At 73.9% G+C, this 56,226-nt stretch carries 53 protein-coding genes, 2 tRNA genes and 1 pseudogene (2 of these 56 cut by a window edge); 36 read left to right on the top strand and 20 right to left on the bottom strand.

Annotation, left to right across the window (positions count from 1 at the left end; genetic code table 11):
* The 8 genes from topA to ACZLKG_RS13995 all read left to right on the top strand — a co-directional run.
* Positions 1-1,509: the 3' portion of a type I DNA topoisomerase gene (topA, locus tag ACZLKG_RS14030; RefSeq protein WP_463649101.1), read on the top strand. 1,215 nt of this gene lie to the left of the window's left edge; the window shows 1,509 of its 2,724 coding nt (coding positions 1,216-2,724); the start codon falls outside the window, past its left edge; the stop codon is at positions 1,507-1,509.
* Positions 1,510-1,571: 62 nt separating this feature from the next.
* The gene (gene tmk / locus ACZLKG_RS14025) at positions 1,572-2,285 is read left to right on the top strand and encodes a dTMP kinase (protein ID WP_463649100.1); all 714 of its coding nucleotides are present in this window, start codon (positions 1,572-1,574) and stop codon (positions 2,283-2,285) included.
* The gene (locus ACZLKG_RS14020) at positions 2,282-3,466 is read left to right on the top strand and encodes a DNA polymerase III subunit delta' (RefSeq protein WP_463649099.1); all 1,185 of its coding nucleotides are present in this window, start codon (positions 2,282-2,284) and stop codon (positions 3,464-3,466) included. Before tmk ends, ACZLKG_RS14020 begins: the two co-directional genes overlap by 4 nt.
* Positions 3,467-3,553: 87 nt before the next feature.
* Positions 3,554-5,122, top strand: a complete 1,569-nt coding sequence (locus ACZLKG_RS14015; RefSeq protein ID WP_463649098.1) for an alpha/beta hydrolase — start codon at positions 3,554-3,556, stop codon at positions 5,120-5,122.
* 147 nt (positions 5,123-5,269) lie between these two features.
* Positions 5,270-5,342, top strand: a tRNA-Thr gene (locus tag ACZLKG_RS14010).
* 470 nt (positions 5,343-5,812) lie between these two features.
* Positions 5,813-6,052 carry a hypothetical protein gene (locus ACZLKG_RS14005; protein ID WP_463649097.1) on the top strand — a complete coding sequence of 80 codons (240 nt, stop codon included), beginning with the start codon at positions 5,813-5,815 and terminating at the stop codon, positions 6,050-6,052.
* A 348-nt stretch (positions 6,053-6,400) separates the two neighbouring features.
* Positions 6,401-6,745 carry a histone-like nucleoid-structuring protein Lsr2 gene (locus ACZLKG_RS14000; RefSeq protein ID WP_463649096.1) on the top strand — a complete coding sequence of 115 codons (345 nt, stop codon included), beginning with the start codon at positions 6,401-6,403 and terminating at the stop codon, positions 6,743-6,745.
* A 107-nt stretch (positions 6,746-6,852) separates the two neighbouring features.
* Complete coding sequence (locus ACZLKG_RS13995; protein WP_463649095.1) at positions 6,853-7,590, top strand: phosphoglyceromutase; 738 nt, start codon at positions 6,853-6,855, stop codon at positions 7,588-7,590.
* Positions 7,591-7,661: 71 nt separating this feature from the next.
* Here ACZLKG_RS13995 and phoU read toward each other — a convergent pair whose 3' ends face one another.
* Positions 7,662-8,381, bottom strand: coding sequence for a phosphate signaling complex protein PhoU (phoU, locus tag ACZLKG_RS13990; RefSeq protein ID WP_463649094.1), 720 nt, complete (start codon positions 8,379-8,381; stop codon positions 7,662-7,664).
* Positions 8,382-8,544: 163 nt separating this feature from the next.
* On the opposite strand from phoU, the gene ACZLKG_RS13985 reads away from it, so the two are divergent.
* Together ACZLKG_RS13985 and ACZLKG_RS13980 are read left to right on the top strand one after the other, a co-directional pair.
* Positions 8,545-9,759 carry a sensor histidine kinase gene (locus ACZLKG_RS13985; protein WP_463649093.1) on the top strand — a complete coding sequence of 405 codons (1,215 nt, stop codon included), beginning with the start codon at positions 8,545-8,547 and terminating at the stop codon, positions 9,757-9,759.
* Positions 9,759-10,448 (top strand): response regulator, encoded by a 690-nt coding sequence (locus ACZLKG_RS13980; RefSeq protein WP_425708050.1) that lies wholly within the window; start codon positions 9,759-9,761, stop codon positions 10,446-10,448. The genes ACZLKG_RS13985 and ACZLKG_RS13980 overlap by 1 nt, the downstream gene beginning before the upstream one ends.
* 94 nt (positions 10,449-10,542) lie before the next feature.
* Here ACZLKG_RS13980 and ACZLKG_RS13975 read toward each other — a convergent pair whose 3' ends face one another.
* Complete coding sequence (locus ACZLKG_RS13975) at positions 10,543-11,043, bottom strand: hypothetical protein (protein WP_425708051.1); 501 nt, start codon at positions 11,041-11,043, stop codon at positions 10,543-10,545.
* Between the two features lie 164 nt (positions 11,044-11,207).
* On the opposite strand from ACZLKG_RS13975, the gene ACZLKG_RS13970 reads away from it, so the two are divergent.
* The 3 genes from ACZLKG_RS13970 to ispF are packed head-to-tail and all read left to right on the top strand — an operon-like array spanning position 11,208 to position 13,142.
* Complete coding sequence (locus ACZLKG_RS13970; RefSeq protein WP_425708052.1) at positions 11,208-11,744, top strand: CarD family transcriptional regulator; 537 nt, start codon at positions 11,208-11,210, stop codon at positions 11,742-11,744.
* Positions 11,745-11,767: 23 nt separating this feature from the next.
* Positions 11,768-12,592, top strand: coding sequence for an IspD/TarI family cytidylyltransferase (locus ACZLKG_RS13965; protein WP_463649092.1), 825 nt, complete (start codon positions 11,768-11,770; stop codon positions 12,590-12,592).
* A gap of 16 nt (positions 12,593-12,608) precedes the next feature.
* Entirely contained in the window at positions 12,609-13,142 is a 534-nt protein-coding gene (ispF, locus tag ACZLKG_RS13960) for a 2-C-methyl-D-erythritol 2,4-cyclodiphosphate synthase (protein WP_463649105.1), read from the top strand.
* On the opposite strand, the gene ACZLKG_RS13955 is transcribed toward ispF, so the two are convergent.
* A complete protein-coding gene (locus ACZLKG_RS13955; protein WP_463649091.1) occupies positions 13,084-14,586 on the bottom strand; it encodes an MFS transporter in 1,503 nt (500 codons plus the stop codon). The two genes, ispF and ACZLKG_RS13955, sit on opposite strands and share 59 nt — an antisense overlap.
* A gap of 126 nt (positions 14,587-14,712) precedes the next feature.
* Between ACZLKG_RS13955 and cysS the strand changes: the two genes are divergently transcribed.
* Genes cysS through ACZLKG_RS13940 form a run of 3 tightly spaced genes read left to right on the top strand, consistent with a single transcriptional unit; the run spans position 14,713 to position 17,539 of the window.
* Positions 14,713-16,158, top strand: coding sequence for a cysteine--tRNA ligase (gene cysS / locus ACZLKG_RS13950; RefSeq protein ID WP_463649090.1), 1,446 nt, complete (start codon positions 14,713-14,715; stop codon positions 16,156-16,158).
* A complete protein-coding gene (gene rlmB, locus ACZLKG_RS13945; protein WP_425708056.1) occupies positions 16,158-17,186 on the top strand; it encodes a 23S rRNA (guanosine(2251)-2'-O)-methyltransferase RlmB in 1,029 nt (342 codons plus the stop codon). Before cysS ends, rlmB begins: the two co-directional genes overlap by 1 nt.
* Entirely contained in the window at positions 17,186-17,539 is a 354-nt protein-coding gene (locus ACZLKG_RS13940) for a hypothetical protein (RefSeq protein ID WP_425708057.1), read from the top strand. The genes rlmB and ACZLKG_RS13940 overlap by 1 nt, the downstream gene beginning before the upstream one ends.
* Positions 17,540-17,654: 115 nt before the next feature.
* Here the strand turns inward: ACZLKG_RS13940 and ACZLKG_RS13935 are convergent, their stop codons facing one another.
* From ACZLKG_RS13935 to ACZLKG_RS13920, 4 genes are all read right to left on the bottom strand, one after another.
* A complete protein-coding gene (locus ACZLKG_RS13935) occupies positions 17,655-18,887 on the bottom strand; it encodes a DUF4032 domain-containing protein (RefSeq protein WP_463649089.1) in 1,233 nt (410 codons plus the stop codon).
* Between the two features lie 76 nt (positions 18,888-18,963).
* On the bottom strand, positions 18,964-20,088 hold the full coding sequence (locus ACZLKG_RS13930) for an ABC transporter ATP-binding protein (RefSeq protein WP_463649088.1): 1,125 nt from the start codon (positions 20,086-20,088) through the stop codon (positions 18,964-18,966).
* 153 nt (positions 20,089-20,241) lie between these two features.
* On the bottom strand, positions 20,242-21,102 hold the full coding sequence (gene otsB, locus ACZLKG_RS13925) for a trehalose-phosphatase (protein ID WP_425708060.1): 861 nt from the start codon (positions 21,100-21,102) through the stop codon (positions 20,242-20,244).
* The gene (locus ACZLKG_RS13920; protein WP_463649087.1) at positions 21,099-22,736 is read right to left on the bottom strand and encodes an alpha,alpha-trehalose-phosphate synthase (UDP-forming); all 1,638 of its coding nucleotides are present in this window, start codon (positions 22,734-22,736) and stop codon (positions 21,099-21,101) included. Before ACZLKG_RS13920 ends, otsB begins: the two co-directional genes overlap by 4 nt.
* A 121-nt stretch (positions 22,737-22,857) precedes the next feature.
* On the opposite strand from ACZLKG_RS13920, the gene ACZLKG_RS13915 reads away from it, so the two are divergent.
* From ACZLKG_RS13915 to ACZLKG_RS13905, 3 genes are all read left to right on the top strand, one after another.
* Positions 22,858-24,996 (top strand): protein kinase domain-containing protein, encoded by a 2,139-nt coding sequence (locus tag ACZLKG_RS13915; RefSeq protein WP_463649086.1) that lies wholly within the window; start codon positions 22,858-22,860, stop codon positions 24,994-24,996.
* 247 nt (positions 24,997-25,243) lie between these two features.
* On the top strand, positions 25,244-26,122 hold the full coding sequence (locus ACZLKG_RS13910; protein WP_425708063.1) for a DsbA family protein: 879 nt from the start codon (positions 25,244-25,246) through the stop codon (positions 26,120-26,122).
* A gap of 45 nt (positions 26,123-26,167) precedes the next feature.
* Positions 26,168-26,240 (top strand) — tRNA-Thr (locus ACZLKG_RS13905).
* 10 nt (positions 26,241-26,250) lie between these two features.
* Here the strand turns inward: ACZLKG_RS13905 and ACZLKG_RS13900 are convergent.
* The 4 genes and pseudogenes from ACZLKG_RS13900 to ACZLKG_RS13885 all read right to left on the bottom strand — a co-directional run.
* Positions 26,251-27,888 (bottom strand): annotated as a pseudogene (locus tag ACZLKG_RS13900) (ABC-F family ATP-binding cassette domain-containing protein); the annotation flags it as partial.
* A gap of 219 nt (positions 27,889-28,107) precedes the next feature.
* Entirely contained in the window at positions 28,108-28,785 is a 678-nt protein-coding gene (locus ACZLKG_RS13895; RefSeq protein WP_463649085.1) for a uracil-DNA glycosylase, read from the bottom strand.
* A 10-nt stretch (positions 28,786-28,795) separates the two neighbouring features.
* The gene (locus tag ACZLKG_RS13890) at positions 28,796-29,353 is read right to left on the bottom strand and encodes an AbrB family transcriptional regulator (protein ID WP_463649084.1); all 558 of its coding nucleotides are present in this window, start codon (positions 29,351-29,353) and stop codon (positions 28,796-28,798) included.
* Positions 29,350-29,886 (bottom strand): AbrB family transcriptional regulator, encoded by a 537-nt coding sequence (locus tag ACZLKG_RS13885; RefSeq protein WP_463649083.1) that lies wholly within the window; start codon positions 29,884-29,886, stop codon positions 29,350-29,352. The genes ACZLKG_RS13890 and ACZLKG_RS13885 overlap by 4 nt, the downstream gene beginning before the upstream one ends.
* Before the next feature lie 201 nt (positions 29,887-30,087).
* Between ACZLKG_RS13885 and ACZLKG_RS13880 the strand changes: the two genes are divergently transcribed.
* The 3 genes from ACZLKG_RS13880 (at position 30,088) to ACZLKG_RS13870 (ending at position 31,396) form a co-directional block, all read left to right on the top strand.
* Entirely contained in the window at positions 30,088-30,393 is a 306-nt protein-coding gene (locus tag ACZLKG_RS13880) for a DUF3263 domain-containing protein (protein WP_463649082.1), read from the top strand.
* 66 nt (positions 30,394-30,459) lie between these two features.
* A complete protein-coding gene (locus tag ACZLKG_RS13875) occupies positions 30,460-31,080 on the top strand; it encodes a LytR C-terminal domain-containing protein (RefSeq protein WP_463649081.1) in 621 nt (206 codons plus the stop codon).
* A 136-nt stretch (positions 31,081-31,216) separates the two neighbouring features.
* Positions 31,217-31,396: a DUF5302 domain-containing protein gene (locus tag ACZLKG_RS13870; protein ID WP_425708086.1), complete on the top strand. Its 180-nt coding sequence runs from the start codon at positions 31,217-31,219 to the stop codon at positions 31,394-31,396.
* An 81-nt stretch (positions 31,397-31,477) separates the two neighbouring features.
* Here the strand turns inward: ACZLKG_RS13870 and ACZLKG_RS13865 are convergent, their stop codons facing one another.
* On the bottom strand, positions 31,478-33,028 hold the full coding sequence (locus ACZLKG_RS13865; RefSeq protein ID WP_463649080.1) for a glycoside hydrolase family 15: 1,551 nt from the start codon (positions 33,026-33,028) through the stop codon (positions 31,478-31,480).
* Between the two features lie 231 nt (positions 33,029-33,259).
* Between ACZLKG_RS13865 and groL the strand changes: the two genes are divergently transcribed.
* Positions 33,260-34,888 (top strand): chaperonin GroEL, encoded by a 1,629-nt coding sequence (groL, locus tag ACZLKG_RS13860; protein ID WP_425708088.1) that lies wholly within the window; start codon positions 33,260-33,262, stop codon positions 34,886-34,888.
* A 138-nt stretch (positions 34,889-35,026) separates the two neighbouring features.
* Here the strand turns inward: groL and ACZLKG_RS13855 are convergent, their stop codons facing one another.
* On the bottom strand, positions 35,027-35,788 hold the full coding sequence (locus ACZLKG_RS13855; protein ID WP_463649079.1) for a hypothetical protein: 762 nt from the start codon (positions 35,786-35,788) through the stop codon (positions 35,027-35,029).
* Between the two features lie 107 nt (positions 35,789-35,895).
* Positions 35,896-36,669 (bottom strand): IclR family transcriptional regulator, encoded by a 774-nt coding sequence (locus ACZLKG_RS13850; RefSeq protein WP_463649078.1) that lies wholly within the window; start codon positions 36,667-36,669, stop codon positions 35,896-35,898.
* Between the two features lie 127 nt (positions 36,670-36,796).
* Here ACZLKG_RS13850 and ACZLKG_RS13845 point away from each other — a divergent pair, with 127 nt between their 5' ends.
* The 9 genes from ACZLKG_RS13845 (at position 36,797) to ACZLKG_RS13805 (ending at position 45,481) form a co-directional block, all read left to right on the top strand.
* Positions 36,797-38,077 (top strand): FAD-dependent monooxygenase, encoded by a 1,281-nt coding sequence (locus ACZLKG_RS13845; RefSeq protein WP_425708091.1) that lies wholly within the window; start codon positions 36,797-36,799, stop codon positions 38,075-38,077.
* Positions 38,078-38,104: 27 nt separating this feature from the next.
* Complete coding sequence (locus ACZLKG_RS13840) at positions 38,105-39,214, top strand: cupin domain-containing protein (RefSeq protein ID WP_463649077.1); 1,110 nt, start codon at positions 38,105-38,107, stop codon at positions 39,212-39,214.
* Complete coding sequence (locus ACZLKG_RS13835) at positions 39,211-40,029, top strand: fumarylacetoacetate hydrolase family protein (RefSeq protein WP_463649076.1); 819 nt, start codon at positions 39,211-39,213, stop codon at positions 40,027-40,029. Before ACZLKG_RS13840 ends, ACZLKG_RS13835 begins: the two co-directional genes overlap by 4 nt.
* Entirely contained in the window at positions 40,026-40,799 is a 774-nt protein-coding gene (locus tag ACZLKG_RS13830) for a maleylpyruvate isomerase family mycothiol-dependent enzyme (RefSeq protein WP_463649075.1), read from the top strand. Before ACZLKG_RS13835 ends, ACZLKG_RS13830 begins: the two co-directional genes overlap by 4 nt.
* Before the next feature lie 78 nt (positions 40,800-40,877).
* The gene (locus tag ACZLKG_RS13825; RefSeq protein ID WP_425708095.1) at positions 40,878-41,285 is read left to right on the top strand and encodes a universal stress protein; all 408 of its coding nucleotides are present in this window, start codon (positions 40,878-40,880) and stop codon (positions 41,283-41,285) included.
* Positions 41,286-41,499: 214 nt separating this feature from the next.
* A complete protein-coding gene (locus tag ACZLKG_RS13820) occupies positions 41,500-42,330 on the top strand; it encodes an ABC transporter permease (protein WP_463649074.1) in 831 nt (276 codons plus the stop codon).
* The gene (locus ACZLKG_RS13815) at positions 42,330-43,208 is read left to right on the top strand and encodes an ABC transporter permease (protein WP_463649073.1); all 879 of its coding nucleotides are present in this window, start codon (positions 42,330-42,332) and stop codon (positions 43,206-43,208) included. Before ACZLKG_RS13820 ends, ACZLKG_RS13815 begins: the two co-directional genes overlap by 1 nt.
* Positions 43,208-44,164 (top strand): ABC transporter ATP-binding protein, encoded by a 957-nt coding sequence (locus tag ACZLKG_RS13810; RefSeq protein WP_425708098.1) that lies wholly within the window; start codon positions 43,208-43,210, stop codon positions 44,162-44,164. The genes ACZLKG_RS13815 and ACZLKG_RS13810 overlap by 1 nt, the downstream gene beginning before the upstream one ends.
* A 33-nt stretch (positions 44,165-44,197) precedes the next feature.
* Positions 44,198-45,481 (top strand): MFS transporter, encoded by a 1,284-nt coding sequence (locus ACZLKG_RS13805; protein WP_463649072.1) that lies wholly within the window; start codon positions 44,198-44,200, stop codon positions 45,479-45,481.
* A gap of 10 nt (positions 45,482-45,491) precedes the next feature.
* Here ACZLKG_RS13805 and ACZLKG_RS13800 read toward each other — a convergent pair whose 3' ends face one another.
* From ACZLKG_RS13800 to ACZLKG_RS13780, 5 genes are all read right to left on the bottom strand, one after another.
* Positions 45,492-46,487, bottom strand: a complete 996-nt coding sequence (locus tag ACZLKG_RS13800) for a DUF4031 domain-containing protein (protein ID WP_463649071.1) — start codon at positions 46,485-46,487, stop codon at positions 45,492-45,494.
* Between the two features lie 122 nt (positions 46,488-46,609).
* Positions 46,610-46,900: a WXG100 family type VII secretion target gene (locus tag ACZLKG_RS13795; RefSeq protein WP_425708101.1), complete on the bottom strand. Its 291-nt coding sequence runs from the start codon at positions 46,898-46,900 to the stop codon at positions 46,610-46,612.
* A gap of 135 nt (positions 46,901-47,035) precedes the next feature.
* A complete protein-coding gene (locus tag ACZLKG_RS13790; RefSeq protein WP_463649070.1) occupies positions 47,036-48,163 on the bottom strand; it encodes an HD domain-containing protein in 1,128 nt (375 codons plus the stop codon).
* 89 nt (positions 48,164-48,252) lie between these two features.
* Positions 48,253-48,816 (bottom strand): hypothetical protein, encoded by a 564-nt coding sequence (locus ACZLKG_RS13785; protein WP_463649069.1) that lies wholly within the window; start codon positions 48,814-48,816, stop codon positions 48,253-48,255.
* A 113-nt stretch (positions 48,817-48,929) separates the two neighbouring features.
* On the bottom strand, positions 48,930-49,475 hold the full coding sequence (locus tag ACZLKG_RS13780) for a TetR/AcrR family transcriptional regulator (protein ID WP_463649068.1): 546 nt from the start codon (positions 49,473-49,475) through the stop codon (positions 48,930-48,932).
* A gap of 406 nt (positions 49,476-49,881) precedes the next feature.
* Here ACZLKG_RS13780 and ACZLKG_RS13775 point away from each other — a divergent pair, with 406 nt between their 5' ends.
* From ACZLKG_RS13775 to ACZLKG_RS13760, 4 genes are read left to right on the top strand one after another with little or no spacing between them, the layout of a single operon-like run.
* Entirely contained in the window at positions 49,882-52,152 is a 2,271-nt protein-coding gene (locus ACZLKG_RS13775) for an HAD-IB family phosphatase (protein ID WP_463649067.1), read from the top strand.
* A complete protein-coding gene (locus ACZLKG_RS13770; RefSeq protein WP_463649066.1) occupies positions 52,149-52,928 on the top strand; it encodes an SDR family NAD(P)-dependent oxidoreductase in 780 nt (259 codons plus the stop codon). Before ACZLKG_RS13775 ends, ACZLKG_RS13770 begins: the two co-directional genes overlap by 4 nt.
* On the top strand, positions 52,925-53,779 hold the full coding sequence (locus tag ACZLKG_RS13765) for a lysophospholipid acyltransferase family protein (protein WP_463649065.1): 855 nt from the start codon (positions 52,925-52,927) through the stop codon (positions 53,777-53,779). Before ACZLKG_RS13770 ends, ACZLKG_RS13765 begins: the two co-directional genes overlap by 4 nt.
* Positions 53,776-55,467, top strand: a complete 1,692-nt coding sequence (locus ACZLKG_RS13760; RefSeq protein WP_463649064.1) for an FAD-binding oxidoreductase — start codon at positions 53,776-53,778, stop codon at positions 55,465-55,467. Before ACZLKG_RS13765 ends, ACZLKG_RS13760 begins: the two co-directional genes overlap by 4 nt.
* A gap of 42 nt (positions 55,468-55,509) precedes the next feature.
* Here the strand turns inward: ACZLKG_RS13760 and ACZLKG_RS13755 are convergent, their stop codons facing one another.
* On the bottom strand, positions 55,510-56,226 hold the 3' portion of the coding sequence (locus ACZLKG_RS13755; protein ID WP_463649063.1) for a sensor histidine kinase. It continues 1,407 nt past the right edge of the window; the window shows 717 of its 2,124 coding nt (coding positions 1,408-2,124); its start codon lies off the right edge, out of view — the gene reads right to left on this strand; the stop codon is at positions 55,510-55,512.

Here is a 56,226-nt window from a genome sequence, read left to right as displayed (position 1 = left end):
GCCTCCCAGATGATCGACGCCACCGGTTCGACCGCCACCCTGCGGGTCGCCGCCGACCTCACGGGCAGCGAGGCCGACGCCGAGCGCGCGATCCTCACCGCCTCGGGCACCGTCATCACCGAGCGCGGGTTCCTCGCGGCCTACGAGGAGGGGCGCGACGACGAGCGGCACCGCGACAAGGACGGCGAGACCCGCCTGCCGGACGTGTCCTCGGGCGACGTGCTCGACGTCCTGGGTGCCGAGGCCTCGGGCCACGAGACCACGCCGCCGCCGCGGTACACGGAGGCCTCCCTGGTCAAGGCGCTCGAGGAGCGCGGCATCGGCCGCCCCTCGACGTATGCCGCGACCATCGGCGTGATCACGGACCGCGGCTACGTCACCCGCCGCGGGCAGGCGCTCGTCGCGAGCTGGCTCGCGTTCTCCGTGGTGCGCCTCCTGGAGGAGAACCTGCCGCGCCTCGTCGACTACGACTTCACCGCCGAGATGGAGTCCGACCTGGACCGGATCGCCACCGGCGAGCTCGACCGGACCGACTGGCTCGCCCACTTCTACCGGGGCGGCGAGGGCCGCGAGGGCCTGCGGGCCCTCGTCGAGGGGCTCGGCGACATCGACGCCCGCGCCGTCAACTCGATCGACATCGGCGAGGGGATCACGGTCCGCGTCGGCCGGTACGGCCCCTACGTCGAGGAGGCCCCGGCCGCGGACGCGAAGCCGGGCGAGGACGGTGCCGCGCCCGTGGGGCGCCGCGCGTCGATCCCCGACGACGTCGCCCCCGACGAGCTGAGCGTCGCCAGGGCGAAGGAGCTGCTCGAGGCCCAGGCCGACGACGGCCGCGAGCTGGGCGAGGACCCGGAGACCGGGCACACGATCATCGCGAAGAACGGCCGCTTCGGCCCCTACGTCACCGAGGTGCTGCCCGAGCCCGAGCGGACGGCGTCCGGACGGAAGAAGCCGGGCCAGCCCAAGCCGCGCACCGCCTCCCTGTTCAAGGACATGGACCTGGCGACCGTCGACATCGACGACGCCCTCAGGCTGCTGTCGCTGCCCCGCGTGATCGGTCAGGACCCCGCGAGCGGGGAGGACATCACGGCGCAGAACGGCCGCTACGGCCCCTACCTCAAGAAGGGCACCGACTCGAGGTCCCTCGAGACCGAGGACCAGATCTTCGGCCTCACGCTCGAGCAGGCCCTCGAGATCTACGCCCAGCCCAAGCGTCGCCGCGGCGCGACCGCCCGGCCCCCGCTCAAGGAGCTCGGCACCGACCCCGTCTCGGAGAAGCCGGTGATCGTGAAGGACGGCCGCTTCGGCCCCTACGTCACGGACGGCACGACCAACGCCACGCTGCGCAAGGACGATCCGATCGAGACGCTGACGAACGAGCGCGCCTACGAGCTGCTCGCGGAGAAACGAGCCAAGGGCCCCGCCAAGAAGCCCGCCCGGAAGGCTCCCGCCAAGAAGCCGGCCGCCAAGAAGCCCGCGGCGAGGAAGCCCGCGACGGGGAAGAAGTAGCCGCGTCCACAGGCCCCGGCGGGCGCGGCACAGGTGACGGCCGGCGTCGTTACGCTGGGCCGGTGAGCGCACCTGCCGGAGTCCTGATCTCCCTCGAGGGCGGCGACGGCGCCGGCAAGTCCACCCAGCAGCGGCTGCTCGTCGACTGGCTCGCCGCGCAGGGGCGCGAGGCCGTCGCCACCCGGGAGCCCGGCGGCACCGAGCTGGGGGCGCAGATCCGGCGGCTCATCCTGCACGGCGACCACGTCGACCCTCGCGCGGAGGCGCTCCTGTACGCCGCCGACCGCGCGCACCACGTGGCCACGCTCGTGCGTCCGGCGCTGGAGCGCGGCGCCGTCGTCGTCACCGACCGCTTCGTCGACTCCTCGGTCGCCTACCAGGGCGCCGCCCGCGACCTCGGGCCCGGCGACGTGCGCGAGCTCTCCCGGTGGGCGACCGACGGCCTGGTCCCGGACGTGACGATCCTGCTCGACGTCGATCCCGCCGCCGCGGCCGCGAGGCGGCCGGGGGAGCCGGACCGCCTCGAGCGCGCCGGGGAGTCGTTCCACGCCCGGGTGCGCGAGGAGTTCCTCCGCATCGCCCAGGCCGATCCGGACCGCGTGGTCGTCGTCGACGCCGACGGGACGGTCGAGCAGGTGCACGCGCGCGTCCGCGCGGCCCTCGCCCCGGTGCTGGCCGTGAGTCGCGGGGATGCCGGGAGCAGCACGGATGCCGGGAGCAGCACAAATGCCGGGAACCGTACGGATGCCGCGGGCCGCGCGGAGGGGGCGTCGTGAGCGTGTGGGACGGCCTGGTGGGCCAGGACGCGGTCGTGGACACGCTGCGCGGCGCGGCCCGGGCGGCGCGGGGCGCCGACGGTGCGAGCGCCGCCGGGATGACCCACGCGTGGCTCGTCACCGGCCCGCCGGGCTCGGGGCGGTCCGTGGCGGCCCGCGCCTTCGCCGCGGCGCTCATGTGCACCGCCGAGGGGGAGCCCGGGTGCGGCGAGTGCGCGGCCTGCACGACGGCGCTCGCCGGCACGCACGCCGACGTCACCGTGCTCGCCACGGAGAAGGTGACGATCTCGATCGACGAGGTGCGCGAGCTCGTCACGCTCGCCCAGCGCGCGCCCGGGTCCTCCCCGTGGCGGGTCGTCGTGGTCGAGGACGCGGACCGCATGGTCGAGCGGACCTCCAACCTGCTGCTGAAGTCCATCGAGGAGCCGCCGCCGAGGACGGTGTGGCTGCTGTGCGCCCCGAGCCCGCGGGACGTCGTGACGACGATCCGTTCCCGCTGCCGGTCGATCCACCTGCGCATCCCCGACCCCGGCGCGGTCGCCGACCTCCTGGTACGGCGCGACGGCGCGGACCCCGATGTCGCCCTCGAGGCCGCGCGGGCCGCGCAGTCCCACATCGGCCTCGCCCGGCGCCTGGCCCTGCACGAGGACGCCCGCGAGCGGCGCAGCGCGCTGCTCCGGGTCCCGTTGGAGCTGCGCTCGGTGGGCGACGCGGTGCTCGCGGCCGCCCGGCTCGTGGAGATCGCGGCCGCCGACGCCGCGGCGAGCACGGAGGACCGCAACGCCGCCGAGCGCGCCGAGCTGCTCCGCACCCTCGGGGTCGAGGACGGCGCCCGGCTCCCGCCCGCGCTGCGCGCGCAGGTCCGCCAGCTCGAGGAGGACCAGAAGCGCCGCACCACCCGCGCGCAGCGCGACGTCCTCGACGGCTCGCTGCTCGCTCTGATGTCGCTCTACCGGGACGTGCTCCTGCGTCAGCTCGGCTCCGCGGTCGAGCCGGTCAACGCGTCGGCCGCCGACGCCGTCGCGGAGCTCGCCCGCGGGTCGACCGCCGAGACCACGCTGCGGCGCCTCGACGCCGTGGCGACCGCCCGCACCCGGCTCACCCTCAACGTGCCGCCGCTGCTGGCGACCGAGGCGCTCATGGTCGAGCTGTGGTCGGGCACCGACCTCGAGCGGGTCTGAGCGACGACGGACGCCCAGGTGGCCGGGGGAGCGCTCCCCGACGGGCCGCGCACCGCCGGCCGCCCGGCGTGCCTTAGGTTGGGCCGCATGCCGAGGTTGATCAGAATCGTTCCCGCGCTCGCCGCCGCAGCGCTCGTCCTCACCGCCTGCAGCGATGCGGAGGACGCGGAGTCGTCCGGTGCCGAGGCACCGGGCGAGACCGGCTCGGAGTCCGGGGCGGAGGGCAGCGACGCGGGTGAGGAGATGCCGCCCGCGCCCGAGGGCCTCGAGGAGTTCTACGAGCAGGAGGTCTCCTGGACCGACTGCGACGACTACGAGTGCGCGGACATCGAGGTGCCCCTCGACTACGACGCCCCCGACGGCGAGACGATCTCGCTGGCGATCAAGCGCCTGCCCGCCTCCGACGGCGAGCCGATCGGCTCCATGCTCATCAACCCGGGCGGTCCCGGAGGCTCGGGCGTGGAGTTCGTCGAGTACGCGACCTCCTCGATCTCTCCCGAGGTCACCTCCGTGTACGACGTCGTGGGCTTCGACCCGCGCGGGGTGCAGAACTCCACGCAGATCGACTGCGTGAGCGACTCCGAGCTCGACCGGCTGCTCGCGACCGACTATCCGGACACCCCCGAGGGCGAGGCCGACTGGGAGGCCGACGCCCAGCTCATCGGCGAGGGCTGCGCAGCGGAGTCCGGCGATCTGGCGGGCAACGTGGACACCGAGTCCGCCGCCCGCGACATGGACGTCATCCGCGCGGTGCTCGGCGAGTCGCAGCTGGACTACCTCGGCTACTCCTACGGCACCCTGCTCGGTTCGACCTACGCCGACCTCTTCCCGGACAACGTGGGGCGCATGGTGCTCGACGGCGCGCTCGACCCGACCTCGACCGGGTTCGACGTCACGCTCGGCCAGGCCGGTGGTTTCGAGGGCGCGCTGCGCGCCTACATCGAGGACTGCCAGTCAGGTTCGCTGTGCCCGCTGTCGGGAAGCGCCGACGACGGCGCAGAGCAGATCGTCGAGCTGCTGGAGTCGGCCGAGGCGAATCCGCTGCCGACCGGCGACCCCGACCGGCCGCTCACGCAGGCGCTCGCGCTGACCGGCATCATCCTGCCGATGTACGACGAGTCGTCCTGGCCGATGCTGACCGCGGCGCTCCAGGCCGCGATCAACCTCGACGAGGGCTCGGCGCTGCTCCAGTTCGCCGACCTCTACAACACGCGCAACCCCGACGGCACGTTCGCCGACAACTCGACCGAGGCGAACTGGGCGATCAACTGCCTCGACTACCCCGCGGTCGAGCACACGCAGGCCGAGCTCGACGAGCAGGTGGCCGAGCTCGAGGAGGTCGCGCCGACCTTCGGCCAGTTCTTCGGCGGCGAGAACGACGAGCTCTGCCTGAACTACCCCCACCAGTCCGAGCGCGAGCCGGGCCCCGTGTCGGCCGAGGGCTCGGGCCCCATCGTCGTCATCGGCACCACCGGCGACCCGGCGACACCGTACGAGTGGGCGGTCGGGCTGGCCGACCAGCTCGACGAGGGCGTCCTCGTCTCCTACGAGGGCGAGGGGCACACGGCCTACGGCCGGTCCAACGACTGCGTCCAGGGCGCCGTCGACGAGTTCTTCCTCGAGGGCACGCCGCCCGAGGACGAGCTCTCCTGCTGAGCGGAGACGCCGGCGGGCACCACCTGAGGGTGGTGCCCGCCCGTTCCGTGCCGGACCGGTGGTCGACTGTGACGCATGGCGCGCCCCACGGGTTCGTCGACCGGGCGACCGGCCGCTAGCATGGACGGCGCTGCTCACGGGCGGCAGGCCGCCTTAGCTCAGTCGGTAGAGCGATTCACTCGTAATGAATAGGTCGGGAGTTCGATTCTCCCAGGCGGCTCCGCGCAACCCCTGACCGGGTCTCTTATCCGGTCGGAGGTTCTTTGTCCCCCGCGCACGCAGTGCATCCGGTCGCGCCCCGGAGGGCCGGCCGAATGAGGGATCGGGGCCTTGCGCAGATCGTCGTCGGACACCGTGTCCCCGGGAAGCCCCGAATCAGCGGCTCCGGTCGGGCGTGGACCCGAATCAGTGGCTCCGGTCGGGCGTGGACCCGAATCAGTGGCTCCGGTCGGGCGTGGACCCGAATCAGTGGCTCCGGTCGGGCGTGGACCCGAATCAGTGGCTCCGGTCGGGCGTGCACCTGAATCCACGACCGGCGAGAAACAGTGACGACCCCGCGAATTGCGGACGGTGGCCGCATCAGGGACCGTGCCCGAATCGGCGCCGGAACCCGAATGGGCGGCCGCGCCGATTCGGGCAGGGACGGGTGCGCGGGTGTCACGGGCGACGACCGCGGCCTATCCTGGACGCATGGACTACGTGATCGCCCTCGTGCCGCCCATCGGGCTCCTGGTCGCCCTCGTGGTCATCGTGCGCGCATTCCTCGGCGCCGACCGGTCGGAGCGGGAGGCGGAGAGGAAGTTCCGCGCCGAGCACCCCGACCTCGAGCTTCCTCCGCTGCCCCCGTCGCGGTCGAGCGTGGCCGGTGCCCTCGCGGCGGCGGAACGTGCCGACGACGCCGACACGGGCTCCGCGGGCGATCGCCGATAACGACCCGCGCGGCACCGCAGCGCTTCGTCGTCGACGCCCGCGAAAGCGCGGTCGTATTTCCGCCGATCATCAGGGCAATTGATGCGGCCGACGTCACGAGGACGCCCTGTGACATCGGCGTATGCCGTGCGCGAGCCGACGAGATGTGTCGAACATGTCGCGCCATGAAGTGTGCGGCACCGGGAGAAGAAGTCTTCTACCGCCCGGTGTGTGGTGTGTGAAAATTCATTCGTGCGCTGCGCAGGTGAGTGATTTCCGCGATCGACGTGACATCGGACGCGCATTCCTCGTACTCTTCACCCAGCCGATTGACATCCAGTGGTCGGTATGAATCCCGGGGAGGGCATCATGGTTCGACAGACCATTACCAAGCTCATCGACGATATCGACGGCACGCCCGCGGACAGCACGGTGACGTTCGCGCTGGACGGCGAGCGTTTCGAGATCGACCTCTCGGACGCGAACGCCGCCAAGCTGCGCGAGTCGTTCGCACCGTGGGTCGCCGGCGCTCGCCCCGTGCGGGGCGCCGCCCGGCGCTCGGGTGCCGGTCGCTCGACCGGAGCGCGCCGGTCGCGCAGCACCAGCGCCTCCGAGGCGCAGGCCATCCGTGAGTGGGCGCGCGAGAACAACATCGAGGTGAGCGACCGCGGCCGTATCAAGGCCGAGATCGTCGAGCAGTACAACAACCGCTGACCCCTCGTGGTCGGAGGAGGACGGCCCGCGGACCACCGGTCCGCGGGCCGTCCCGCATGTCCGGGACCCTGAGCGGCGTGCGGCCGATCGGTGGAAGGATGGCGACCATGAGCTACCGACTGGTCCTGCTCCGCCACGGCGAGAGCGAATGGAACGCCAAGAACCTCTTCACCGGCTGGGTCGACGTGCCGCTCTCGGAGAAGGGCGTGCAGGAGGCCCGCCGCGGCGGCACGCTGCTCACCGACGCCGGCGTGCGACCCGACGTGCTGCACACCTCGCTCCTGCGGCGCGCGATCATGACCGCGAATCTCGCCCTCGACGAGGCGGACCTGCACTGGATCCCCGTCACGCGCGACTGGCGCCTCAACGAGCGCCACTACGGGGCCCTCCAGGGGAAGAACAAGAAGGAGATCCGCGACGAGTACGGGGAGGAGCAGTTCATGCAGTGGCGCCGCTCCTACGACGTGCCGCCGCCGCCGATCGAGCTCGGCTCCGAGTTCAGCCAGGACGCCGACCCGCGCTACGCGGGCGAGCCGATCCCCGCCTCGGAGTGCCTCAAGGACGTCCTCGAGCGCGCCCTGCCGTACTGGGACGCCAAGATCGTCCCCGACCTGCGGGCCGGGCGGACAGTCCTCGTGGCGGCCCACGGCAACTCGCTGCGCGCCATCATCAAGCACCTCGACGGGATCGACGACGAGACGATCTCCGGGCTCAACGTGCCCACGGGGATCCCGCTGCTCTACGAGCTGGACGAGGACCTGCGCCCGCTGACCCCGGGCGGTCAGTACCTCGACCCCGACGCCGCCGCCGCGGCGATCGAGGCGGTCGCCAACCAGGGGAGGTAGCCCCGACGACGACGGCGCCGCTCACCGAGAGGTGAGCGGCGCCGTCGTGCGTGGTGGGTGCGGCGGCCGGGTCAGTGCCCCTCGCTGCCGTACTCGTCCGCGATGACGTTCTCGTTCGTGCCGGGGGCGATCTCGTCCTCGCCGATCGTCGGCGAGGTGGCGCCGGTGACGAGGTAGTTGATGCGGTGGGCGGCCGAGACGCCGTGGTCGCCGAAGCGCTCGAGGTAGCGGGCGATGAGGATGATGTCGACGATCTCCTGGCGGCTGAGCTCGAGCGACTCGTCGAGGACGGTGTCGAACGTCCGCAGGTGCAGGCTGTCGAGCACGTGGTCCTTGTCCTCGAGCTCACGCGCCTTGTCGAGGTCCGCGCCGCGGACGAGCTCGACGACGTCGTCGGCCACCCGGACGGCCTCGTCGGCCATCTGGACGAGCAGCTCGTGCCCGGCGCCACCCACGACCTGGTCGGGGAACCGGCCGCGCGCGACGAACGCGACGTGCTGGGCCAGGTCGCCCATCCGCTCGATGGTCCCGGACAGACGCAGCGCCGAGATCACCTGGCGCAGGTCCCGCGAGACGGGCGCCTGGAGCGCGAGGAGCGCGATGCCCTGCTCGTTGAGCTGGCGGTCGAGCTCGTCGATGCGCTCGTCGGCGTCGATGACCTGCTCGGCGAGCTGGAGGTTCGCCGTCCGCAGCGCCTCGGCCGCCTTGGTCATCGCCTGGCTGGTGGCCTCGGCCATCCGGACGAGGTTGTCCTGCAGCTGCTCCAGGTCGTGCGTGAAGATCTTGCGCATTGCTTGGCCTCCGCGGCGGTGATGATGTCGGCCGCGTCGCGGCCGCACGGTCCAAGGGTAGCCAAGACCTGTCCGATGAACGCGTGGTGGACGGCGGGTGGCGGTGGGGCGACATCGCGGGGCGGGGTCGGTGAACTCAGGTGATTCGGCCTAACCTCGACCCGTGCACGACTCCTGGCAGCTCTGGGTGGTCGCCCTGCTCGGACTCGTCGCCGGGCTGGGGGCCGGTCTCGCCCTGCGTGCGTCCGACCGGGAGCGGGACGCCGAGCTCGAGCCCTCCGGACCGGCGCCGGGCCTCGACGACGACGTCATCTCGGTGCTCACCGTGCTGCCCCAGTCGATCGTCGTGCTCGACGCCGACGACGACGTCGTGCGGGCCTCCTCGGCGGCCTACGGGTTCGGTCTCGTCCGGCACGACCGCCTCGCGCACGGCCAGCTCGCCGAGATGGTCGCCCGGCTGCGCCGCGACGGGCAGATCCGGGACGCCGAGCTCGCGCTGCCCCGCGGGCCCGTCGACGGTGCCGGCACGGTCCACCTCCAGGTCCGCGTCGCGCCCCTCAAGGACGGGCGCGTCCTGCTGCTCGCCGAGGACCGCACCCGGGCCCGCCGCGTGGAGGACATGCGCCGCGACTTCGTCGCCAACGTCTCCCACGAGCTGAAGACCCCGGTCGGCGCGATCGCGCTGCTCGCCGAGACGATGGACGACGTCGCCGACGAGCCGGACAGCGTGCGGCACTTCGCGTCGAAGATGGAGACCGAGTCGCAGCGGCTCGCCGAGCTCGTCCAGGACATCATCGACCTGTCCCGCCTGCAGGAGCCCGACGCCCTCGTCGACCCGGTGGTCGTCGAGGTCGACGAGGTCGTCGCCGAGGCGGTGGACCGGGTCCGAGTCGAGGCCGGGTCCCGCGGGGTGGACATCCGCTCGGGCGGCGCACAGGGGCTGCGGCTGTACGGCGACCAGGGCATGCTCACCACCGCGGTGCGCAACCTGCTCGACAACGCGGTGCGGTACTCGGCGTCCGGCTCGACAGCCTCGGTCGGCGTGTCCCGCGGCGACGGACTCATCCGCATCGCCGTGGTCGACCAGGGGCCCGGTATCCCCGCGGACGCCCGGGAGCGCGTCTTCGAGCGCTTCTTCCGCGGTGACCTCGCCCGGTCCCGCGAGACGGGAGGCTCGGGCCTGGGCCTGAGCATCGTCAAGCACGTCGCCGCCGACCACGGCGGGCGTGCCGAGCTGTGGTCCACCGAGGGTCGCGGCTCGACGTTCACGCTGGTCCTGCCCGAGGCCCAGGAGCCCGGGCCCCACCCCTCACCCGACGACGAGGTCGACGCCGACGGCGACGACCGCGACGGCCACCCATCCGACGAGGAGCGCTGATGACGAAGATCCTGCTGGTCGAGGACGAGCAGACCTACCGCGAGACCCTGACGTTCAAGCTCGAGCGCGACGGGTTCGCGGTCGAGGCCGTGGGCGACGGGACGGAGGCGGTCGCCGCGTTCGACCGCCACGGCGCGGACCTCGTGCTCCTCGACCTCATGCTGCCCGGACTGTCCGGCACCGAGGTGTGCCGGCAGCTGCGCCAGCGGTCCCAGGTGCCGGTCATCATGCTGACGGCGAAGGACTCGGAGATCGACAAGGTCGTGGGCCTCGAGCTCGGCGCCGACGACTACGTGACCAAGCCCTACTCCTACCGCGAGCTCGTCGCCCGCGTGCGGGCCGTCCTGCGCCGGGGGCCCGCCGTCGAGGAGGGGGAGTCGGCCGTGCTCACCGTCGGCCGCGTCCGGATGGACGTCGACCGCCACGAGATCACGGTCGACGGCGAGTCCGTGGCCATGCCGCTGCGCGAGTTCGAGCTCCTCGAGCTGTTCCTGCGCAACCCCGACCGCGTGCTCACCCGCGGCCAGCTCATCGACCGCATCTGGGGCCCGAACTACCACGGCGACACCAAGACGCTGGACGTCCACGTCAAGCGCGTGCGCGGCAAGATCGAGATCGACCCGGCGCACCCGCAGATGCTGCACACCGTGCGGGGGCTGGGTTACAAGCTCGTCACCGACGCCGACTGACGGACGACGCTCGCGGCGGGCTCCCGGCGCGGCGCCGCAGCGCGGGCGCCCGGACCGCCGACCCCCGTGGTGAGGGCGTCCCGTCAGGGGGCGGTCAGGAGGGGGACTCGGAGCCGGACTCGGGGGAGTCCGCCTGCTCGAGGAACTCCGCGTACTCGGGGAGCGTGCCGTCGAGGACGGGGATCTCGCGGACGTCGTTGAAGCCGTCGGGCCCCTGGATCGCGGTGGGCAGGGTGGCTCCCGGTGCGGCCTCGACGTTCTCCACCGTCACGTTGGCGTCGTGCAGCGCGATGTTGCCCCCCGCGGGCACCTCGAACGGGGACGGCGCCCCGGTCTCGCCGATGTCGAGCTGCACGGTCACGGTCTCGCCCGACCTGTTGACGATGCTCCCGACGACGTGGCCGACCTCGCCCTCGGCCTCGGTCAGCACGAGCAGGTTCTCCACCGCGACGCCGTCCGCGACCGCGATGCGGGTGCCGTCGGACGGGGCGTACTCGTTGAGCGTGGTCACGGGCGAGGCCAGCATGCAGGACGACAGCAGCGAGGCGGACGCGACGGCGAGGCCTGCGCGGGACATGCGCCGGGCAACGGCCATGGTCGAGCTCCTTCGAGGGGGTGGACGGGACCTGCCGCGAGGGTACTAGACCCGCGGCGGCACAGGCCCCCGTACAGTGACCGGGCGCCGCCACGAGGCGCGGAATCACGCCGTTTCGCCGTGGTAGAATGGTCCGTCGCCGAACCTGAGGGAGCATTTCGCACATGACGTTCGCAGTGGGTGAGACGGTGGTCTACCCCCACCACGGAGCCGCCCTCATCGAGGACATCACGGTCCGCACGATCAAGGGCGAGGAGAAGACCTACCTGCACCTGCGGGTGGCCCAGGGGGACCTGAGCATCCAGGTGCCGGCGGAGAACGTCGACCTCGTCGGCGTGCGCGACGTCGTCGGCGAGGAGGGCCTCGAGCGGGTCCTCGACGTCCTGCGTGCGCCGCACACCGAGGAGCCGACCAACTGGTCGCGCCGGTACAAGGCCAACGTCGAGAAGATCGCGTCGGGCGACATCAACAAGGTCGCCGAGGTCGTGCGCGACCTGTCGCGCCGCGACACCGACCGGGGCCTGTCCGCCGGAGAGAAGCGCATGCTCGCCAAGGCCCGGCAGATCCTGTCCTCCGAGCTCGCGCTCGCCAAGGACGTCTCCGAGGAGGAGGCCGAGGGTCTGCTGGACGAGGTGCTCGCCGTCGGGGCCGCGGCCGCCGCCGAGGCGGAGCCCGTCGCCTCGGACGCGCCCGCCTCCTGACCCGCCGGCCGGGGAGCGACGTCGTGACCCGCGTCCACTGCGTCCTCGTGGCGGCCGGGTCCGGGACCCGGCTCGGCGCCCGCGGGCCGAAGGCGCTCGTCGCGCTCGCCGGTGAGCCGCTCGTCGTGCACGCGCTGCGAGGGCTGGCCCGCTCGGGCGTGCTCGACTCGATCGTCGTGGTCGCCCCCGAGGGGCGAACGTCTCACGTGCGGGACCTCGCCGCGGCCACCCTCGCCGAGCACGGGTACGCCGGTGCGCTCGACGTCGCCGCCGGAGGAGCCACCCGGCAGGGGTCCGTCGTCGCCGGGCTCGACGCCCTCGAGGCGTTGGCCGCGCCGGCGGACGACGACGTCGTCCTCGTCCACGACGCCGCCCGCTGCCTCACGCCGCCCGATCAGATCCTTACGGTCGTCGACGCCGTCCGCGCCGGGCACGGCGCCGTCGTCCCGGCGGTTCCCGTCACCGACACGCTCAAGCGGGTCGGGGCCGCCACCGGCACCACGGACGGGGCCGGCGCGGGCGGGGCGACGGCCGCCGGCGCGGCCACCGACGGGCCCCCCGCGGGCGGCGCCGAGCCGGTGCGCGCCACCGTCGACCGCGCCGAGCTGCGCGCCGTCCAGACGCCCCAGGGGTTCACCGCGCGCGTCCTGCGCTCCGCCCACGCCCAGGGGGCGCACCGGGCCGCGGACGAGGGCCTCGCGGCCTCCGACGACGCCGGGCTCGTCGAGGCGCTCGGCGGCGTCGTCGTCGTGGTCCCCGGGACCACCGCCGCGCTGAAGATCACCACCCCGTGGGACCTGCGGGTGGCCGGGCTCGTGCTCGCGGACCGCGCCGCGGGCCAGGACTGAGGCGGCCGACGTGGACCTGCCCCGCACCGGAGTCGGCACCGACGTGCACGCCGTCTCGACCGATCCCGACCGGGCGATGATGCTCGCGTGCCTCAGCTGGCCCGGCGTCACGGGTCTCGCGGGCCACTCCGACGCCGACGTCGCCGCCCACGCCGCCTGCGACGCCGTCCTGTCCGCCGCCGGCATGGCCGACCTCGGCACCCAGATCGGCACGAGCGACCCACGGTGGAAGGGCGCCTCCGGCGCCGAGCTGCTCACGGAGATGGCGGGCCGCGTCCGCGCGGCCGGCTGGCTGATCGGCAACGTCGCCGTCCAGGTGGTCGGCGCCTTCCCGCGTGTCGGTCCGCGCCGCGAGGAGGCCGAGGCCGCGATGACGTCCGCGTTGGGCGCCCCGGTCTCGCTGTCCGCGACGACCACCGACGGGCTCGGTCTCACCGGTCGCCGCGAGGGCGTCGCCGCGATCGCGACCGCGCTCGTCGCCCGGGCTCCGGTCAGCGGGACGCCCCCGATCCCTCGGCGGGGGACGCCCGGTCCGACCGGACCGGGGTGACGTCCCGGGCGCTCACGGGCAGCAGGAGGGCGAGGCCGGCCGCGAGGACGAGGACGATCCCGAGGATCCCCCAGTACTGGACGTCGTCGCCGGTCAGGCCGGTCACGGCCTCGCCGATCGCGAGCGCGGCGGCGAACATGGCCGGCGCGAGGAACGAGACCGCGCGGCCCGTGGTGGCGTACAGGCCGAACACCTCGCCGTCCTTGCCCGGCGGGATGAGCCGCGCGAGGAAGGTCCGCGAGGCGGACTGCGCCGGGCCCACGAAGACGCACAGCACGAGGCCCAGGACCCAGAAGAGCGACGCTCCCAGGTCGTGCAGCGCGAAGATGCCGATGCCCGCGACGACCATCGACACCAGCGACAGCACGATGACCTTCTTGGGACCGAACCGGTCGTCGAGCAGGCCGAAGGAGATGGTCGCGATGCCGGCGACGACGTTCGCGGCGACCGCGAAGATGATGACCTCGCCGGCGCTGAACCCGAACGTGCCGGCGGCGATGATGCCGCCGAACGTGAAGACACCGGCGAGCCCGTCGCGGAACACGGCCGAGGCGAGGAGGAACCAGACGGTCCGCCGGTCGGTGCGCCACAGGCCGGCGATCGAGCCGAGGAGCCGGCGGTAGGACTGGGCGATCGACTCCTTGGGTGCCTCGGCCTCGGCACCGGTGCGCCTGCGCAGCCGGGCGGCGTCGCGCAGGGAGGTGAGGACGAGCGGCAGCGAGAAGACCGCCGTCCAGACGGCTGCGACGAGCGTGGTCACCCGCACGTCCATGCCGCCCTCGCTCGTGACGCCGAACAGGCCGACGTCGGGGTTGATGAGCCCGAAGTAGACGATGAGCAGCAGCACGATGCCGCCGACGTAGCCCAGGCCCCAGCCGAACCCGGAGACCCGGCCCACGTTCTTCGGCGTGGAGATGTCGTTGAGCATGGCGTTGTAGTTGACGCCCGCCAGCTCGGAGGCGACGTTGCCGACCGCGAGCAGGATGAGCCCGAGCCACAGCCACTGGGCCTCGAAGGACCCGTCCGGCTGCACGGCCGGGGCGACGAAGAACATGCACGCGGTGACCACCGCGATGACGGCCGTGTAGAGCGCGAGGTTGAGCGAGCGGTTGCCGGACCGGTCCGCCCGCTGGCCGGTGACCGGGGCGATGAGCGCGACGACGACGCCCGAGACGGCGAGGACCACGGCGAGGGTCCCGTCCGCTCCTTCGCCGAACAGGTCCTGGTTCGTGAGGTAGACCGTGAAGACGAAGGTCGTGATGACCGCGTTGAACGCGGCCGACGCCCAGTCCCACAGGGCCCAGACGACGATCTTCGACGGGCGGGCGATGCTGCGGGCCTCCGCGCGCAGGCGCGCCGCCGCAGGGTCGCTGCCGGACGTGGGGTCGGCACCGGGTGCGGCGGCGCCGTCGGACCTGGTGGCGCCGGGCTGGTCGGGGGTCACTGGGGCACGCTCCGCGGGGCGGGGCGCTCAGGGGGCTCCGGGGTGGTCACCCGCGCAACCTAGCCGCCCGCGGTGTCCCGGAGGTGACGTCGACCGGTTCGCGGGTGTCGTCGTTACGCTGTCCCGGTGACCCTCCACCTGCACGACAGCGCCTCCCGTCGGGAGATCCCCCTCGACCCGGTGACCCCGGGCAAGGTCGGCATCTACCTGTGCGGCGCCACCGTGCAGGGCGCGCCCCACGTCGGTCACCTGCGTTCCGGGATCGCGTTCGACGTGCTCGTGCGCTGGCTGCGCCGGTCCGGGCTCGACGTCACGCTCGTCCGCAACGTCACCGACATCGACGACAAGATCCTCACGAGGTCGGCCGAGGCCGGCGCCCCGTGGTGGGCGTGGGCCTACCGCTACGAGCGCGACTTCACCGCCGCGTACGCCGCCCTCGGGGTCCTGCCGCCGACCTACGAGCCGCGCGCCACCGGGCACGTCACCGAGATGGTCGCCCTCATGCGGCGTCTCGAGGAGCGCGGGCACGCCTACGCGGGCGACCCGGGCAACGTCTACTTCTCCGTGCGGTCCTTCGAGGACTACGGGGCGCTGACGAACCAGCGCGCCGGGAGCTCCGCCGTCGACGAGACGGACCTGGCCCCGGACAAGCGCGACCCGCTCGACTTCGCCCTGTGGAAGGCCCCCCGGCCCGGCGAGCCCGCCTCCGCCGCCTGGGACACCCCCTACGGGCGCGGGCGGCCCGGGTGGCACCTCGAGTGCTCGGCGATGGCGCACCGCTACCTCGGTGAGGACTTCGACATCCACGGCGGCGGGATCGACCTGCGCTTCCCGCACCACGAGAACGAGCAGGCCCAGTCCCGCGCCGCGGGCTACGGGTTCGCGCGCATCTGGATGCACAACGCCTGGGTCGTCGTCGCGGGCGAGAAGATGGGCAAGTCCCTCGGCAACGCGCTGACCGTCGACGCCGTGCTCGGACGGGCAGCCGCCCCGGTGGTGCGGCTCGCGCTGGCCTCGGTCCACTACCGCGGCGCGGTCGAGTTCTCCGACGTCTCGCTCGCCGAGGCCGCCACCCAGTGGGAGAGGATCACCTCCTTCGTCCTGCGGTCCGCCGACGCGACCGGCGAGGCCACGGACGACGAGCTCGCCGCGCCCGACGCGCTCCCGGCGGCGTTCACCGCCGCGATGGACGACGACCTCGGGGTCTCGGCGGCGATGGCGGTCGTGCACGCCGAGCTGCGGGCCGCCAACACGGCGCTCGCCGAAGGCCGGTCGGCCGACGCGCACACCGGCCAGGTGCGGGTGCGCGCGATGCTCGACGTCCTGGGGCTCGACCCGCTCGCCGAGCCCTGGCGGGCGGGGACGACCGGGGCCGGCGGCGCCGCGGGCGGGGGCGCCGCGCACGACGCGCTGGCGGCCCTCGTCGAGGGTGCGCTCGAGGACCGTGCGCAGGCGCGGGCGGACAAGGACTGGGCGCGGGCGGACGCCGTGCGCGACAGGCTCACCTCGGCCGGGATCTCGGTCGAGGACGGCGCGGGCGGCGCCCGCTGGCATCTGGCAGGAGGTGCCTGATGGCGGGGAACTCCCAGCGCCGCGGCGCCGTACGCAAGGCAGGCTCGAAGAAGGCACCCACGAAGGGCTCCGGCGGGCAGCGCCGCCGCGGGCTCGAGGGCCGGGGCCCGACCCCGAAGGCCGAGGACCGCGAGTACCACCCGGCGGCCAAGCGGGCGGAGGCGAGCCGGCGGCGCGCCTCGAACGACCCCAAGGCCCAGGCCGCCCTCGCGGCCGACCGCGCGGCCCGGCTCCGCACGCGCATCGGCATCCCCGCGGACGCCGAGCTCGTCGTCGGGCGCAACCCGGTGGCCGAGGCGGTGCGGGCCGGCGTCACCATGTCCCACGTCCTCATCTCCGGGGCCGCCGCCTCGGACGAGCGCCTCGCCGAGCTCGTGCGTACCGCGACCGCGCTCGGCGCCCCGCTGGTGGAGTCCAGCCGCGTCGAGCTCGACCTCCTCACCGACGGAGGCGTGCACCAGGGGGTGGCCATCGCCGTCGCCCCGTACGCCTACGCCGACCTGGCGGACCTGCTCGACCGGGCCGAGCGCCGCGGGCACGCCCCCCTCGTCGTGGCGCTCGACTCCGTCACCGACCCGCACAACCTCGGGGCCGTGCTGCGCTCCGCGGCGGCGTTCGGCGCCGACGGCGTGCTCCTGCCCGAACGACGCTCCGCCGGCGTGACGTCGACCGTCTGGAAGGTCTCGGCCGGAGCCGCGGCCCGCGTGCCGGTGGCCCGCGAGACCAACCTGACCCGGGCGCTCACCGAGGCGAAGAAGGCCGGCTGCTTCGTCGTCGGGCTCGACGGCGAGGGGACCACCTCGGTCCGGGACCTCGAGCTCGCCACCGAGCCGCTCGTGCTCGTCACCGGTTCCGAGGGCAAGGGACTCTCCAGGCTCGTGCGGGAGACGTGCGACGTCGTCGCCTCGATCCCCATCGCCGAGGACGTGGAGTCGCTCAACGCCGCGGTCGCCACCGGCGTCGCGCTCTACGAGATCTCCCGTCGTCGCGCCGAGGCCGGGCCGGCGCCGGCCGGGCAGGGGGCGTGATGTCACGCGTCGACGAGTACCTCGACCGCGCCGCGGAGGCGGTCCTCGCGGGGGACGGCCTCGTCGTCGACGAGCGGGACCCTCAGATCCCGCTGCCGGTGCGCGACCTGTGGGGCTTCTACCGCAGCGTCGCCGTCGACCGCCCGTGGATCGCCCGCACCGTCGTGGCCGCGGAGGTCGGCGCCGCGATCCTCCTCGCACGCCGGGGCTCCGCACTCGGCAGGATCGGCAGCGTCCTGCTGGTCGTGGACGCCGTCGGCGAGCTGGTCACGCAGGCCTACGCCCGCCGGCACACCGACGCCGCCGGGCGCCTCGTCCTCCCGCCGCGGCCCCGCGGCGACCGGACGGACTGAACCGGCGACGTCCCCGGGGCGCGGATCATCGTCGAGGGGGCGCGAAGGTGCACGGATACCGGCACCACAGGTGCATGGTCGCGCCCTCTCGACGTACCCCGCGCCGCCCGGTCGGCTACTCGTCGTCGGGCCCGACCGCGTCGATGACACGGCGTTCATCCATCCGGTGCCGCAGCTCGGTCTCGATATAGGACTGCACGGCCTCCGCGGTGGGCACGTCCCGCCCCTGGGCCTGGGACATGTACCAGCGGTGCTCGAGGATCTCGTGGAAGATCTCCGCGGGCTCGAGCTTGCGGCGCAGCTCGCGCGGGACGGCCCGCACCGTCGGTTCGAACACCTCGGCGAGCCAGTCGTGGGCGACGACGACGAGGTCCTGGCCCGCCCCGCCCCGGGTGGCCCGGAACTGCTCGAGGTCGTTGAGCATCCGCCGGCCCTGCCCCTCCTGGACGTCGAGGCCGGTCAGCCGCATGACCTGGCGGTGGAAGTGGCCCGCGTCGACGACCTTCGGCTGGATCGAGACGTTGGTGCCCGTGACGTCGGTCGTGATGTCGATCTCGTCGACGTCGTAGCCCAGCTCGTTGAGCCGGTTCATCCGGGCCTCGACCCGCCACAGCTCGCCGGCCGCGAAGCTCTCCCTCCGCGTGAGCTCGGCCCACAGCGACTCGTAGCGGGAGACGATCCGGTCCCCGACGGCGATGGTGTCGATGTCCTCCGGCGCGATCTCGCCGGCCTGCAGGTCCATGAGCTCGCCGATGATGTTCGTCCGCGCCAGGTCGAGGTCGTAGGAGCGCTTCGCGTCGGACAGCGGCGGGTGCAGCTCGCCCGTCTCGGCGTCGACGAGGTAGGCCGCGAACGCGCCGGCGTCCCGGCGGAAGAGCGTGTTCGACAGCGAGACGTCGCCCCAGAAGAACCCGAGCAGGTGCAGGCGGACGAGCAGGACCGCCAGCGCGTCGATGAGCCGGCCGACCGTCTCGGGTCGCATGTGCTGGCTGAACAGCGCGCGGTAGGGCAGGGCGTACTCGAGGTGCCGGGTGACGAGGGCGGAGCTCAGCGGTTCGCCGTCGGCGCCCGTCCGTCCGGTGACCACGGCCAGCGGCGCGACGGCCGGCGCCTCGAGACGACCCAGGGCGCGCAGCACCTCGTACTCGCGGTAGGCCACCGACTCGCCGATCTCCTTGACGGCCACCAGCCCACTGGACGTGCGCACGAACCGGACGACATGGCGGGACAGGCCGCGGGGGAGGGCCGCGAGGACGTCGTCGGGCCAGTCCTCCAGCGGGACGTCCCAGGGCAGGGCGAGCAGGCCGGCGTCGACGACGGCCGCGGTGATCTGCCGTTCCTGGGGCACTCGCGGACTCCTCGTCGTGCTGGTCGGGAACGGGCCGGCGGCGGAGCGGGAGGCCCGCGCCGCCGCCGGTCGGCGTTCAGCGGGGCAGGCGTCGGCCGGTCGAGGGCGAGAAGTCGTGCTGCTCGTCGGGCCGGATCGCGACATGGATGACGGACCCCTTGTCCGGCACGTCGCGCGGGTCGATCCGGATGACGACCTGGTCCGGGTCCTCGCCCGAGCCGACGTTCGCGGCGGCCTCGCGCCCCACGAGGGAGCCGTAGACGTAGGCGTCGGAGCCGAGCTCCTCGACCAGGTTGACCTCGACGGCCAGCGCACCGGGGGTCTCGGCGGAGACGCGCTCGGTGGACTCCGGGCGGAAGCCGATCGTCACCGTCGTGGCGCCCTCCTCGCGCAGGGCCGCGAGGCTCGCCGGGCTCAACGGGATGCGGGCCGCGCCGAGCGTGGCGTGCTCGCCGTCGAGCGTGAACTCACCGAGGTTCATCGCGGGCGAGCCGATGAAGCCGGCCACGAACACGTTCTCGGGCCGGTCGTACATCTCGCGCGGCGTGCCGACCTGCTGGAGGAGGCCGAAGTTGAGGACCGCGATCCGGTCGCCCATCGTCAGCGCCTCGGTCTGGTCGTGCGTGACGTACACGGTGGTGACCCCGAGCCTCCGCTGCAGGGACGCGATCTGCGTGCGGGTCTGGACGCGGAGCTTGGCGTCGAGGTTCGACAGCGGCTCGTCCATGAGGAACACGCGCGGCTGGCGGACGATCGCCCGGCCCATCGCCACGCGCTGCCGCTGCCCGCCCGAGAGGGCCTTCGGCTTGCGCTGGAGGTAGTCCGAGAGGTCGAGGATCTTCGCGGCCTCGGCCACGCGGGACTCGATCTCGGCCTTCGGCGTCCCGGCGATCTTCAGGGCGAAGCCCATGTTGTCGGCGACGCTCATGTGCGGGTAGAGCGCGTAGTTCTGGAACACCATCGCGATGTCCCGGTCCTTGGGCTGGACGTCGGTGACGTCGCGGTCACCGATGAGGATGCGGCCGGCGTTGACGTCCTCGAGGCCCGCGAGCATCCGCAGGGAGGTGGACTTGCCGCAGCCGGAGGGGCCGACGAGGACGAGGAACTCGCCGTCGGCGACCTCGAGGTCGAGCGCGTCGACGGCCGGCCGGTCCGAGCCGGGGTACACGCGCGTGGCCTTGTCGAAGGTCACTGAAGCCATGGTGGTTGATTCCCTTCACCGGCAGGTACGTGCCGGACGATCCGTCGTGAAGAGCGGTGGTGTGTCTACACCGACACGCACGGAAGCCACCCGGGACCGCCGCAGGAGCATCATGGCACGCCGCGTCCGCCCCCGTGGGGCCGGACCCCTCGCTCAGGCGCGCAGCTGCGCGAGCCGGTCGAGGACGACCGCGAACTCGTCGGGGTCACCCACGCGGAAGCGGGCGGCCGTCTCGCCGTCGCCGACCTTGACCGAGAGGTCGTGCTCCCGCAGCACGGCGAACGCGTCCTCGTCGGTGCGGTCGTCGCCGGCGTAGAGCACGGCGTCCGCCCCGGTCTCGGCGCGCAGGTCGAGCACGCCGTCGCCCTTGGTCACGGTGAGGACCGCCATCTCCAGGACGTCGTGCCCGGAGATCACGCGTACGCCGGGCAGGCCTGCCGGGCCGGTGAGGAGCTCGGTGGTCGCGGCGCGCGCGGCGTCCTCGCTCATGCCGCGCGTATGGAGGGTGATCGACGCCGGCTTGGCCTCCAGGTGGGTGCCCGGGTGCGCGGCGACGACCTCCTCGGTCCCCCGCAGCACCTCGGCCCGCAGCGCGGCGAGCTCGTCGTCGAGGTCGATCGGCTCGCTCGTCAGGCCGGTCTCGGAGCCCGCGTCGATGCGACCCCGCTCGGCACCGTGGGAGGCGACGACGAGGGTCCCGTCCGGGAGGTCGGCGAGCGAGGCGAGGGTGCCCGCGTCCCGGCCCGAGACGACCGCGACCGTCACGTCCGGCAGCGCGGCCAGGCGGTCGACGGCCCACACCGCGGCGTCGGTCATGCGGGAGGTCGTGGGGTCGTCCACCAGCGGGGCGAGGACGCCGTCGAAGTCGAGCGCGACGAGCAGGTGCCCCCGGCGGGCGAACGCTGCCACCGCCTCGTCGAGCTCGTGCTCCAGGCGCGCGGTGAACATCGGGGCGTCGATCCCCGGTCCGGGGACGCCGCGGTCCGCCGAGGGGTCGGGCTGGTGGTCGTTCATCGCTTCTCCTCGGTGGTGGTGCCGGTCCCGGTGCCGGTCCCCGGCTCGCCGGCGCCGTTGTCCGTCGTCGTGTCCTGGGTCGTCTCCTCCTCCGCCGCGGGGGCCCGGCCCCGCGGGGTGGCCTGGGCGAGGTAGCCGAGGAAGTCGTCGGCCCAGCGCTGAACGTCGTGGCTCATCACCCGTCGGCGCATCGACCGCATCCGGCGTCGGCCCTCCCGGGCGTTGACGTGCGTGGCCTGGACGATCGCCGCCTTGAGCCCGTCGATGTGGTGGGGGTTGACGAGGAACGCCTGCGGGAGCTCGTCGGCCGCCCCGGTGAACTCCGACAGCACGAGCGCACCGCCCAGGTCCTCCCGGGCGGCGATGTACTCCTTGGCCACGAGGTTCATGCCGTCGCGCAGGGAGGTCACCAGGGCGACGTCGGCGGCGAGGAAGAGCGCGGCCATCTCCTCGGGCGGGAACGACTGGTGGAGGTAGCTGATCGGGGCGGACCCGATGTCGCCGTGGTCGCCGTTGATCCGGGCGACCGCGACCTCGACGTCGTCGCGCAGCACCTTGTACTGCTCGACCCGCTCGCGCGAGGGCGAGGCGACCTGGACGAGCACGGTCTCGTCGGCGTCGAGCAGGCCGTCGCGGACGAGCTCCCCGTAGGCCTTGATCCGGTGGAGGATCCCCTTGGTGTAGTCGAGACGGTCGACGCCGAGGAGCATGGTCCGTGGGCTCCCGAGCTCCTTGCGGATCTCCTGCGCGCGCTTGCGCACCTCGGGCCGCGACGCGGTCGCCGCGAAACCCTGGGAGTCGATGGAGATGGGGAACGCGCGGGCGCGCACGGACCGCTCCTCGGGCAGGAGGCTGCTGGCCCGGACGCGCACCTGGTCGCGGCGGGTGGGGTGGTCGGTGAGACGGCGGACGGCCGCCAGGAAGTTGCCGGCGTCGGACTCGCGCTGGAAGCCGATGACGTCGGCGCCGAGGAGGCCGTCGACGACCTGCTGGCGCCACGGCAGCTGGGTGAAGATCTCCACCGGCGGGAACGGGATGTGGTTGAAGAAGCCGATCCGCACGTCGGGCCGGCGCGTGCGGATGAGCGCGGGCACGAGCTGCAGCTGGTAGTCGTGCACCCACACGGTGCCGCCCTCGGCGACCGTGGCGACCGCCGCGTCGGCGAACCGCTGGTTGACCCGCCGGTAGGCCTCCCACCACTCCCGGTGGAACTCGGGCTGGACGATGACGTCGTGGTACAGGGGCCACAGGGTCCCGTTGGACATGCCCTCGTAGTAGCGCTCGACCTCCTGGGCGCGCAGCGGGACCGGCACGAGGTGCATGCCGACGGCGTCGAACGGCTCCGGGGTGTCCGCCTCCTCGGCGGTGTCACCGGTCCAGCCGATCCAGGCGCCGTCGACCGACTGCATGATCGGGGCCAGCGCGGTGACGAGGCCGCCGGGGGAGCGGCGCCACTCGCGCTCGCCGTCCTCCCCCTCCACGGCGTCCACGGCGAGCCGGTTGGCGACGACGACGAGGTCGTAGCCCTCGCCGGACGGTCCGGCCGTGCCGTCGTGCACGTGGTCCGCGCCGTCGTGCTCCCGGTCCCGGTCCGCGCCGTCCGCGTCCTGCTCGCCGTGGGTCCTGCTCGTCATCGGTCCGTCCTCCTCCGGCGCCGACCGGGCGCCCGTTCCCACCGTAGGCCTCCCCGTGACCTGGTGCACCTGCGTCGGAGCGCCCCGGGCGCCGGGCGGGACACCCGGATAGCCTCGGGCCGTGGACAGTGCGACGGACCCCGGGCGCGCGGCCGGCGGGCGGGACGGTCACGAGGCGACCGCTGCCCGCGCCACCGCGCCGGCGGAGCCCGAGCGCGAGCTCGGCGGCTACCGGCTGCTGCGCAGGATCGGTTCCGGCGGCATGGGCGAGGTCCACGAGGCCGTCGACGGCGACGGGCACCGCGTGGCCCTCAAGCTGCTCCACCCGCACGTGGCCAGGGAGGCGGCCTCGCGGGCCCGGCTCGCCCGGGAGGTCCAGCTCCTCCACCGCGTCAAGGCGCCCGGCGTCGCCCGCGTCATCGACGCGGAGGTCGAGGACTCCGAGGCGTTCGTCGTCACCGAGCTCGTGGACGGGCCCACCCTCGAGGCCGACGTCGCGGAGCACGGCGCGTTCTCCGCCGAGGAGATCGTCATGCTCGCGCACGGGCTCGCGGACGCCCTGCGGGCCATCCATGCCGCCGACATCGTCCACCGCGACCTCAAGCCCGGCAACGTCATGCTCTCGCCGGACGGTCCGGTGCTCATCGACTTCGGGATCGCCCAGGTCGTCGACGACGAACGGCTCACCCAGACCGGTCTCGTCACCGGCACGCCGGGCTACCTCGACCCCGAGGTCCTGGCCGGCGCGGAGCCGTCGCCCGCGTGCGACTGGTGGGCATGGGCGGCCGTGCTCGTCCACGCCTCGACCGCCCGCCCGCCGTTCGGCCGGGGACCCACCGCCGCCGTCCTCGGACGGGTGGCGACCGGGCGGGTCGACCTCGAGGGTGTCGACCCCCTGCTGGCCCGCGCCCTCGCGGCCGCGCTGAGCCCCGACCCGGCGCACCGGCTCGACCCGTCCGCCGTGCTCGACGTCATCGACGGGGAGATCGGGCGCGACCGCCTCGAGGAGCGGATCGCCGAGCGGCAGGCCAGGCAGCCGTCGTCGGCGGTGCACGGCGTGCTCCCCGCCGACCACGCGCCCACCGGCGTGCTGCCCGGTGGCGCCCCGGGTGCGTCGCACGATCCGCGGGGTGCGCGCGGGGCGGGCGCGCACGGCGTGGCCGGCCACGGGGGCTCCGGTCACGTCCCTTCGGCCCACGGACCGTCGGAGCGCCGGTCGCTGGACCACGGCGCGCCCACCTACCCGCCGGGCGGCGCCGACGGGCGGACCCGCGTGGCCGACCCTGCGTGGGCCGAGGTCGCGGGGCACGGGGCCGCCGGCGGCCACGACACGCCCCGCGGCTACGACCCCCATGGCTACGACGCCCACGGCGGAGCGCCGGCCGGCGCACCCCCCGGCGGCCAGCCACCGCGCAGCTACCCGCCCGGGTCCGCCGAGCGGCAGGGCGCGGAGCCCTGGGCCGACGGCGGCGGGCAGCGCGGCGCGCAGCGGTACGGATCGGGTCCGACCGGGGGCCAGGGCCGTCCGATCGGCCCCCTCGGGCTCGACCGCCCGGACCCGGAGCCGGGCCCCTACGGGCGCAACCCCGGCGGCCTGGCCGCCTACGGCAACGCCGGCACCGAGCCGCCCGACGGAGCGGGTGCGCGATCCTTCCTCGGCGAGGACGGGCGACCGCCCGCCTGGGCCCGCCCGCCGGCGAGACGGACGGGCGTCGCGGCCGCGGCCGGGCTCGCCCTGGCCACGATCGCCCCGCACGCACCGGGCTGGTTCCTCGTCCTGCTCGTGATCTCCACCGTCCTGCTGGCGGCCTGGGGGCAGGCGGACCGCGCCCGGCGCAACGCGCGCCTCAGGCGGGGCGTCCGCGCGGGCGACACCGGTCGGATGCTCGCCGCGATGCCCTGGTACCTGGTCGTCGGCGCGCTCACCAGCGCCGTCGGCATGATCATCGGGCTCGTGCTGGCGGCGTCCGTCGTCCTGGGGGCCGAGCTGCTCAGCGGCGAGCCGGCGTCACCGCCGGTCCTGCTGCTCGCCGGGATCCTCGCGGTGTGCGGCGTGTGGCTCGCGCCCACCGGGAGCAACGCGCGCGAGGGGTTCCGGTCCGTCGTCGGCGCCCTGGCCCCGGGACGGCTCGGACGGATCGTGCTGCTCGCGGCGTTCCTGGCGCTCGCCGCCGTCGCGGGCGGGACCGTCGCCCTCGGTGCCGCGCCCGAGCCGACGTGGTGGCCGCTGCCGGACCTCGGCTCCCTCACGGCGGGCTGACCTGCAGCACGCGGGCGCCGTGGTCCACGGCGGACCGCGGCCCGCCCCGTCCGGCGCGGCGGACCGACGCCCGACGGCGCTGGGAGCCGACGGATCCCGTCCGTGAGACGCGCGAAAGAGCTGAGAGACCGGCCACGTTCGTCCGGTCGCGAGACAGACGCCGCCCCGCCGCGGTGCCGGCCCGTCGTAGTGTGGGCTCGCCTCCGGCCGGTCGCGGGAGGTGACGGTACGACGGAGGACTGGACCCATGGCCAAGAACGACCGACCCACCGCGAACGAGCGGCGCGAGGCCGCCCGCGAGCGAGCCCGCAAGGTCAAGGCGGAGCAGGCGCGCCGGGCCCGCCGCAACCGGATCCTCACGATCGTCGCCGTCGTCGCGGGAGCCGCGCTCGTCGTCGGCGTCATCGGCTACATCGTCTGGCAGGGGACGCGCTCCCCGCTGGACGAGTACGAGGGGCCGGTGCCGGAGAACGTCGAGGCCGACGGCGCGATCATGGTGGGTCAGGACGGCAGCGCCGGCAGCACGACCGACGGGGCGCCGGTCATCGACGTCTACGCCGACCACACGTGCAGCTACTGCGCGAACTTCGAGGAGGCCAACGGTGAGGGCCTGCAGATGCTGGTCTCCGAGGGCGAGGCCCAGGCCGCGCTGCGTCCCGTCGGCCTGCTCGACCGGTCGGGCGACTACTCCGGCTACTCGGGCCGCGGGGTCGAGGCCATGTACGTCGTCGCCGACGGCGCTCCCGAGCTGATCTTCGAGGCCAACGACGCGCTGTTCGACCTGTGGGTCGGCAACCTGGAGGTCATCCAGTCCACTGGGCAGGAGCCCAGCGACGAGGAGATCATCGCCGCCCTGGAGGGTGCCGGCGTGCCGTCCGAGGTCGCCTCGAGCATCACCGACGACGAGTACACGGAGTACGTCGAGGCCGTGACCGCGCAGGCCGTCGCCGACGGCGTGGAGGGCACGCCGACCATCCTCATCGACGGCGACGAGTTCACCGAGGGCCGGTACACCCCGGGCGGTCTCTACCTCGAGGTGACCGGCAACGAGCAGCCCGCCGCCGAGACGTCGAGCGACGCCCCGGCCGAGGCGCCGAGTGACGAGAGCCAGTCCGTCGCCCCCTGACACCTCGCGTACCCTCGGCGCAGGCCCGGCTCCGGCCGGGCCCGCGCCGACTTAGCTCAGCTGGTAGAGCACCCGCCTTGTAAGCGGACGGTCGCGGGTTCGAGTCCCGCAGTCGGCTCCGCGCCCAGGGGCGTCACGGGCGAGAGCTCGAGCCGGGGCCAGTGCGCGACGTCGCGGAGCATCTGCCGGTCGTGGCTGGCGATCACCACGGCAGCCTGGGTCGCCTCGAGCGCCTCGGTCAGCTCCTCCACGAGCGCGATCGACAGGTGGTTCGTCGGCTCGTCGAGCAGGAGGACGTGCGGCCTCGAGGCCAGGGCGAGGGCCAGGTCGAGCCGGCGCTGCTTGCCCATCGACAGCTCCCGCACCGGCCGGCGCTGCTCGTCCGGCCGCAGCAGGCCCAGACCGGACAGTCCGACGACCCGGCCCTGGGGCAGCACGCCCTCGGACACGAGCCGGCCCACGTGCCGCTCGTACACCTGGTGGGCGGTGAGCCGGCCCGGGGACGGCGACTCCTGGCCGAGCAGCTCGACCCGGGCCGTCCGGGCGACGCGAGCGGTCCCGGACGTCGGCTCGAGCCGCCCGGCGAGGAGCGCGAGCAGGGTCGACTTGCCCGCCCCGTTGGGACCGGTGACGAGCAGCCGTTCGCCGGCGGGGACGTCCACCGTGGTCGGCCGGTCCAGCCGACCGGCCACGGTGACCTCCTCGGCCGCCAGCATCGTCACGCCCGTGCGGGTCCGCAGCTCCGGCATCTGCAGGCGCAGCGGTGGGTGGGGCGTCGCAACCGACTGGGCCTCGAGCGCCTCCCGGCGCCGGTGGACGGACTTCACGAGTCCCGGCGCGCGGGACTGGCGCTGGTGCTTGCCGGTGCCCTTGTCCGGCCGCCAGCCGGTGACCAGCCGGTCCTGCGCGGAGGCGAGGTCATGCGTGAGGCGGGCGCGCTCGACCTGCTCGGCCTCGTGCTCGGCCACCCAGCGTTCGTACTGGGCCCGTCGGCCGGTCTGGTAGCCGGCGAACCCGTCGCCGTAGACCGTCGGGCGGCCGTCGGGGCTCGGGTCGAGATCGATGATCGAGGTCGCCACGTCCGTGAGCAGCGCCCGGTCGTGACTGACGAGCACGACTCCGCCGCCGTGCTCGCGCAGCGACGTGGTGAGGAAGTCCAGGCCCGTGGCGTCGAGGTGGTTCGTGGGTTCGTCGAGCAGCAGGAAGTCGTGGTCCGCGCCGAGGAGCGCCGCGAGCCGCACCCGGTAGCGCTGTCCCACGGAGAGCGTGGCGAGCAGGCGGGTCCGGTCGGTGACGGCGTCGAGCCGCTCGAGGGCGACGTCGACGCGGCGGTCGGCGTCCCAGGCGTCCAGCAGGGTGGCTGCCTCGAGGGCCGCCGCGTAGCGGGCGTCCGCGCCGTCGGTGCCGTCCGCGAGCCCCCTCGCAGCCTCGTCGAGCCGGGCGAGCGCCCGGCGCGAGTCGGCCAGCTCGGCGTCGACGAGGTCGCCGACGGTGCGGCCGTCGCCGGCGGGCATCTCCTGCTCCGCGACCCCGATCGTCCCGGTGCGGTTCACTGTCCCGGAGTCGGGCGTGAGGTCGCCGATGAGGACGTGGAGCAGGGTCGACTTGCCGCGGCCGTTCTCGCCGACGACGCCCCACCGCGAACGCGGGGAGACGGTGAGGTCGACGCCGGTGAGCACCGGGATGCCACCCCTGGCGAGGTGGACGTCGGTGGCGGAGAGCTGGGCGAGGGTGCGCGCGGGCACGGTGGGTGGGGTGATCGTCATGCGTTCCTCCTGACGGGCGCGCGCGGCGCGGCATCCGTCGGTCCGCGAGCGCCGCTCGTGCGGCGGCCCGCCGGTGTGCAGGGTCCGGTCGACCGACCCGCGGGCCGTCAGGCGGGCGGGTCGGGAGCGGGGGTCCTCAGAGGAACAGCAGCTGCTGGATCACCCGGCCAGCGTAGGCGCGTCCGACCGGGTTGTCCCGAGCATTTCCCGTGGGACCCGCTACGGCAGGCGCCAGTCGATCGGCTCCGCGCCGGCGGCGAGGAGCAGCTCGTTCGTCCGCGAGTAGGGCCGGGACCCGAAGAAGCCCCGGTAGGCGGACAGCGGCGAGGGGTGGGGCGACGCGACGACCGGGGTGTCGCCGAGCATCGGGCGCAGCGTGCCGGCGTCCTTGCCCCACAGGATCGCCACCAGGGGTGCGTCGCGCTCGACGAGGACCTTGATCGCGTGCTCGGTGACGGCCTCCCAGCCCCATCGGCGGTGCGAGGCGGCGGCGCCGGGCCGCACGGTGAGCACGCGGTTGAGGAGCATGACGCCGCGCTCGGCCCACGGCGTGAGGTCACCGTTCGAGGGCGGGGCAGCGCCGACGTCGTCGGCCAGCTCGGTGAACATGTTCCGCAGCGACGGCGGCAGCGGGCGGACGTCGGGCGCGACCGAGAAGCTGAGCCCGATCGGGTGGCCGGGCGTGGGGTAGGGGTCCTGCCCGACGACGAGCACGCGCACGTCGGCCAGCGGGTAGGTGAACGCGCGCAGCACGTTCTCGGCCGCCGGGAGGTAGGTGCGCCCCTGGTCGAGCTCGCCGCGCAGGCGCTCGCCGATCTCGGCGATCTGTGGGGCGACCGGCTCCATCGCGGCCGCCCAGCCGGCGTCCATGATCTCGTTCAGGGGGCGTGCGGGCATGCCGGCCAGGTTAGTCGGGGACCGGGCCAGGGTCCGGGGCGGCCGTGGGAGGGTGCGCGCCGCCCGCGCCACCGAGGTGCCGGGCGAAGCGCACGAGCAGCGGCAGGGTCCACATGACGACGAGCAGGCGGACGAGGTGCATCCCGGCGACCACCGCGCTGTCGACCTCGAGCGAGATCGCCGCAGCGACCATCTCTCCGACGCCGCCGGGCACCATGCCGAGGACCGCCTCGGCCGGCGGGAGGAGGCCGAACCCGTACAGGGCGAATCCGAGGCCCACCCCGACGCCGACGACGAGCACCACGGCGATGACGCCGGGTGTGAGGAAGCGCGCGAACTCCCGGAAGATGTCGGGTCCGATCGTGGCGCCGATCGCGGCGCCGACGAGGATCTGCGCTGTGGGCGAGAGGAACGGAGGCATCGTCGTCGTGCCGCCGATGGTGAGGTGGACGGCCGCGGCGCCGACGACGCCGCCGGAGATCGGCCACATGGGTACGCGCAGGAGCCGGAAGACGGCGGCGACCGCGACGGCGCCGGCGACGATGGCGAGGACCTCGAGCCAGTTCATCGGGTCGATAGATAGGCGATGAGGAGTGGGAGGGCGACGAGCACGATGACCATGACCCGTACCGTGTGGATGGCGACCACCAGCGACGTGCGTGCGCCCCAGTCCATCGACACCCCGACGATCTCGCTGAGCCCGCCCGGCGCCGTGGCGAGGACCGCGGTCATCGCGTCGACCCTGTACCGGCGCACGAGGACCAGCGCGAGCGCCACGTTGATGAGCAGGAGAATCGCGACCGAGCCGAGCACCGGAAGTGCGACGCGGCCGAGGATGCCGAGGGCGTGCGGCTCGAGCCGGACACCCGTCAGCGCACCGAGGAGGACGAACCCGACCACGCGCACTGCGCGCGGCATGCTCACGGCGGCGGTGCCCGGGACCGCCCGGTTGGCGAGCGCGGCTCCGATCACCGAGCCGAGCAGGATGCCGGCGGGCACGGTCAACATGTGCAGGACGAGCGCGCCGACCGAGGCCCCGGCCAGGACCCGCGCGATCCCGAGGCCGGCCGCGAGCCGTCCGCGGCCGTCCCCTGGTGTCACAGGCCAGCCGTGCCCGGGAGGCGCGGCGAGGAACATGCGCGCTCCCACCGTCGGTGCACGCTCCGCGACGGCGGGGCGCACCCCCCGGCCCCGGCGCGCGGGCGAATGACACCGGTGTCGTTCTGCCCCTACCATGGCGGCCGGGAAGTATCCCCGGCCGACGACCGGCCGGGGCGACGAGGGACGGACGAGGAGCGTGACATGTCGGCAGCGACGCCCGAGGCGGGCGCGGCGCGGACCGGGGCGACCGGTGCGGCGGACGGCCTCACCGACGTCGAGGCGGGCGTGCTGGACGTCGAGCGGCGCTGGTGGCGCTACTCCGGCGTCAAGGAGACGGCCATCCGGGAACGCCTCGGCATGAGCGGCACCCGGTACTACCAGATCCTCAACCAGCTCCTGGACTCCGAGGCAGCGCTCGCCCAGGACCCCATGCTCGTCAAGCGGTTGCGCCGCCTGCGGTCCGAGCGGCACCGCGAGCGCAGCATCCGCCGCCTCCAGCTCCCCTGAGGCCGGGCCCGTGTCCCCTGAGCGAGGGTCCGAGCACGGGCCGCGACGCCGGGTAGCGTGACCCGCGTGAGCGCTCCCGACCAGTACCCCGAGGACGAGTTCGACGAGGCCGCGCGCAGCCGCGCGGCCCACGGCTCGCACCGCGAGCGCGCACGTCGCGCCTCGCTGCTCCCGCTCATCGCGGTCCTGGCCGCCCTCGTGGTGGTCGTCTGGGTGGCGGCGCTGCTGGTCGGCGGCGGCGGGGACGACGACGAGACCGCCACCGAGGGCCCCACGCCCACCGACGGTCCGGTGGAGTCGCCCACCGGTGAGGAGACGCCGTCCGGGGAGGCCGGGGAAGAGAGCCCGACCGACGGCTCGGCCGACGAGGAGTCGCCGAGCGAGGACGTCCCCGCCGGCGACGTCGACCTGGCGACCGACGTCGAGGTGCTCAACGGCGCACGGGTCGCCGGCATCGCGGGCCGCACGGCGGAGACGCTGGGCGCGGCCGGGTTCACGACCGTGACCACGGGCAACATCGGCGAGGGACCGCCAGAGGTGTCGACCGTGTACTACGCGGACCCCTCGCTGGCGGCGACGGCGCAGGAGGTCGCCGACGCGCTGGGCATCGACGCCGTCGAGGAGGACGCGGAGCAGGCCGCGACGTCGTCGGTCGTCGTGGTGCTGCGCCCGGACTTCCAGGAGTAGCGCCCGCCTCCCCGGCGATCCGGACCGGCCGGACGTCAGCGCACGCCGCGAATTGGCTGGCGGCGGGCGGGCGCCTGCCCCAGGATGGGGCGATCCGGTGCCGAGAGCCGGACCGGCGAGGTACGAAGGAGGCGCCATGTCGGACCAGGACTCCCAGCCGACCACCGAGGACGTCAAGGCGAAGATGCGCGAGGCCCTCGAGCGGAAGAAGGCCAGGGGCGGTGCCTCGCACGGCGACGGCGGGCACGGCGAGGGCAAGGCGCACGACGTCGCCGCGCCCGACCTCAAGCGGACCTTCCGCCGCAAGTCGGGCTGACAGCCGGGCCGGACCCCGGCCCGCACCCACGCGCACCGCGTGCCCGCCCACGCCGGTGCATGATCGGACGGTCGGGGGTCGTCAGTCGGACGACGGCGACCCCCGGCCGGACGGGATCTGAGCGGGCAGCTGTCCGGACTCCTCGAGGGCGAGGACCGTGAGCACGACGTTGGCCGCGGACCACGCGAGCGGTGCGACCGCCGCCGGCGAGCCGTCCGCGAGCACCTTCTCGGGGATGGCCCCGGACTCCGTGCGGTGGGACTCGATCCAGGCGAGGCGGCGCACGGCATCGTCGGGCCGGCCGTTCTCCGCGGCCACCCATGCGTACAGAGAGGTCTGCGGCGTCCAGGAGATGCCGTCCCGCCGCCAGCTGCTCCCGGGCGCCAGCCCACCCGCGGGCCGGGACATCTCCCCGGCCGACACGAGCCAGGCCGTCTCGGCGCCCGTCGGGCCGGCGTCGGTGAACGGCGGCAGGAGGAAGGCCGTCGAGGCGTCGCGGCCCGACACGCCGCGGACGGCCGCCGTGGGGTCCCAGGACGCGTACCGCGTCCAGCCGTGCACCCCGAAGGTGGCCTCGAGGGCCGCGCCGACCTCCGCCGAGCGCTCCCGGGCCAGGTCGGCGAGCTCGTCCTCGCCGAGCGCCTCGAGCAGGGCGGGCGCGGCGGCGAGGCCCGCCCACTGGGGCGCGACCGCGCCGAGCGGCAACCGGTCCTCGGGGATCTCCCAGTAGTCCGACGTGGGCGCCGGCAGGCGGCTCGGCGTGTCCGTGGCCTCGAGCACGGCGTCCACCGATCGCACGACGACGGGGGCGAGGTCGGCGAGCACGGCGTCGCAGTCCTCGGCGGGCCCGCGCGGCGGCGCGCCGGTGTCCGCGGCCGGTGCAGGGTCGACGGCCGGGTCGCCCGCCTGCGCGCGGCAGGCGGCGACCGTCTCGCCCGCACCCCACAGGATCCAGCCCGGGCCGTCGCCCTGGGGTGGCCGGTCGTCCGGCGTCCCGGACAGGTCGGGCAGGTGCCGGGGGGCGAGCAGGCCGTCCTCCGAACGGGCCTCGCCGACGGCGACGAGGGCGTCCGCCGCGTCGCGGACGTGGCCGGTGCGGGCGAGCGCGACCGCGACGAACGCGGTGTCGCGCGGCCAGACGTACTGCCACCGCGGGTGCCACGCGGCGAGCACCGCGCGCGGGTCCGTGTCCGCGACGGGTCCCGACGTGCCCCGACCCCCCTGGAGGGCGTGCAGGTCGAGCAGGGCACCCGCGGTCATCTCCTCCCACTGCGTGCCGGCGCCCGGCACGACGCCGCTCGCGAGCCAGGTCCGCTCACGGCTCGCCTGCAGGCGGGCGGCGGGCAGGTCCGTGGCGCGCGTCGGCACGACGACCCGCGACCCGGCGAGGTAGTCGGCGTCCCGACCGGCGGGCAGCGAGCGGACGAGCCCGTCGGCCCCGGTCCCGAGCCCGTCCTGGTAGAGCGCGATGTGGGTCGAGGTCCCACCCCGCTGTCCCTGGACGACGTTGGCGCCGGTGACCAGGGCCAGCGAGGCGAAGGTGACAAGGAGCGCGACCGTGAGGCGCAACCTGCTCGGACGGCCGATGCCGGCGCGCCGCCGGCTCGACGCGGACGGGCGTTCGGCGGACACCGGGGCACCCTACGTGCGGGCGGCCCGTGGCCGCTGCCGGCCCGCCCCGGTCTCCTTGCACTCGACCACCGAGAGTGCCAGACTCGGGTTAGCACTCTCGACCCGAGAGTGACAATCCACCGGCCTCGGTGAGGCCGCCCGCCGACGCGGGACATGAACGCGTCGTGCGGCGGTCGTCCGTCGCGGGCACCTCGGCCGGAACGCCACCACACCGTGGAGGAACACACCAGCATGGCCAAGAGCATCGCTTTCGACGAGGAGGCCCGGCGCGGCATGGAGCGTGGGCTCAACGTCCTCGCCGACACCGTCAAGGTCACCCTCGGCCCCAAGGGCCGCAACGTCGTCCTCGAGAAGAAGTGGGGCGCCCCCACGATCACGAACGACGGCGTCTCGATCGCCAAGGAGATCGAGCTCGAGGAGCCGTACGAGAAGATCGGCGCCGAGCTCGTCAAGGAGGTCGCCAAGAAGACCGACGACGTCGCGGGTGACGGCACCACCACCGCCACCGTCCTGGCCCAGGCGCTCGTGCGCGAGGGCCTGCGCAACGTCGCCGCCGGCGCCAACCCGATCGCGCTGCGCCGCGGCATCGAGCAGGCCGTCGAGGTCGTCGTCGAGCGCCTGTTCGCCGACGCGAAGGAGATCGAGACCAAGGAGCAGATCGCCGCGACCGCCGCGATCTCGGCCGGCGACCCGGCCATCGGCGAGCTCATCGCCGAGGCCCTGGACAAGGTCGGCAAGGAGGGTGTCGTCACGGTCGAGGAGTCGAACACCTTCGGCCTCGAGCTCGAGCTCACCGAGGGCATGCGCTTCGACAAGGGCTTCCTCTCGCCGTACTTCGTCACCGACGCGGACCGCCAGGAGGTCGTCCTGGAGGACGCCTACGTGCTCCTCGTCGAGTCGAAGGTCTCCAACGTCAAGGACCTGCTCCCGCTGCTGGAGAAGGTCATCCAGTCGGGCAAGCCGCTGGCGATCATCGCAGAGGACGTCGAGGGCGAGGCGCTCACCACGCTCGTGCTCAACAAGATCCGCGGCACCTTCAAGTCCGCCGCCGTCAAGGCCCCGGGCTTCGGCGACCGCCGCAAGGCGATGCTGCAGGACATGGCCATCCTCACGGGCGGCCAGGTCATCTCCGAGACCGTCGGCCTCACGCTGGAGAACGCGGACCTCGACGTCCTCGGCCGCGCCCGCAAGGTCGTCATGACCAAGGACGAGACCACGATCGTCGAGGGCGCCGGCGAGGCGGACCTCATCGAGGGGCGCGTCCAGCAGATCCGTGGCGAGATCGACAACTCGGACTCGGACTACGACCGCGAGAAGCTCCAGGAGCGCCTCGCCAAGCTCGCCGGCGGCGTGGCCGTCATCAAGGCGGGCGCGGCCACCGAGGTCGAGCTCAAGGAGCGCAAGCACCGCATCGAGGACGCCGTCCGCAACGCGAAGGCCGCCGTCGAGGAGGGCATCGTCGCCGGTGGTGGCGTCGCGCTCATCCAGGCCGCCGTGGCGGCGTTCGAGAACCTCTCGCTCGAGGGCGACGAGGCGACTGGTGCGGCGATCGTCCGCACCGCGGTCGACGCCCCGCTCAAGCAGATCGCCATCAACGCCGGCCTCGAGGGCGGCGTCGTGGCGGAGAAGGTCCGCTCGCTGCCCGCCGGCCACGGCCTCAACGCCGCGACCGGTGCGTACGAGGACCTCCTCGCCGCGGGCGTCAACGACCCGGTGAAGGTCACGCGCTCGGCGCTGCAGAACGCCGCGTCGATCGCCGGTCTGTTCCTCACCACCGAGGCGATCGTCGCCGACAAGCCGGAGAAGGTGGCCCCGGCCGCCGGCGGCGGCGACGACATGGGCGGCATGGGCGGCTTCTGATCCGCTGACGTCCGCTCCCGGACCACGACGGCGGGCCGTCTCCCACGCGGGAGGCGGCCCGCCGTCGTATCTCCGTGCCTGCTGCCTGCTGCCGGTGGTCCGGTGGTCCGGCGACCTGGCGCCCCGGCGGCACAGGGGTCAGGTGGCTCCCGGGAGCGCCTGCGTGGGCAGGACCTGCGCCGTGCTCGAGCAGAGCACCGTGATCGGCTCGGGCCGGTCCGTGATGGAGCCCAGCGTCTCGACGTCGAGCAGGACGAGCGGGAAGGAGCCCGAGCCGTCGTGGCTCGGCGCCGTGCCCAGGTCCCGGCCGCGTCCCGACGTCGTCGCTCCGCCGTGAGCCGCCGTGCCGTGCTCGATGCACACGCCCCACGACGACGGCGTGCGCGCGCCGTCGGCGAGCTCGAGGGGGAGCGGGGCGAACGCCCGGCCGACGTAGGTCTCGCCCGGCGCGAGCACGATGCCGCGCGCGTTGAGGGGGATGACGGTCGCCGGCGCGGACCGGCTCGTCAGCCACGCCACGCCGCCGTCGACCTCGACGGCCGAGGGGATCGAGGCCGGGTCGGCGGCCAGCTCCTCCGCGCCGGGGGCGGTGGCCCCGATGCCCCGCACGAGCAGCCGGTCCGTGTCGCCGGTATTCGTCACCTCGTAGATCGCCTCGAGGGTGGTCTGCGCCGGGTCGGCGGCCGCACCCGTCGTGTCGAGCCGCACCGTCATGCTCAGGCCCTCCGCGGAGGTCGCGCGGGCGACCGCGTCGCCGTCGTCGGAGTCCGGGCGCTCCACGGGCACCTCGTCGCCCGGCGCGCCCGTCGGGCCGGCCGGCGCGTCGTCGGCGCAGGCCCCGAGCAGGAGCGCGAGCAGGCCCGCGGTGATGGCGGCGACGGGGCGGGGACTCGGATGCATGGCGCAAGGATGCCAACGATCCGTGGCCGGCGGTCCGGTTCCGGGAGTCCCTACGAGCGCGGGCCCGCGCCGGAATGCGCGCACCTGCTCGGACGTCCCTGCCGGCCTCAGCCCGCGGCGTCGCCCGCGAGTGCCGTCCGGGCGCGATCGGCCACGGCGACGACGGCCGTGGCGAGTCGCGCGGTGAGCTCGGGCGTGGCGCGCACGCTCGGCATCGACATGGTGAGGGCGACGTGCTGACCGGCGATCCGGCCGATCGAGGCGCCGATCGCCGTCACGCCGAACTCGGACTCGTTCTCGTTGAGGCCGTAGCGCCGGCGGCGGATCCGGGCGACCTCCTGCTCGAGGTCCGCCACCCGTACCCGCGACCGCGGTCCGGCCCCGCCGTCGGGCCCGAGGAGTGCGCGGACGTCCTCGATGTCCAGCTCGGCGAGCATCGCCTTGCCGCCCGACGTGGTCCAGGCCGGCATCGTCATCCCGGTGCGGGAGGTGACGCGCAGCCCCTGCGCGGACTCGACGCCGTCGACGAACGTCACCTCCGCGCCGCTGCGCACCAGCACGTGGCAGGTCTCCCCGCACGCCTCGAGCAGCTGGTCGAGGAACGGCCGCACCACCTCGGCCACCGTGCCGCCGCGGCGGCTGATGCCGGGGGCGAGCAGCGCCGGTCCGGCGTCGTAGCGGCGGTCGGCGAGCTGGACGACGTAGTCGCGCGCGGCGAGCGTGGCGAGCAGCCGGTGGGTGGTCGACGGGGCGACCCCGATCCCCCGGGCGAGCTCGACCACGCCGAGCGGACCGTTCGTGCCCAGGGTGCCGAGCAGCCTGAGGGCACGGTCGACCGACTCGACGACGGCCGGCGCGCCCGACGCGTTGTTCCGTTCCATGGAATCACCGTAGACGGATCTTGCGACTAATGGAATACGCGGTCTATGGTCCCCGTAGGCTGACGTTCGTCGGCGCAGACGTAGCGCGCACCCGTGCGTGCGACACGGCTTCAACGAGGAGGCGCGCATGAGCGACCACCGCAGTTCCGAGAACCCGCCCCGCACGCGGGTCGTCGTCGTCGGGGGCGGGATCGGCGGCATGGCCACGGCACTCATGCTCGGCCGCGCCGGGGTGAGCGTGACGGTGCTCGAGCAGGCCCCGGAGTTCGGGGAGGTCGGCGCCGGGATCCAGCTCGCCCCCAACATCACGCGCATGCTCGACGAGGTCGGCGTGCTCGAGCACATCCTGCCCCTCGCCGTCGTGCCGAACCGGCTCGTCTTCCGCAACGCGGTCTCCGGCGCCGAGCTCACGCACCTCGACCTCGCCGACGCCCGCGCCCGGTACGGCGGGCCCTACATCGTCCTGCACCGCAGCGACCTGCACTTCGCGCTGGTGGACGCGGCACGTGCGCTCGACACCGTCGCCCTGCACACGAGCGCCGCGGTCGACCACGTCGAGCACGACGAGCACGGTGCGACGGCGGTGACGACCGACGGGCGCCGGTTCACCGGCGACGTGCTCGTGGGCGCCGACGGCGTGCGCTCGGTGGTGCGCGGTCTGCTCAGCGACGACGAGCCCGTCCCGTCGGGCTACGTCGCCTACCGCGGCGCCGTGCCCCTCGACGACGCCCCCGCGCACCTCGCGCTCGACGACGTCAACGTCTGGCTGGGCCCGGGGTGCCACCTCGTGCAGTACCCCGTGCGTGCCGGCGAGCTCTACAACCAGGTCGCGGTCTTCCGCAGCCAGGAGTACCTCGACGGCAAGGAGGACTGGGGGACGCCCGAGGAGCTCGACGCGACCTATGCCGACCTCGCGGAGCCCGTGAGCGGCGCGATCCCCTCGCTCGGCCGGGTCAACCGGTGGCCGATGTCGGACCGCGAGCCGTTGCGACGGTGGACGACCGGACGCGTGACCCTCCTGGGCGACGCCGCCCACGCGATGCTGCAGTACCTCGCGCAGGGAGCCGGCCAGTCGCTTCTCGACGGCGCCTCGCTCACGCGTCACCTCGCCGCGATCGAGGGGGAGTGGACGGGCGACGCCGTGGCCGCCGCGCTCGCCGCCTACGAGTCCGACCGGGTCGCCGCTGCGGGGGCGACCCAGACGGTCGGTCGCGTGTGGGGCGACATCTGGCACGTCGAGGACCCGGTCGCCGTGCTGCTGCGCGACCACGCCTTCAGCAACCGCGAGATCACCGACTACTCGCTCGTCGACTGGCTGTACGGCCCCGTCGTCGGCGAGGACGACGTGCCGCCGCCGCCCCTGCCCGCCGCCTACCCGGACAGCGACACCGCGCCGACGGGCGCCTGAGAGACCGACCAGCGAAGGAGACCTGTCATGACCATCGAGCAGCAGGACCACGCCTCGACCGAGAACGCCATGGCCCCGGAGGACACGCCGGAGCTGCGTCAGCTGTACGCGGACTTCGAGAAGGAGAACCTCATCCCGCTGTGGACGCAGCTGGACGAGCTCATGCCGATGCACCCGGCCCCGAAGGCCGTGCCGCACGTGTGGCGGTGGAGCAACCTGCTCCCGCTCGCGCAGCGCTCGGGCGACCTCGTGCCCGTGGGGCGCGGCGGCGAGCGGCGCGCGATCGCCCTGTCCAACCCCGGCCTGCCGGGCAACGCCTACATCTCGCCGACCCTGTGGGCGGCGATCCAGTACCTCGGCCCCAAGGAGACGGCGCCCGAGCACCGGCACTCCCAGAACGCGTTCCGGTTCGTCGTCGAGGGCGAGGGTGTGTGGACCGTCGTCAACGGTGATCCCGTGCGCATGTCGCGCGGGGACTTCCTGCTCACCCCGGGCTGGAACTTCCACGGGCACCACAACGAGACCGACCAGCCGATGGCCTGGATCGACGGACTGGACATCCCGTTCTCGCACTACACCGACGTCGGCTTCTTCGAGTTCGGCTCCGAGCGGGTCACGGACTACGCGACGCCGAACTTCTCGCGCGGCGAGCGCCTGTGGACCCACCCGGGCCTGCGCCCGCTGTCGGGCCTGCAGGACACCGTGTCCTCCCCGATCGGCGCCTACCGCTGGGAGCACACCGACCGGGCGCTCACCGAGCAGCTCCTGCTGGAGTCCGAGGGGCAGCCGGCCACGGTCGAGCAGGGCCACGCGGCGATCCGCTACGTCAACCCGACCACCGGCGGCGACGTCATGCCGACCATCCGCGCCGAGTTCCACCGCCTCCGCGCGGGCGCGGTCACCCAGGGCCGCCGAGAGGTCGGCTCGACGGTGTTCCAGGTGTTCGAGGGCACCGGCCAGGTCGTGCTCGACGGCACGGAGCACTCCCTGGCCACGGGGGACATGTTCGTCGTCCCGTCCTGGGTGGAGTGGTCGCTGCAGGCGGAGTCGCAGTTCGACCTCTTCCGGTTCTCGGACGCGCCGATCATGGAGCGCCTGCACTTCGCCCGCACCAAGCTCGAGGGGGGTGCCCGATGAGGCTCGCCACGCTGCGCCGCGGGGGCGGGACGTTCGTCGCCCGGGTCGAGGGCGACGTCGGCATCGAGGTTCCCGGCTACGGGGACGTCGCCCACCTCCTGCGCGGGGGCGGGCTCGCCGAGGCCGCCACCGCCGACGGGGAGCGCCACGACCTCACCGGCGCCGACCTCGCCGCGGTCGTCACCACGCCGGGCAAGGTCGTGTGCGTCGGGCTGAACTACCGCAACCACATCCTCGAGATGGGTCGCGAGCTCCCGGAGTACCCGACCCTGTTCACGAAGTACGCCGACGCGCTCATCGGCCCCTACGACGACGTCGTCCTGCCGCCCGAGTCGCCGGCGGTGGACTGGGAGGGCGAGCTCGCCGTCGTCGTCGGCACGCCCGTGCGGCGGGTCGACGAGGAGGAGGCGGCCGCGGCCATCGCCGGCTACACGGTGGCCAACGACATCACGATGCGCGACTGGCAGTACCGCACCACCCAGTGGTTCCAGGGCAAGGCCTGGGAGGCCTCGACGCCGGTGGGCCCGCACCTCGTCACGCCCGACGAGCTCACCGCGGGAGCCGAGCTGGTCACCCGCCTCGACGGCCGCGAGATGCAGCGCACCCCGGTCGACGACCTCGTGTTCGGCCCCGCCGCGCTGATCTCCTACATCTCGACGATCTTCACGCTGAACCCGGGCGACCTCGTCCTCACCGGCACCCCCGGCGGCGTCGGCCACGCCCGCAAGCCCGGTGTGTACATCGAGGCCGGTCAGCGGGTCACCGTGACGATCGACGGCGTCGGCGAGGTCGCCAACCAGGCGGTGCGTGCATGACCACCCCCTACGACGAGGCCGCCCTCCAGGAGCTCAGGGAGCGCCAGGGCTCCGGCGCCCGCTACGACGCCGAGGAGGCCCCGAAGCAGGAGCTGGGCTGGGCCAGGTCCGGCACCGCGTACTTCCTGCGCAAGCTGCGCGAGCTGACCGACGACGAGCTGGACGGCCCGAGCCTGCTCGACTGGACCCGGCGCGAGCTGATCGCGCACGTGGGCTACAACGCGCGCGCCCTCACCCGGTTGACGGAGTGGGCGCGCACCGGGGTGGAGTCCCCGATGTACGCCCCGGGGCAGCGCAACGCCGAGATCGAGCTCGGCGCCACCCTGCCGCCGGTCGCGCTGCGCCACCTCATCGACCACTCCGCCGTGCACCTGAACGTGGAGTGGCGCGACCTCACGGACGAGCAGTGGGACCACGAGGTCGTCACCGCCCAGGGCCGGACGGTCCCGGTGCGGGAGACCGCCTGGATGCGTACCCGCGAGGTCTGGATCCACGCCGTCGACCTCGACAACCACGGGTCCTACCGCGACTTCCCGCCGGAGCTGCTCGACCGCCTCGCCGGGGACGTCCTCGCGGTGTGGGAGCGCAAGGGGACCACCCCCGACGTCGTGCTGGACCCGACCGACCGGCCCGGGCAGACCGTGGTCGGCGCGGGCGGACGCCGGGTCGCCGGCGCCCAGGCCGACCTCGTGCGGTGGGTGACCGGACGCGGCGCGCTGCGCCTGGACGCCGAGGGCGACCAGGTCCCGGAGCTGCCGCCGTGGCTGTAGGGCACACGGCGCGTTCGTATGATGTGACGAGCCTCGGCGAAGTCGCCGGGCACAGGCCCCAGCGAGAGGAGTGAGCCCATGTCGATCGTCGTGGGATACGTACCGACCCCGGAGGGGCGCTCCGCCCTGCGACGTGCGGCTGCCGAGGCGAAGCTGCGTCAGTCCAAGCTCATCGTCGTCAACTCCCAGCACGGCGGACGCACGTGGGACCCGGAGGAGTCCGTCCGGTTCGAGGACGACCTCGCCCGGGTGCGCACGGAGCTCGAGGCGGAGGGTGTGGACCACGAGCTGCGCACGCTCATCAGGGGGCAGGACCCGGCCGACGACCTCGTCGAGGTCGCGAGCCAGGAGAACGCCGACTTCATCGTCATCGGCCTGCGCCGACGTTCGCAGGTGGGCAAGCTCCTGCTCGGGTCCAACGCCCAGCAGATCCTCATGAAGGCCGACGTCCCCGTGCTCGCGGTCAAGGGCGCGCCCACGGACTGACGCCCCCGGGCGGCCGGCGCGAGGGGGCGTACGACGGCATCCGGTCGGCGGGCGGGTGGGTGTGCCCGATCCGCTACAGTCGGCCGGGCCGATCACGCTCGGCAGTTCCACGAACGAAGGAGTTCATTCGCATGCGTGCCATCCCGTCGCGGAACGCCGGGGCCCTGACCGGCCCCGTGCGGCCCGTACGTCCCCCCGGTGGAAGGGGTGATCGATGATGACGGTCGTCGTCCCCGCCTCCGTGAAGCCGGCCCGACGCCGCAAGGCGCGCGCGGCGCGCGAGAAGCGGATGCTCGGTGTTGCCGGGATCCTGCTGGTCATCGCCCTGGCCGAGCTCCTCCCGCGCACCGGGGTGGTCAACCCCCGGTTCCTGCCGCCGTTCTCGGAGTGGATCTCCTCGTTGGCCGAGCGCGTCCAGGGCGGCGAGTTCTGGTTCGCGCTGGGCGACACCCTGGTGACCTGGTTCCTCGGGCTGGCGATCGCGATGGTCGCGGGCACGGTGCTGGGGATGGTCATCGGATCGATGCAGATCGTCAAGGACCTCACGCAGTCCACGATCGAGTTCCTCCGGCCGATCCCGTCCGTGGCGCTGATCCCGCTGGTCGTGCTCACGCTCGGCACGGACCGGCCCTCGACGCTGCTCCTGGTGGTCTACGCGTCGTTCTGGCAGGTGCTCCTGCAGGTGATGTACGGGGCCCAGGACGTCGACCCGGTCGCCCGTGACACGGCGCGGTCGTACAGGTTCCGGTGGTGGGTCCAGGCCTACCAGGTCGTGTGGCCCACCGCGCTGCCCTACGTCGTCACCGGATTCCGGCTGGCCGCGTCCGTGGCGCTGATCCTCACGATCACCGGTGAGCTGATCATCGGCACGCCGGGCCTGGGCAAGCTCATCTCGGTCGCGCAGCAGTCCGGGGCGGTGGCGTCGATGTACGGGCTGATCCTGGTCACCGGGCTCCTCGGGGTCTGCGTCAACCTGCTGGCCCGGGCGGTCGAGAAGCGGCTGCTCTTCTGGCACACCTCGGTCCGACGGGAGGCGAACGGCTGATGACCACGACACCTGACGTGAGCACCGGCGCCCCGATGGGGGCCTCGGCACCGACCCCGCCGGCCAAGCGGCGGAAGAAGAAGGGTCGGCCGCTGTGGCTGAAGATCGTCATCGCGCTCGCGCTGCCGATCGCTCTCATCGCCGCCTGGTGGTTCCTCTCCGCGGGCTCCACGAACCCGTTCTTCCCGTCCCTGGAACGCATCATCAGCGAGTTCCGGCCGACGTGGCTCGACGAGCGCGGCACCGGTCGGCGCATCTTCACCGACGTGATCCCCTCGGTCGAGCGACTGCTCATCGGCTACGGGTTCGCCGTCGTCGTGGGCATCCTGCTGGGCATGATGATCGGGTCCTCGCCGAGGCTGCGGGCGTTCCTCGAGCCCACGCTGGAGTTCTTCCGGGCTATCCCGCCGCCGGTGCTGGTCCCGGTCCTCATGCTGTTCCTGGGCATCCGGGACCCGATGAAGATCTTCGTCATCGCGATGGGCTGCATGTGGCCGATCCTGCTCAACACCATCGAGGGCGTGCGCGGCGTGGACGAGCTGCTGCGTGACACCTCCCGCGTCTACCGGCTGCGGCCGCAGACGCGGATCGCCACGCTGCTCCTGCGCGGTGCGAGCCCGCAGATCATGGCCGGGGCACGGCAGGCGCTGTCGATCGGGATCATCCTCATGGTGATCTCGGAGATGTTCGCCGCGAACAACGGCCTCGGCTTCACCATCGTGCAGTTCCAGCGGAGCTTCGCGATCCCCCAGATGTGGACCGGCATCATCCTGCTCGGAGTCGTCGGCGTCATCCTGTCCCTGATCTTCCGTGTCGTCGAGCACTTCGTGCTGTCCTGGTACACCGGCCTGCGCCGGGCCCAGCGAGGAGGTAACTGATGTCCACCCACCGCGCCGAACGCGGCACCGAGATCCTCACGGTGACCAACCTCAACAAGGTCTACGGCTCCGGCCCCGACGCCAACGAGGCGATCCGTGACATCTCCTTCTCGCTCAAGGCCGGCGAGATGGTCTGCATCGTCGGCCCGTCGGGCGCCGGCAAGACCACGCTCCTGCGGTCGATCGCAGGACTCCTGCCGCCCACCAGCGGGAACCTGGTCATGGAGGGCGACACGATCAACGCCCCGCCCAAGGGCATGGCGGTCGTCTTCCAGGAGTACGCGCGCTCGCTGTTCCCGTGGCTGACGGTCTACAAGAACGTCGAGCTGCCGCTCAAGGAGCGGGGGATGCCCAAGGCGGAGCGCAAGGAGAAGGTCACCGCGGCCCTGGAGGCGGTCGGCCTGTCCGACGTGCCCCACTCCTACCCGTGGCAGCTCTCCGGCGGCATGCAGCAGCGCGTCGCCATCGCGCGCGCCGTGGCCTACGAGCCGCACGTGCTGCTGATGGACGAGCCGTTCGCGGCCGTGGACGCGCAGACCCGCGCCGACCTGGAGGACCTGGTCCGCGAGCTGTGGAGCAGGCTGGGCATGTCGCTGCTGTTCGTCACGCACGACATCGACGAGTCGATCTACCTCGGCCAGCGTGTCCTGGTGCTCTCCCACCGGCCCACGATCATCCTCGAGGACGTCGTGGTCGACCTGCCCGACGAGCGTTCCCAGCTGGTCACCCGCAACGACCCGCGCTTCGCCGAGCTGCGCACGCACGTGCACACGCTCGTCCAGAAGGCCAAGAACGGCTACCGAGGCGAGGGGCAGGAGTACATCTACGCCGAGGGCCGCACCGCGGACCAGCAGGCCGCTGCCGACGCCGAGGCGCACGGGCACGGCACGACAGGGGGTCGTGGGGGCGCCCCGGCGAGCGTCCTCCCCGACGGCCCGGGCGCCACAGGGTTCTGACGGTATGGAACCCGCCACCGTGAACGTCGCCGGGTGAAGTCCCGGGACCGCTCCAGCCGCAGGCCCGCCCCCTCCGGGGCGGGCCTCGGTCTGTTCGTCGCCGCGGTCCTCGTCATCGGGCTCAACCAGCGCCCGGCGATCACGTCGATCCCGCCGGTCCAGGACCGGGTGGCGGCCGACCTCGGCATGGGACCTGCGCTCACCGGCGCCCTGACGTCCGTCCCGCTGGTGTGCTTCGCTCTTGTCGGGCTCGTCGTCCCGGCCCTCGTCCGCCGGTTCGGCACCGACCGGACGATGCTCGGCGGGCTGGTACTTCTCGCGGTCGCGGCTGCCGTCCGACCGTGGAGCGGCGTCGTGCTGCTGTTCGCCGGCACCGTCGCGGTCGGAGCCGCGATCACCGTGGCCAACGTGCTGCAGCCGGTGGTGGTCCGTCGCGACGCGTCCGCCCGGGTCGGCACGCTCATGCCGCTCTCGACCGCCTCGCTGTCCCTGGGCGCGGCACTCTCCTCGCTCGTGGCCGTCGACGCCGAGCAGCTGCTCGGGTGGCGGACCACGCTGGCCGTGGTGGCGGTGCCGGCGCTGCTGGCCACGGTGCTGTGGCTGCTGCGCATGCGTGCCGCACGGGCGGACCGCAGGGGAGGCGCGGACAGCGCGGGGGCAGCGCTCGACGTGCTGCCGCGTGCGGTGCCGGCGGCCGGCGCCCGGCGGCGAACGCCCTGGGCCGAGGGCTCCGCCTGGTGGCTCGCGGCGTACTTCGGGGCCCAGTCCGCGCTCTTCTACGTGGCGGCCGCGTGGCTGCCCGCGATCCTCGCCGACCGGGCGGGGGCCACCCGGGCCGAGGGCGGGGTCGCGCTCAGCATCTTCTTCCTGGTCGGGATCGTCGGGTCGCTCACCAGCCCGCTGATCGCCCGGGCGCTCGGGACCTACCGGCGGGTCTCGCCCCTCCCGGGGGCGATGTGGATCCTCGCCTCGCTGGGGCTGCTGCTCGCGCCCCAGCTCTGGCCGCTGTGGGTGGTGATCGCCGGAACCGGCCAGGGGGTCGGCATCAGCACCGCGCTCACCCTCGTCGCGGTACGGCCGGTCGACGCCGACCACGGCCGGAGCGTGTCCGCCATGGTCCAGTCCGTCGCCTACGCGCTCGCCGCCCTCGGCCCGATCGCCCTGGGCGCGATCTTCGGACTCTCCGGCGACTGGCTCCCCGGCAGCCTGGTCATCCTCGGGATCGCCGTCGCCCTCGTGGCCATGGGCCTGCCGGCGGCCGCGCCGCACCCGTTGGGTCTGCCCCGCGGGCACCGGACGGACGACTCGGGTACCTAGGAGCGGCTACCTAGGTGCCGGGTCGCCGGCCGAGCCGGTCCAGCTCGGCGGCGACGTTGTTCCTGGCGCGCTCCTCCCACCGCGCACGTCCCTCCGGGGTCGCGAAGATCGTCCCGCGTCCGGTCAGCGCGGTGAGGACCGCCGACCGGCCGGAGGCGAACGCCTCGTCGGGGACGTGCGCGTACTCGGCGCGCACGTCGCGCGCGTACCGCTCGTAGCGCACGGGTGACGACGCGAGGATCGCGAGGTCCGCGTCGCCGAGCAGGGCGGCGTCGCGGTCGGCCCCGTCGTGCTCCGCCGTCGTGAGGACGAGGCGGGCGACCTCGTCGGCGAGGTCGCCCGAGCCGGTCGGGTCGATCGCGGGCGAGGCGAGCGCGGCCCGGGCGAGCTCGGCGGACGCGCGCTCGTCGTCGGGGGTGCGGCCCTCGTGCACGGCGTCGTGGAACCACGCGGCGAGCTCGACGGCCACGGTGATCTCGGCCCCGTCCGCGGCGAGCTCGTCGAGGTCGAGGAGGACGGCCTCCAGGTGCCGGAGGTCGTGATAGCGGCGGTGCGGCTGCTGCCAGCGCTCGAGGAGGTCGCTGCCGAGATCCCGCCACGCCGCGGCGGCGCCGGCGGCCGTCGATGAAGCGTCGGTGGGCGCGGCGTCCTCGTCCTCGGTGGCCGACCGCCGCGCCAGGGCCGAGCCGAGCCGACCCCACCGCGTGGCGAGGTCCTCGGCGCGCCGGGCGTGCCGCTCGTCCTCCCGGCGCACCCGGCGGACACGCAGTCCGGACCGAGCGAGCCTCGTGACCAGTGTGCGACGGTCGACGTGCTCCGCCCCGGCGGCCACGAGCCGATCCATCGCGCTCGCCGGCACGTCGTAGTGGTCGAGGTCGAAGGAGCGCGGCGGAAGGCCCTCGTTGCGTGCGAACTCGTGCAGCTCCTCGAGCGAGGTGTCCGAGACGAGGTGCGCCCAGGTCGTGCCATGGGCGGGCCACAACGGGTCGTCCACGAGCAGCGCCATGGCCCGATGCTAGGTGCCCACGCCCGTCGGGCGGACAGGTGGGCGCGGCCGCCGGCCGGGCCCTGGCGCTGCGGCCGTGCTCTGCCGCGTCGGTCAGGGCGCGCGGGCCCTGACGCGCCGCGTCACACGGCGAACATGCCGTGAGCCGCCGACTCCGCCTCGTCGTATCCCCGGGCCGCCGAGTCGAGCGCGAGCGAGATCTGGTCGAGATTGGCCTCGACCTGCGACTGCACGGTGCGCCACTGGTCGGCGCACGTGCCGAACGCGACGGACGCCCCGCCGGTCCACGTGCTCTGCAGCGCCACCAGGTGCGCCATCATCGCCGCGACCTCTCCGCGCACCGAGCTCGCCGTCGTCCGTACCTGCGCGGCCGCCGTGGCGACCTCGCCGCTGTCGACCTGGAACCGTGCCATGACTACCCCCGTCCCGGCCCCGCCCGCTGCGGGACCACGCGGGCGACGCTACGAGCGCCGCGCGACGGCCGTGCCGGTCGGGCCGCGACCTGTGGGCAACGAGGGGCCGGACAGGCCTGTGGGGACGGCGCCGGGTCAGCGCCTGCGACGACCGGGGACGTCGTCCGGGCCGCGTTCCATCCCCGAGCGCGCGGCGAGGTCGTCCTCGTCCTCGTCCTCGTGCACACGGCGCGGGCCGGTCCCCGGCCCGGGACCGCCGCGGGTCCGGGGCCGGGCGAGGATCTCGTCCGGCCCCATCTCGAGGGTCGACGTCGGCGTCGGTCCGGTCGCATGCACCGGACCGGGCGGGGGCGTCGGTCCGGTCGCGTGCGCCGGGTCGGGTCCGGGCGCCGGCCCTGGCGTGGGCACCAGCTCGGGCCCGGACGCGGGCCCGGCAGCGACCACGGGCGCAGAGCCCGGCGGGGGGACCGGAGCGTGATGGAACGTGCCCGGACGGTGCCGGACCGGGGCCACCGGCCCGGGGCCGCCTGCGGCGGCCTCCGCCGTGGACAGGTCACCCTCGGGGCCCGAGCCGCCGAGTCCGTCGAGCTCGGCGCGCAGGATCGCGCGCTCGGAGGAGAGGTTCTCCCGCGCCGCGTCCTCCCAGTCGGCCGCCATCGGGCTGCCGAAGATGCGGCGCCGGTCGAGCAGGGTCTCGACGATCGCCAGGCGTGCCTGGAGGTAGTGCCGGGCGGGGATGTGCGCGTACTCGGCCCGCACCGTCTGCCGGTAGGCCTTGTACTCCTGCGGCCTTTTCGCCAGCACCGCCAGGTGGGCGTCGGCCAGGGCGAGCCGGTCGATGTCCCGCCGGTCGACCTCGTGCCCGCGCAGGTGAGCCACGAGCTCGGCGACCCGGTCCGCCAGGTCGCGCGGCACGCCGAGGCGCACCAGCTCGGTCCGGGCCACCTCGGCGGACGCGACCTCGTCCTCGCCGGCCGCCCGTCGGTACGCGTGCTCCTCCGCGACCGAGAACACCACCCCGTGGTACCAGGCGGCGAGCCGCACGACGTCGGGGTGGTGCGTCTCCTCGGCGAGCTCGTCGACCATCTTGAGCACGAACGTGAGGTGGCGCAGGCCGTGGTGGTGTCGTCCGGGGGCCGCCCACCGCTGAAGCAGGTCCCGGGCGTGGGCCTCGAGCTCGGCGGGACCGGCGGTCGCTCCCACGGCCGCAGCGCTGCGCACGAACGCGGCCGGGAGCCACTGGGGAGCGTCGGTGACGCCCATGGGTGCAGCCTTCTCTCCGGTCGGGTACCTCGTGCACGGACGGTGCGGTCCGCGCGGACGATGCTAGGGCCTGTCCACACAGCGGTGGCTCAGACGGGCCAGAACGCTCCGCCGGTCAGGTAGGTGGCCGCGTTCAGGATCAGGAACGCTGCGGCGGCTGCGAGCAGGAAGGTCAGTATCGCGGCCGTGGGCGCTGCCAGACGCTGGGCCAGGGCGAGCGTGCGTCGCACCGGGGCGGAGTCACGTCCGGTGGCCAAGGCGACTGCCAGAGCGCACAGTGGTGCCTGGCTGACAATGAACCATCCGGTGAAGATCGCGACGGAGACCAGCATGTTGCCGGTGCGGGAGTCGATCGCGGCCAGTGCCAGGAAGCTGGGGTCGGTCACCGCCGAGACGCCCCAGAACGCCCCAGCCAGGCTCATCGCCACCGGTCCGGCCAACATCGGCCTGCCCTTCTCCTGCTCGGGGTCGGTGCGGTGGATCCAACGGTGGACGGCCCACCACCCCAGGCCGGCAGCGGCGACAAGCTGAGCGGCCAGACGCACCGGGGCGGGCACGGTCAGGTTCTCGAGCCAGGTTGCAAGGTGCTGGACGGACTCGCCCAGGACCAGTCCGGTGGCGATCGTGAAGAACCCGGCGGCGAGGAAGAGCATGACCACTCGTCGGCGAACCCCGGCGACCACTGCGGGCACGACCATGAGTGCGCCGACCGGGTCCAGGCCCGCAATCCCGAGACCGACCACACTGCCGGTGAGTGCCCACGCACTCACGGCTGCTCCCGGGTGACGAGGAGTGGTGCGAACAGGCTCGTCAGCTGAGCGATGGCGTCCTGAGAGGTGACGCGGCCCGCCTGCACGGCGACAACAAGGTAGTCCGCAGCGCCCAGGAACATCGCCACCGCCGAGGTCTCCTGCCCGGCAGGCAGACCGAACAGATCGCGCGCGAGGGCGAGGTAGGAATCGGGCAGGGTGAGGAGCGGCTCCTCGGCCGCTGCCGTGGCGGCCAGGGCCGCGGAGACCGTGTCGTACACCGCCCCGTCGGCCAGGTTGTGCTCGACGTAGGCGCGGGCGAGCACCTCCAGCAGCTCCGCCTGGGACGCGCCCGCAGCCCTGGCCCGGCTCAGTGCCTGCGCGACGACCGCCTCGTACCCGGCCACGACCTGCTGCTGCATCCGCGCGAGCAGATCGGGCAGGTCGGCGAAGAGCCGGTAGGCGATCGGCTTGGTCACCCCGCACGCCTCGGCCACCCGCGCCAAGGTGACCGATCGCCCGCCCTCGGCCCGGGCGATCTCGATCCCGGCGTCGACCAGCATCGCCCTCCGTTCAGCCGCAGGAATCCGCTTGTGGTCCGTCAAGATCGCTCCCTCAACCGCATGTTGTTACTGCTCGTAACGTTACTGTTGGTAACATGAGATGGCAAGCGCGCAGGTGCCGACCGTGACGCGTGATGACAGTGACGCGTGATGATCTGGCCGACCAGCAGGGGACCCGCTGGCCGGCGTGCTGCCGGTCGTTCGCACGGGCAGGTCTGCCCGGCAACCGCGCAGGCAGATCGACGCGATTCACCGCCGGGTACGAACGGGCTGTCCGTGGCGGGACCTGTCCGAGCAGTAGGGGCCCTGGCAGGCGGACCACACCCTCGTCCGGCGCCGGGGCGACGAGAGCCACCCGACGTCCCCTCGGCCCGACGGCACCGCCGGCGGCCAGTAGAGTGCCAGCGTGACTGAACCGTTGGACGGGGCCCACGTCCTCATCACCGGCGCGACCGGATTCGTCGGCCAGGCCGTGCTCGAGAGACTCCTCTCGGGGTACCCGACCACGCGTATGACGCTGCTCGTGCGCGCGCGCGGAGAGATCAGCGGGGCCGAGCGCATCCGCCGGCTCACCCGCAAGCCGGTGTTCGCCTCCTGGCGCGAGAGCGTGGGGGCCGAGGGAGTCGAGCAGGCGCTCGCCGAGCGGGTCGCCGTCGTCGAGGGTGACCTCGGCAGCGTCCCGGACCTGCCGGGCGACCTCGACGTCGTCGTGCACTCCGCCTCGACCGTCTCGTTCGACCTGCCGATCGACGAGGCGTTCGCCTCGAACGTCGCCGGTCCGGTCGCGCTCTACGACGCGATCGCCGCATCGGGCTCCGACCCGCACGTCGTGCACGTCTCCACCTCCTACGTCGCCGGCCTGCGCAAGGGGGTCTCGGAGGAGACGTCCCTCGAGCACGACGTCGACTGGCGGGCCGAGCTGGACGCCTCCCGCGTGGCCCGCACGCGCGCCGACCACGCCTCGCGCGACGCCGACCGGCTCGCCGAGGTCCTGAAGCGGGCGACCAGGGAGCACGGACGGGCCGGCGCGCAGGCGGTCTCGGCCGCCGCCGAGGAGGCGCGCGAGGACTCCGTGCGTGACGAGCTCGTCGCCGCGGGCCGGAACCGCGCCCTGACGCTCGGATGGCCGGACGTCTACACGTTCACCAAGGCGCTCGGCGAGCGGGTGGCCGAGACCCGGTGGGGCGCCGAGCACCGCCTGTCCGTCGTGCGCCCCACCATCATCGAGTCCGCCTTCCGGCACCCCTACCCGGGCTGGATCGACGGCTTCAAGGTCGCCGACCCGCTCATCGCCGCCTACGGGCGCGGGCTGCTGCCGGAGTTCCCGGCGCTCGCCGACACCGTCCTCGACGTCATCCCGGTGGACTTCGTCGTCGGGGCCATCCTCGCGGCGGCTGCGGCGCCCCCGGAGCGGGGCGCGCCCGCGTACTACCAGGTGGGCTCCGGCCTGACGAACCCCCTGCGGTTCGGCCGCCTGTACAGCCTGGTGCGCGAGTACTTCCAGGACCACCCGCTCTCCGACGCCGAGGGTGAGCAGGTCACGGTTCCCACCTGGTCGTTCCCGCACGGACGGGCCGTCGAGCGCGGCCTCGGCCGCCGCGAGCGCCTCGTCCAGCTCGCCGACCGCGCGGTCTCCGCGCTGCCCGGCTCCCCGCGGTCGCGCAGCTGGTCCTCGACCCTGTACAAGGCCGGCCGCGACCTGCGCACGCTGCGCAAGTTCACCGAGCTCTACCAGCCCTACACGCAGACCGAGGTGATCTTCGACGACCGCCGCACGCGCGAGCTGCACCACTCGCTGCCCGAGGAGCGGCGGGCCGAGCACGGGTTCGACGTCGCCGAGATCGACTGGCAGGTGTACCTCCAGGAGGTGCACATCCCAAACGTGCCCGGCCTCATGCGCGAGCGCCGCGCGGCGTCGCAGGGCGTGCGCCCGACCGCGGGCGCGGACCTCGCCCGGCGCGAGGACGTCGTCGCCGTGTTCGACCTGCAGCGGACGATCGCCCGCTCGACGCCGGTCGAGCACCTCCTGTGGGCCGAGCTCACCGCGAAGTCCCCGGGCTCCTGGCCCCGCTCGGTCCTCGAGGTGGTCTCGAAGGCCCCGGGCTTCCTCACCGCCGACCGGCACGACCGCGGCGAGTTCATCCGCTCGGTGATGCGCCGCTACGAGGGCGTGCCCGACGCGCGGATGCGGGCGCTCGTCCAGGAGCGTCTCGCCCCGTCGCTGCGCGCCAACCTGCACTCCGAGGCGCTCGCCCGCATCGCCGAGCACCGCGCCGCGGGCCACCGCACCGTCCTGGTCACCGGGGAGGTCGACGTGTTCGTCGAGCCCCTGCACGACCTGTTCGACCACATCGTCGCCGGTCGCATGGAGGTCGACGACGACGGACGCTGGACCGGGCACCTCGAGGTCTCTCCGCTCGTGGGCGAGGCACGGGCCGCCTGGCTGCACCGCACGGCGCGCGAGCACGGCTGGGACCTGTCGGGCTCCTTCGCCTACGGCGACGCCTACGCCGACCGCCCGTGGCTCGAGGTCGTGGGCAACCCCACCGCCGTCAACCCCGACGCCGCGCTGTACGCGTTCGCGCGGGCCCGGCGCTGGCCGGTGGTCAGCTGGACCGGCACCGCCGAGTCCCGGCTCGCGCCGGTGTGGCGCGCCGTACGGGGGACGCGGTCGTGACGGCCCGGCTCCACGGGCGCGCGCTCGTCACCGGCGGGACGTCCGGCATCGGGCTCGCCTTCGCCCGCCGGCTCGCGCTGCGCGGCCTGGATCTCGTCCTCGTCGCCCGCGACGAGGGCCGCCTCGAGACCGTCGCGGCGGAGCTCGGGGCGCTCGGCGTCGACGTCGAGACGATGGTCGCCGACCTGTCCACCCGCGACGGCTCCGACGCCGTGTGCGGCCGCCTCGCCGACGAGGACCGACCGGTCGAGGTCTACGTCGCCAACGCCGGCCACGGCCTGTACACGCCGCTCGCGGCCGAGGACACGGCACCGCACCACGCCGCGATCGACCTCATGGTCCGGGCCGTGCTGGACACCGGTGCGGCCGCCGCACGCGCCATGACCGCGCGTGGCCACGGCGTGATCATCCCCATCGGCTCGATCTCCGGCATGATCGCCACCGGCCACTACTCCGCCATCAAGGCGTGGACCAACAGCTGGGCCGAGTCGCTGGCCACCGAGCTCGAGGGCACCGGCGTCACCGTCACGTGCGTGCTGCCCGGGTGGGTGCGCACCGAGTTCCACCAGCGGGCCGGGATGTCGACGGGGAAGATCCCGGACGCCCTGTGGCTCGACCCCGACCAGGTCGTCGTCGAGTCGCTCGACGCCGCCGAGCAGGGCGACTACCGCGTGGTGCCGTCGCTGCGCTACAAGGTCATCGCCTTCGCGGCGGAGCGCGGGCCCAAGGCCGCCGTGCGGGCGGTCTCCCGCATCATCCAGGGAGGCAGACGATGAGCGCAGCACCGATGCACCGCGCGGACGACGGGGACGCCGCCGCGCCGGCGCCCACCACCCGCCAGCACGCCCACCAGGCGGCGCTCGCCGCGCGCAAGGCCGCGGGCCGGCTCGTCGACGCCGCCGGCGAGAGCCTGCTGCAGTACACCTCGGGCTTCTGGCGCGCCGGCCGGGTCGTCGCCCAGAAGGGGCCGCTCAACGCGCTCCTGCACACGGTGACTCGCATCGACGTCGTCGGCCGCGAGAACCTGCAGGGCGTGCGGGGGCCGTTCGTCGTCGCCCCGAACCACAGCTCCCACCTCGACGCCGCCGTCATCCACGCGACCATGCCCTGGCAGCACGCGGGCCGGGTCGCCACCGCCGCCGCCGGCGACACGTTCTACACCAGGCGGCTCACCCGGGTCCTCACGGCACTGTTCTTCAACACCTACCCGGTGGACCGCTCCGGCAACCGCCGCAAGGCCGGCCTGTCCGCACGCCTCGTCGACGCCGGCGTCCCGCTGCTCATCTTCCCCGAGGGCACCCGGTCGCGGACCGGCGAGATGGCCCGGTTCAAGCCGGGCGTCGCCGCTCTGTGCGTCACGCGCCGCATCCCTTGCATACCGGTGGCGCTCATCGGCTTCCACGAGGCGATGCCCGTGGGGCAGTCCTTCGTCTCCCGCGGCCGGCCGCACCTCAAGGTCGTGATCGGCCGGCCGCTGCGTCCGCGCCGTGGCGAGCGTATCCGGGAGTTCAACGAGCGCATCCAGGCGCAGGTGGCCGCCATGTACCGGGCGCGGACCCCGGACGTCGTCGTCGCCCGCGGGACCGGAACCGTCGGCCGCAGGAACGGCCAGGAGGAGGCATCATGACCGAGGTCCAGCACCAGAAGTGGTGGGGATGGGGAGTCGAGGGTGTGACGTTCACCCACGACAACAAGCCGAACTTCGCCCCCTTCGTGCTGGACAAGGTCGGCCTCGACCTCTCCCTGGGCGGCACGCCGCCGCCCCGCTTCGAGGACCTCGAGGTGCCCGCCCCGCGCCTGCCGGACGCCCTCGCGGACGAGCTGCGCGCCGCCGTCGGGGAGACCCACGTCGTCACCGGCGACATGGAGCGGGTCGTCCACACCTACGGCAAGGGCATCTCGGACCTCGTCCGGGTCCGCGCGGGCGACCTCCCGCGGGTGCCGGACGTCGTCGTGTACCCCGGCGACGAGGACGAGGTGCGCGCCGTCGTCGACCTCGCCGACGCGGCCGACGCGGTGATCATCCCGTTCGGCGGCGGGTCCAACATCTCGGGCTCGCTCACGCCCGAGCCGGGCGAGACCCGGCCGGTCGTGTCGCTCGACATGGGGCGGATGAACAAGGTCCTCGAGATCGACGAGACCTCCGGCCTGGCCCGTGTCCAGGCCGGCGTCCTCGGCCCGGACCTGGAGGAGCAGCTCGGGGCCCGGGGCTGGACGTCCGGGCACCAGCCCGACTCGTTCCGCCACTCCACGCTGGGCGGGTGGGTCGCCACCCGCAGCTCCGGCATGCAGTCCGACCGGTACGGCGACATCGCCGACATCACCCGCGGGCTGCGCTCGGTGCTCCCGGGCCGGGTCGTCTCGCTGCGACCGCTGCCGTCGACGTCGACCGGCCCGTCGGTGCGCGAGATGATCATCGGCTCCGAGGGGCGGCTCGGCGTCATCACCGAGGTGTGGATCCACGTCCACCGGCTCCCCGAGAAGCGCCTGGTCGTCGCCTACCTGTACCAGAGCTGGGGCTCGGCGCTGGAGGCGATGCGCGAGATCTCGACCTCGGACGTGCACCCCTCGATCACCCGCGTCTCCGACCCCGCCGAGACCCAGTTCTCGCTGTCCACGCAGAAGGCGCAGACCGGGATCAAGGGCAAGATCTCCACCGGCATCTTCGACCTGCTGGCCAGGCGCGGCTGGGACCTCGACCAGGTCTGCCTCAGCTACGTCGGGTACGAGGGCTCCCCGACGCACGTCGCCTACCAGCGCAAGGCCGTCGGGAGGATCGTCGGCCGGCACGGGGGCATCCCGCTCGGGACGGGCCCGGGGGCGCTGTATGACCAGAAGAAGTTCGACACCCCCTACATCCGCGACTTCCTCCTCGACATGGGGGCGCTCGCCGACGTCTCCGAGACCGCGGCGCCCTGGGCCAGGCTGCGCGGCATCTACGAGCGCACCGTCACCGCCGCGCGCGCGACCTACGACGCCCTCGGCGTGCGCGGCTACATCATGTGCCACCTCTCGCACAGCTACCACTCGGGTGCGTGCCTGTACTTCACGTTCGCCTTCCCGGCCGACGACGCCGACGGCGCCGCGCCCCCGCTCGAGCAGTACTGGCAGCTGAAGTCCGCGATCCAGCAGTCGTTCATCGACGGCGGCGGCACCCTGTCCCACCACCACGGTGTGGGCACGGACCACGCGCCCTGGATGGAGGCCGACATCTCCGAGGCGGGCGTCGAGCTCATGGTGGGCCTGCTCGGGTCGGCCGACCCGCACCGCCGGCTCAACCCGGGCACGCTGCTCCCCGCGCACCGCGAGTGGTGACGGACGCCCCGGGCCGTGCGGGCCCGGGGCGGTCGCACGGAGCTAGACCGCGACGGGGGCCTGCTCGCCGCCGGTGAGCATCCCGCCCGACGGGCCCGCGACGGGCAGCGTGAGCTCGACAGTCGTACCTCCGCCTGGCGTCGGGAGCACCCGGGCGCTCCCGCCGTGCGCACGGGCCACCGAGGCGACGATCGCCAGCCCCAGCCCGGAGCCCCCGCCGGCGGACCGGGCACGGGACCGGTCGATCCGGTAGAAGCGCGTGAACACGCGACCGGCCTCCTCCGCGGGGATGCCGGGCCCGTGGTCCTGCACGCGCAGCACGATCTCGTCCTGCTCCGGGGCGTGCTCGGGCAACGCGGCCGTCGGCACCGACGACGCCGAACGGCCGGCGAGCAGCCCGAGCAGCCGACGGTCGGGCACCCGGACGGCCGGCCGGTCGCCGCCGCGCCGGAGAGCCTGGCGCGGCACGGTGGGCTCGGGCTCCTCCGCGCGGGACGCCGCGCGTGCGTCGGTTCCACGGGGCGGTGCGTCGTCATCGGCCGAGGGGGCGTCGCCGGAGGGCCGGCCGGCCGCGGCCGGGTCGGCCGTCGGGGGGCCCGCTGCGTGTGGGCCGCCGGTGCCCGCGTCGGAGGAGCGTGCCCGTGCGGCGGCGTCGTCGGTGGTCGTCCGTGCGGCGTCGCCACGACCGTCCGGCAGCGGACCGAGCTGACCGGTGGCGGCCCAGCCGCCGGGCGGGGCCCCGCCGTCCGGTGAGTGTGC

It is taken from the genome of Georgenia sp. Z2081, assembly GCF_055326445.1.
Note: the sequence above shows the minus strand (reverse complement) of the source record. Positions and strands in the feature narration are given on the sequence as shown.

Coding starts and splice junctions, on each gene's coding strand:
- ACZLKG_RS13880 (WP_463649082.1), top strand. CDS start 30,088: ATGTCGGCAGCGACGCCCGAGGCGGGCGCGGCGCGGACCGGGGCGACC.
- ACZLKG_RS13780 (WP_463649068.1), bottom strand. CDS start 49,475: ATGCTGGTCGACGCCGGGATCGAGATCGCCCGGGCCGAGGGCGGGCGA.
- ACZLKG_RS13855 (WP_463649079.1), bottom strand. CDS start 35,788: ATGCATCCGAGTCCCCGCCCCGTCGCCGCCATCACCGCGGGCCTGCTC.
- ACZLKG_RS13980 (WP_425708050.1), top strand. CDS start 9,759: ATGACGAAGATCCTGCTGGTCGAGGACGAGCAGACCTACCGCGAGACC.
- ACZLKG_RS13920 (WP_463649087.1), bottom strand. CDS start 22,736: ATGACGAGCAGGACCCACGGCGAGCAGGACGCGGACGGCGCGGACCGG.
- ACZLKG_RS13930 (WP_463649088.1), bottom strand. CDS start 20,088: ATGGCTTCAGTGACCTTCGACAAGGCCACGCGCGTGTACCCCGGCTCG.
- ACZLKG_RS13840 (WP_463649077.1), top strand. CDS start 38,105: ATGACCATCGAGCAGCAGGACCACGCCTCGACCGAGAACGCCATGGCC.
- ACZLKG_RS13835 (WP_463649076.1), top strand. CDS start 39,211: ATGAGGCTCGCCACGCTGCGCCGCGGGGGCGGGACGTTCGTCGCCCGG.
- ACZLKG_RS14000 (WP_463649096.1), top strand. CDS start 6,401: ATGGTTCGACAGACCATTACCAAGCTCATCGACGATATCGACGGCACG.
- ACZLKG_RS13785 (WP_463649069.1), bottom strand. CDS start 48,816: ATGCTCTTCCTCGCCGCCGGGTTCTTCACGATCGCCACCGGACTGGTC.
- ACZLKG_RS13765 (WP_463649065.1), top strand. CDS start 52,925: ATGAGCGCAGCACCGATGCACCGCGCGGACGACGGGGACGCCGCCGCG.
- groL (WP_425708088.1), top strand. CDS start 33,260: ATGGCCAAGAGCATCGCTTTCGACGAGGAGGCCCGGCGCGGCATGGAG.
- ACZLKG_RS13830 (WP_463649075.1), top strand. CDS start 40,026: ATGACCACCCCCTACGACGAGGCCGCCCTCCAGGAGCTCAGGGAGCGC.
- ACZLKG_RS13940 (WP_425708057.1), top strand. CDS start 17,186: ATGTCACGCGTCGACGAGTACCTCGACCGCGCCGCGGAGGCGGTCCTC.
- ACZLKG_RS13815 (WP_463649073.1), top strand. CDS start 42,330: ATGACCACGACACCTGACGTGAGCACCGGCGCCCCGATGGGGGCCTCG.
- ACZLKG_RS13970 (WP_425708052.1), top strand. CDS start 11,208: ATGACGTTCGCAGTGGGTGAGACGGTGGTCTACCCCCACCACGGAGCC.
- ACZLKG_RS13910 (WP_425708063.1), top strand. CDS start 25,244: ATGGCCAAGAACGACCGACCCACCGCGAACGAGCGGCGCGAGGCCGCC.
- ACZLKG_RS13800 (WP_463649071.1), bottom strand. CDS start 46,487: ATGGCGCTGCTCGTGGACGACCCGTTGTGGCCCGCCCATGGCACGACC.
- ACZLKG_RS13825 (WP_425708095.1), top strand. CDS start 40,878: ATGTCGATCGTCGTGGGATACGTACCGACCCCGGAGGGGCGCTCCGCC.
- ACZLKG_RS13850 (WP_463649078.1), bottom strand. CDS start 36,669: ATGGAACGGAACAACGCGTCGGGCGCGCCGGCCGTCGTCGAGTCGGTC.
- ACZLKG_RS13790 (WP_463649070.1), bottom strand. CDS start 48,163: ATGGGCGTCACCGACGCTCCCCAGTGGCTCCCGGCCGCGTTCGTGCGC.
- ACZLKG_RS13890 (WP_463649084.1), bottom strand. CDS start 29,353: ATGAACTGGCTCGAGGTCCTCGCCATCGTCGCCGGCGCCGTCGCGGTC.
- ACZLKG_RS14015 (WP_463649098.1), top strand. CDS start 3,554: ATGCCGAGGTTGATCAGAATCGTTCCCGCGCTCGCCGCCGCAGCGCTC.
- ACZLKG_RS13795 (WP_425708101.1), bottom strand. CDS start 46,900: ATGGCACGGTTCCAGGTCGACAGCGGCGAGGTCGCCACGGCGGCCGCG.
- ACZLKG_RS13760 (WP_463649064.1), top strand. CDS start 53,776: ATGACCGAGGTCCAGCACCAGAAGTGGTGGGGATGGGGAGTCGAGGGT.
- ACZLKG_RS13810 (WP_425708098.1), top strand. CDS start 43,208: ATGTCCACCCACCGCGCCGAACGCGGCACCGAGATCCTCACGGTGACC.
- ACZLKG_RS13845 (WP_425708091.1), top strand. CDS start 36,797: ATGAGCGACCACCGCAGTTCCGAGAACCCGCCCCGCACGCGGGTCGTC.
- ACZLKG_RS13995 (WP_463649095.1), top strand. CDS start 6,853: ATGAGCTACCGACTGGTCCTGCTCCGCCACGGCGAGAGCGAATGGAAC.
- ACZLKG_RS14005 (WP_463649097.1), top strand. CDS start 5,813: ATGGACTACGTGATCGCCCTCGTGCCGCCCATCGGGCTCCTGGTCGCC.
- ACZLKG_RS13895 (WP_463649085.1), bottom strand. CDS start 28,785: ATGCCCGCACGCCCCCTGAACGAGATCATGGACGCCGGCTGGGCGGCC.
- otsB (WP_425708060.1), bottom strand. CDS start 21,102: ATGAACGACCACCAGCCCGACCCCTCGGCGGACCGCGGCGTCCCCGGA.
- ACZLKG_RS13820 (WP_463649074.1), top strand. CDS start 41,500: ATGATGACGGTCGTCGTCCCCGCCTCCGTGAAGCCGGCCCGACGCCGC.
- ACZLKG_RS13975 (WP_425708051.1), bottom strand. CDS start 11,043: ATGGCCGTTGCCCGGCGCATGTCCCGCGCAGGCCTCGCCGTCGCGTCC.
- rlmB (WP_425708056.1), top strand. CDS start 16,158: ATGGCGGGGAACTCCCAGCGCCGCGGCGCCGTACGCAAGGCAGGCTCG.
- phoU (WP_463649094.1), bottom strand. CDS start 8,381: ATGCGCAAGATCTTCACGCACGACCTGGAGCAGCTGCAGGACAACCTC.
- ACZLKG_RS13870 (WP_425708086.1), top strand. CDS start 31,217: ATGTCGGACCAGGACTCCCAGCCGACCACCGAGGACGTCAAGGCGAAG.